This window comes from Kitasatospora sp. LaBMicrA B282 (assembly GCF_050325825.1).
In the GTDB taxonomy this organism is placed as follows: Bacteria; Actinomycetota; Actinomycetes; order Streptomycetales; family Streptomycetaceae; genus Kitasatospora.
Map to the genome: position 1 here is coordinate 10,717 of NZ_JBNQTI010000037.1, position 46,122 is coordinate 56,838.

The following is a 46,122-nucleotide window of genomic DNA, read 5'->3' on the forward strand; positions in this document are numbered from 1 at the left end:
CCCTTGTCGCGAAGGGGTGCGGCGCGCAGGAGGGGAAGGGATGGGGGGTTTTCAGCAGTCACCCCCCTACACACCCCACGGGGCCCGGGACGGTTTCGACCGTCCCGGGCCCCGTTGCCGTTCCGGCCCCGCCGTCATCGCCGAGCCGCCTCCGCCGTGCTGTCATCCGGCGGTGTCCGCGTTCCCTCGTCCGGGTGGCCGGGTGGCGGCTGACGGGAACTCAGGGTGAGGCAGTGACTACGCTGTGGCGGTTGCCTGCCGTCGATGCGCCCGGAGTGTTGTGTGATGTCCCTCTCGTCCCCGCCGTCCGGCTCCACCACCCGCCCGGCCGCGCGGCCCGCAGCCCGCGGGTGCGGCCGTGAGACCAGGCGGCGGGCCGCCGTGCTGGCCGCGCTGGCCACCCTCCCGGCGGTGCTGGTCTCGCTGGGGGCCGGACCGGCGCAGGCGGACCGGCGGATCGTCGGCGGTTCCGCGGACAGCACGGGGGTGCACCCGTGGATGGTCGCGGTGGCCAGCCGGACCCAGTTCGGCGACGGCCGGTCCGGGCAGTTCTGCGGGGGCACACTGGTCGCCCCGACCAAGGTGATCACCGCGGCGCACTGCTTCTACGACGAGCAGGGGCGGCCGACCGACCGTCCCGGCCTGGCCGTGGTGATCGGCCGGACCGACCTGACCAACCAGAAGAAGGGTCAGGAGGTCCCGGTCACCAACGTCTGGATCCACCCGCAGTACTCGTTCGAGCAGAACATGCAGGACGTCGCGGTGCTCACGCTGGCGGTGCCGCAGGACGGCCGGTCGGTGCTGCCGATGGTCGGTCCGGGGGAGACGGCGCCCTACGCACCGGGCACGCCGGCCCAGGTGTACGGGTGGGGTGACACCACGGGGCGGGCCAACTACGCCAAGGCACTGCGCAGCGTGCAGGTGCCGATCGTCGCCGACTCGGTGTGTGCGGCCGACTACCCGGGCGGGGCGGACGGCGCCTTCGACGCCCGCGGGATGGTCTGCGCCGGGGACGACGAGCACGGTGGGGCGGACGCCTGCCAGGGTGACAGCGGCGGGCCGCTGGTGGTGGGGGGCCGGCTGGTCGGGCTGGTCTCCTGGGGCGCCGGCTGCGCGGAGGCCCGGCACCCGGGCGTCTACACCCGGCTCGCGGCGGTCGCCGACGAGGTCAACGCCCAGCTCTCGGCCAACCCGCCGCTGTCGCCCAGCTCACAGCCGCCGTCCAACCCGCAGTCGTGATCGGCGCGTTCGGTAGCCGTACGACAACTCGGCGTGCCCGGTGACCGGGTCCGGATACGACGCTGGGCGGCAGGCCGCCAGGCCTGCCGCCCAGTGGCCGGCCCGCAAGGGCCGACCTCAGCACGTCAAGGGGAGCGTCGAACGCTCAGCGCTCGTCGTTGGCGGCCGAGGCCGTCGTGGTGGCGAGACGACCACTCTCGTCCTGTATCTCCACGGCGATCTTCTTGAGCTCCGGCTCGAACTTGCGCCCGTGGTGGGCGCAGAACAGCAGCTCCCCGCCGCTGGCCAGGACGACGCGCAGGTAGGCCTGGGCGCCGCAGCGGTCGCAGCGGTCAGCCGCGGTGAGCGGGCTCGCAGGTGTCAGAACAGTAGTCACGTCGCCTCTTCTCTAGCTCGACGAGCTGTCGTACCAGGGTCAACATCCAACCAGGCCGAAAACGTTCCCGCTCGTGGCTTTTCTTCTTTGAGGATTCTGCTGTGTTGATGAGGACGTGCCCCGGGCGCCGGCGGTTCATGCGTGCCGGAAACCGCGACCTGCCTCCCACTCGAACGCATCTTCGAACTGTTGTCCGAGGGTGGGCGTAGCATAATCCCCTACTGGGTTGGAGCATAAGCCCCGCCCTGAGCACCGGTAGCCTGCATCTCGGCAGTTCCAGCCCCCGCGACGGGTTCGACGGTCCGCCAGGATCCGTCGGACGCTGGCGATATGGCCCTCCCGTGCGGTGGATCGGGCCCGGCCCGTGTTCGCGCAGCGCGTACAAGCTGCGGAGCCGGGGTGATTCGTGCAGTGGTCGGGTGCGTGCGGAAACGGAGCCCGGGGAGGACCGGGGACCGCCCGCCGGACCGAGTCAGATGTCTCTTTGGAGGAGTGCACCGCGTGAGTGCCGAAACGACCGTGCCGCCCGCCCTGCGTGCCGTGGAGGACGGATCCAACTACACCGCTCGGCATCTGCTCGTCCTCGAGGGGCTCGAAGCGGTCCGCAAGCGGCCCGGCATGTACATCGGTTCCACCGACAGCCGCGGCCTGATGCACTGCCTCTGGGAGATCATCGACAACTCGGTCGACGAGGCGCTGGGCGGCTTCTGCGACCGGATCGAGGTGCTGCTGCACGAGGACGGCTCGGTCGAGGTCCGGGACAACGGGCGCGGCATCCCGGTGGACGTCGAACCCAAGACCGGCCTGTCCGGCGTCGAGGTCGTGATGACCAAGCTGCACGCCGGCGGCAAGTTCGGCGGCGGCTCCTACGCGGCCTCCGGCGGTCTGCACGGCGTCGGCGCCTCGGTGGTGAACGCCCTCTCCGCCCGGCTCGACGTCGAGGTGGACCGCGGTGGCCACACCCACGCGATCAGCTTCCGCCGCGGCACCCCCGGGATGTTCACCGAGCTCAGCCCGGACGCCCCGTTCGACCCGGCCAGCGGCCTGACCAAGACCCGCAAGGTGCCCAAGAACCGCGCCGGCACCAGGATCCGCTACTGGGCCGACCGGCAGATCTTCCTCAAGGAGGCCAAGCTCTCGCTGGAGAACCTGCACAGCCGGGCCCGGCAGACCGCCTTCCTGGTGCCGGGCCTGACCATCGTGGTCCGTGACGAGCGGCTCACCGAGAGCGAGCAGGTCCGCGAGGACGTCTTCCGGTTCGACGGCGGGATCGGCGAGTTCTGCGAGTTCCTGGCCCCCGACAAGCCGGTCTGCGACGTGCTGCGGCTGCGCGGCGAGGGCACCTTCAAGGAGACCGTCCCGGTCCTGGACGAGCTCGGCCACATGACCCCCACCGAGGTCACCCGCGAGCTGGGCGTGGACATCGCGCTGCGCTGGGGCGCCGGCTACGACACCACGCTGCGCTCCTTCGTGAACATCATCGCCACTCCCAAGGGCGGCACCCACGTCACCGGCTTCGAGCGCTCGCTGGCCAAGACCGTCAACGAGGCGCTGCGGGCCGCCAAGCTGCTCCGGGTGGCCGAGGACGACATCACCAAGGACGACGCCACCGAGGGCCTGACCGCGGTGGTCACCGTCCGGCTGGCCGAGCCGCAGTTCGAGGGCCAGACCAAGGAGGTGCTCGGCACCTCGGCCGCCAACCGGATCGTGGCCGCCGTGGTCGCCCGCGAGCTCAAGGCCTTCCTCGGCTCGACCAAGAAGGACGAGAAGGTCCAGGCCCGGGCCGTGCTGGAGAAGGTGGCGGCGGCGGCCCGGACCCGGGTGGCGGCCCGCCAGCACAAGGAGGCACAGCGCCGCAAGACCGCGCTGGAGACCTCCTCGCTGCCGGCCAAGCTGGCCGACTGCCGCAGCGACGACGTGGAGCGCAGCGAGCTCTTCATCGTCGAGGGCGACTCCGCCCTCGGCACCGCGAAGCTGGCCCGCAACTCCGAGTTCCAGGCGCTGCTGCCGATCCGCGGCAAGATCCTCAACGTCCAGAAGGCCTCGGTCTCGGACATGCTGAAGAACGCCGAGTGCGCCGCGATCATCCAGGTGATAGGGGCGGGCTCGGGCCGGACCTTCGACATCGACCAGGCCCGCTACGGCCGGGTGATCTTCATGGCCGACGCCGACGTCGACGGCTCGCACATCCGCTGCCTGCTGCTGACGCTCTTCCAGCGGTACATGCGCCCGATGGTCGAGCAGGGCCGGGTCTTCGCGGCCGTCCCGCCGCTGCACCGGACCGAGCTCACCAACCCCAAGCGCGGCCAGGAGAAGTACCACTACACCTACTCCGACGCCGAGCTGCGCCGGACCCTGCTGGAGTTCCAGGCCAAGGGGCTGCGCTGGAAGGAGCCGGTGCAGCGGTACAAGGGCCTGGGCGAGATGGACGCCGACCAACTGGCCGAGACCACGATGGACCCGCGCCACCGGATGCTGCGCCGGATCAACCTGGGCGACCTGGAGGCCGCCGAGCAGGTCTTCGACCTGCTGATGGGCAACGACGTGGCACCGCGCAAGGAGTTCATCGTCGACTCCGGGGCGACCATGGACCGCTCCCGGATCGACGTCTGAGCGCACCGCCGAGCGGGCCCGGGGGGGGGGGGGGGGGGGGGGGGGGGGGGGAGAAGGGGAAATGCAAGGGGGGAGAGTGAGAAAAAAACGGCAGCCCGGCCCGGGGGGCCCCCCCCCCCGCGGGGGGACCCCCCCCCGCGGCGTTGGTTCAACCCGCGCTCAACCCTGGAGCCGATCAGCCGGGCCGCCGGGATCCGTAGCTTCGTGAACGTCGCAGAAACCCAGTCGAGACGGAGCGAAGTCCGATGACCGGCACCGCCAACATCCTCGTCATCCTTGCCGTGGTCGTCCTGGTCCTGGCCCGCCAGGTGCGGGCCCGCAGGATCGACACCGAACGCCGGTTCTGGGTGCTGCCCCTGGTGCTGGGCGCGCTCGGCCTGGCCGGCAAGCACCTGATCGACCCGCACCACCAGGTCCTGGCCGTCGTCCTGCTGCTCGCCGGGGTGCTGGCGGAGGTCGCCATGGGCTCGGTCTGGGGCTGGACGGTCAAGATGTGGCGGGCCACCGACGGCAGCGTCTGGATCAAGGGCAACGCGGCCACCCTGGCGGCCTGGGTCGGCACGATCGCCGTGCGGATCGGCCTGTTCGCGCTCGGCTCCGCGCTGCACGTGCAGCAGGGCGCCAACGCGCTCTACCTGGGCCTCGGAGTGCTGCTGCTGGTCCGCGGCGCCGTGGTCAACTGGAGGGCGCGGGGGCTGGAGAGCGCGCCCGTGCTGAGCCTGGTGGACTGAGCCATCAGCGCCGCCGTCGACGCCCAGGGCGTCACCGTTGGAGGAGGGCCCGTGCAGCTGGAGACCTGGATGCGCTGGCCCTCGCGCGAGGCCCTGGCCCGCCGGGAGCGTTCGCTGCCCGGCCTGCTGCTGGACAACGCCGGACGACTGGCGCTGCTGGTGGTGGTCCTGGTCGGGACGGTGACCGGGGCCAGGTTCCACGGCTGGGACGCGGTGGTGGCCTCGGTGCTGATGGCGGCCGTCTTCGGGCTGCTGCCGGCCTTCGTCTGGGCCAGCCGGCGGCGCCGGGCGCTGCCGGCGCTGCTGGCGGCCGCCCAGGTGCTGGTGGTCGCCGAGCTCGCGGTGCACGTGGGCGCCTCGATGCTGGCCAACGTGACCTGGTGCGTGCTGGCGGTGATGGCCCTGCTGCGGCTGCCGCTGGTGGCCGGGGTGCCGGTCTGCGCCGCGGCGCTGATCTCCTACGCCACGAGCAGCGGCGACACCTCGCTGGGGGTGCTGCTCACCGCCGGCGGCCTGGTGCTGCTGGGCTACCTGATGCGGCTGGACGCCGACGCCCGCGGCACCACGCTGCGGTTGCGGGAACAGGAGCAGGCCGCCCGCGCCGCCGAGGCGGAGAGCGCGGCGCTGGCCGAGCGGGCCCGGATCGCCCGGGAGATCCACGACGTGCTGGCCCACAGCCTCTCGGCCCAGCTGGTCCACCTGGAGGCGGCCCGGCTGATGCTGGACGGCGGGGCCGAGCGCGACCAGGTCAAGGAGCGGGTGGTGGCGGCCCGGCGGATGGCCCAGGAGGGGCTGCAGGAGACCCGGCAGGCGCTCTCCGCGCTGCGCGGCGAGTTCACCCCGGTCGGCGACTACCTGGTGCAGCTGGCCGAAGCGGAGCAGGCCCGGCTGACCGTGACCGGCACGCCCCGGCCGCTCGCCGCCGATGCCGGTCTCGCGGTGCGGCGGACCGCCCAGGAGGCGCTCACCAACATCCGCAAGCACGCCCCGCGGGCGCAGCGCACGGTGGAGCTGCGCTACCTCGACCGGGTGGTGGAGCTGGCGGTCCGCAACACCGGGGGCGGCGCCCCGCCGGCCGCGGCGGCGGAGCGGGCGAGCGCGGCCGAGCTGGCCGGCAGCGGCAGCGGCTACGGCCTGCTGGGGATGCGGGAGCGGGCCGAACTGCTCGGCGGCAGCCTGACCGCGGGCCCCGACGGTGACGGCTGGTCGGTGCTGCTGCGCCTGCCGACGTGACCGGGGCGGGGGCGAGGAGGTAGAACCGGGGTGGCGGAGCGGATCGAGGACGAGCGGGGTGGCGGATGAGCGGGCAGGACGGCGCCGGGGACGCGGCGGAACTCACCCGGGTGCTGGTGGCGGACGACCAGACCGTGGTGCGGGAGGGCATCGTGATGCTGCTCGGCCTGCTGCCCGGGATCGAGGTGGTCGGGGCGGCCGCGGACGGTGAGGAGGCGGTGCGGCTGGTCGCCGAGCGGGCCCCGGACGTGGTGCTGATGGACCTGCGGATGCCGCGCTGCGACGGGGTGGCGGCGACCCGGCGGATCCGGGCCGAGCACCCGGGCACCGAGGTGGTGGTGCTGACCACCTTCGCGGACGACGACTCGCTCTTCCCGGCGTTGGAGGCCGGTGCCCGCGGCTACCTGACCAAGGACGCGGGGGCGGAGGAGATCGCCCGGGCCATCGCCGACGTCCGGGCCGGCGCGGCGGGGCTCTCCCCGCAGGTGCAGCGGCGGCTGCTGGAACGGTTCTCCGCGGCCGGTCCGGCCGCCGGTTCGGTGGGCGGGGGAGCGGGGGCGGGCCACCGGGCGGGCCCGGACGCGGGCGCGGCAGGCTCCGGCGGGGCGCCGGTCGAGCCGGCCCGGCGCGAGCCGCCGGTCACCTCCCGCGGGCTGCCGGACGGCCTGACGGCCCGTGAGGCCGAGGTGCTCGGGCTGATCGCCGACGGCCTGTCCAACGCCGAGATCGCGGCGCGGCTCTTCGTCAGTCCGGCGACGGTGAAGACGCACATCAACAACCTCTTCGCGAAAACCGCCGTTCGAGATCGTGCACAAGCGGTCAGTTATGCGTTCCGACATGGACTTTCTCGTGGTTCGCAGACCGACTGATCTCACCTCATCAGGTGAAAAGTCCTGCTGAAGGCCACATTTGGGTTTTCGAGCCGCAAAGATGGAACCCGTCAGGGCGCCGTCGGTACGCCGAATGGATCTTCGGGGCGGGTCGTCCGGAAGTGCTGGGCGCCGATCCTCGACGCCCCACCGTTCGGTGGTGCATCCCGTTCAGGGAGCAGTCTTGGCACAGCACGACGTCACCGGTCAGACCGGTCGCACGCCCCGCCAGGGCCAGCGGTTCGACTGGTGGGCGACCACCGGTGCGCCCGGCGTGACGCAGCGGGCCGTCCGCCCCCGTCCGGCCGGCCCACGGTCCAGCGTCCCGGCCCAGCGGTCGCTCCACGACCTCCCCGCGTCCCAGCCGACCCGGCGGATCTCCGACCCGGCGGCCGCCGAGGTCTACCGCCAGGTCCAGCAGAGCGCGGCCTTCCAGGACATCCGCCGCACCTACCGGCGGTTCGTCTTCCCGGCCACCGCCCTGTTCATGGGCTGGTACCTGGCCTACGTGATCACCCAGGCCGCCGCACCGGACCTGATGCGCACCCGGCTCGCCGGCCCGTTCAGCGTGGCCTGGCTGCTCGGGCTGCTGCAGTTCGTCTCCACCTTCCTGCTCACCTGGCTCTACTCCCGCAACGCCCGCACCAAGCGCGACCGGGCCGCCCTCGGCCTGCGCTGGGACACCCAGGACCAGCTGCGATGACACCTACCGCGTTCACCACCGCCCCGCTCGCCGCGCTGCCCGCCGCCAGGCCGCCCGCGCCGGCCCCCGACCAGCACCACGCGCTGGCCGTGGTGCTCTTCGCCCTGGTGGTCGTGGTCACCCTGGCGATCACCCTCTGGGTGGGCCGGCGCGGTCAGGCCGCCGAGGACTTCTACGCCGGCGGCCGCGACTTCGGCCCGCTGCAGAACGGCATCGCGCTCTCCGGCGACTACCTCTCCGCCGCCTCCTTCCTCGGCGTCACCGGCCTGATCGCGCTGTACGGCTACGACGGGATGCTCTACAGCATCGGCTTCCTGGTGGCCTGGCTGGTCGTGCTGATGTGGGTGGCCGAACTGGTGCGCAACACCGGCCGCTACACGCTGGCCGACGTGCTGGCCACCCGGATGCGCCACCGCCCGGTGCGCGCCGCGGCCGGCAGCGCCAGCGTGGTGGTCACCCTGCTCTACCTGATCGCCCAGATGGTCGGCGCCGGCAGCCTGGTGGCCCTGCTGCTCGGCACCACCAGCGTGGCCGCCAACGGCTGGACCATCGTCGCGGTCGGCGCCCTGATGATCATCTACGTCACGGTCGGCGGGATGCGGGCCACCACCTGGATCCAGATCGTCAAGGCCGTGCTGCTGATGACCGGCGCGGTGCTGCTCACCGTGCTGGTGCTGGTGCACTACCAGGGCAACCTGGCGGAGCTGATGCACGCGGCGGCCCGCGGCAGCGGCGCCGGCGAACGCTACCTGGAGCCCGGTCTCAAGTACGGCGCCTCCGTCACCAGCCGGCTCGACTTCGTCAGCCTCGGCCTCGCCCTGGTGCTGGGCACCGGCGGCCTGCCGCACATCCTCTCCCGCTTCTACACGGTGCCCACCGCCCGGGCCGCCCGCCGCTCCACGATCTGGGCGATCGGCCTGGTCGGCACCTTCTACCTGATGACCATCGTGCTCGGCCTCGGCGCCACCGCGCTGGTCGGCTCCAAGGCGGTCAAGACGGCCAACTCGGCCGGGAACACCGCGGTCCCGCTGCTCGCGCTGCACCTGGGCGGCGGTGAGGGCAGCACCGGCGGCACCCTGCTGTTCGCCGTCATCTCGGCCACCGCCTTCGCCACCATCCTCGCGGTGGTGGCCGGCCTCACCCTGGCCTCCTCGGTCTCCTTCGCCCACGACCTCTACGCCCAGGCGTTCCGCCGGGCGGACCGGCCGCCGGTGACCGAACGCCAGGAGGTGGTGGTGGCCCGGCTGGCCGCGGTGGTGATCGGCGGCCTGGCCATCGTGCTGAGCCTGTTCGCCCAGCGGCTGAACGTCGCCTTCCTGGTCAGTCTGGCCTTCGCGGTGGCGGCCTCGGCCAACCTGCCGACGCTGCTCTACAACCTGTTCTGGCGCCGCTTCACCACCCGCGGTGCCTGCTGGGCCACCTACGGCGGCCTGGTGCCGGCCCTCGTCCTGGTGCTCTTCTCGCCGGTCGTCTCCGGCAGCAAGACCGCGATGTTCCCCGGCGTGGACTTCCACTGGTTCCCGCTGGAGAACCCCGGCCTGATCTCCATCCCGCTCGGCTTCCTGCTCGGCTGGGTGGGCACGGTCAGCGGTGAGGAGCGGGCCGACCCCGACAAGTTCGCCGAACTCGAGGTGCGCTCGCTCACCGGAGCCGGGGCCGTCTGAGCCCCCGGCCGGTCACCGCGGCGCCCAGTGCGCCACGGTGACCGGCCCCCGGTCGATCCGAACCCTGAGGTGACTCGGGGTCAGATCAGGTACCGGTAAGGGAAGTTCCCCGATGGCTCGGGCGGCGGGCGGCGAGAGGATTGCCGCATGCGAACCGAAGCCCGCCGGCGCGCCCGGCGCCCGCGCCCCGCCCTGCCGACCGCCGCCGTGCTCACCGCCGCGCTCGCGGTCGGCGCGACCGCCGCGCCCACCTTCGCCGCCGACCGGACGGCCCACCGCGGCGAGATCGTCTCGGTCACCCAGGTCCAGCAGCTCTCCCCGCAGGCCGCCGCCGCCCAGATCGCCGAGCGCGGCTACACCGGCACCGCCCCCGAGTACGGCGTCGACCACTACCGGGTGGTGTACCGCACCGTCGACCCGCAGGGCCGGCCCACCACCGCCAGTGGCCTGGTCAGCCTGCCGGAGACCGACCGACGGGCCCTGCACGTGGTCGTCTTCGACCACGGCACCATGGCGATCAGGACCGAGACCGCCTCGGTCGACGAGAGCCAGCGCGGCGACACCTCGATCTTCGCCGCCGCCGGGTACGCCACCGTCGCCCCCGACTACCTGGGCCTGGGCCTGGGTCCGGGCCCGCACCCCTACGACGACCTGGCCTCCGAGACCACCGCCACGGTCGACCTGCTGCACGCCGCCCGCCAGGTGGCCCGCGACCACGGCCACCGGCTCGACCGCGGCGTCCAGGTGACCGGCTTCTCGCAGGGCGGCCCCGCCGCGATGGCCCTCGGCAAGGCGCTGCAGGAGGGCGGGGTGCCGCACTTCGACCTGGCCGGACTCGCCCCCTACAGCGGCCCCTACGACGGGCAGCACGCCGAACTGCCGGCCGCCCTCGACGGCACCCTGCGCGGCGTGGACGCCAACTACTTCCTGGCCTACTGGCTGGTGGCGATGAACCGCACCTACCACCTGTACGACGACCCGGCCGAGCTCTTCCAACAGCCCTACGCGCAGCGGATCGAGTCGCTCTACGACGGCACCCACAGCGACGCCGAGATCTTCGGCGAACTGCCCGCCACCCCGCAGCAGCTGCTCACCCCCCACGCGATCGTCTGGGCCCAGCACCCGACCGGCGCGCTGCTCGCGGCGCTGACCGACAACGACGACAGCTGCTCCTCCTGGACGCCCCGGGTGCCGGTCCACCTGTTCGCCGCCGACGGCGACAAGGACGTGGCCTACCTCGACTCGGTGCACTGCGCGCAGCAGTTGACCGCCGACGGCGCCCGGGTCACGCTGACCGACCTCGGCCCGATCGAGCACTCGCCCTCCCGGGTCGCCGCGATGCCGAAGGTGCTCGCGCTGTTCCGGCAGAACCTGCCCGCCTGAGCCGGGCCCCGGCCGCAGCAGTGCGACCGGGGCCCGGCGGAGCGGAGCGGATCGGCCTCAGGGACGGCCGACGAAGCTCGGGCGGTAGCCGCTGTTCAGCGTCTCGGTGCGGACCGAGGTGCCCGGGTGCGCGGCCTCGACGTACCGGTTGTCGCCCAGGTAGATCGCCACGTGGTGGATCCCGCTGACCGTTCCGTCGTAGGACCAGAAGAGCAGGTCGCCGCGCTGCATCCGGCTCGCGCTCACCGGGGTGGTGGCGCCGTACTGCTCGTCGGCGATCCGGGGCAGCGAGATGCCGGCGCGGAGGAAGGCCTGCTGCGCCAGGCCGGAGCAGTCGTAGCCGCCCGGGCCGTTGCCGCCCCACTCGAAGGGCTTGCCGAGCTGCGCCTCGGCGAACTCCACGGCGCTCTCCACGTCCCCGGTCGCCGCCTCGGACCGGCTGCCGCTGCCGGAGTCGTCCGTGCCGCCGGAGCTGCCGGAGCTGCCGGAGCTGGTGGTGCCGGTGTCGTCGCCGGTGGCGCCGATGCGGTTGAGGTAGTAGTCGCGGTGGCTGGTGTAGCGCCATTCGCCGGCGCTGTTCTGGAACCAGTAGACCGAGCCGTCCCAGCCCTGCTTCAGCCCTCCGCTGCCGGCGTCGTCGGTGCCGGAACCGTTCCCCGAGGAGTCGGACGCGTTGTCGGACGGGTCGGAGCCGCTGTCCGTCGAGCTCTGGTCGTCGCCGTAGCCCTGGTCACTGCCGTCCCCCTGGTCGTCGGCGTGACTCTGGTCGCCGCCGTCCCCCTGGTCATCCCCGTAGCCCTGGTCGTCGCTGCCCTGATCGTCGGTGTAGCCCGCGGAGCCGTCGTCGTCCGCGCTGACCAGCCCCGGTACCGCGGCCGGATGTTCGGGCAGGGTCGCCGCGTTCGCCACGTCGGCGCCCAGGCCGATCGAACCGGCGCCCGCCACGATCGCGGCCGCCAGCCCCACCTTGTGCCGCAGCCGGGTGGCCCGATGGTGACCACCACCCTCGGCGGAGTGGGGATCGGCGGCCAGGCCCGGTCGATCCGGGTCGACCGGCGGCTGGTTCCGGGGCCGGCCGTCCGGGGGTTCGACGGTCGGGTCGGCTATCAGGCCGGCGGAGGTCTGGTCCGGGTTCTGATCCGGCTTCATGTGCGGTGCACTCCTTCCGTGCGCCCGGCCGGGGCCGGGACGGCGGAGCGGGCCGAGCGGCCCACTTCCGCACAGCACTGCGGGAGCCGCGCGGTGCGGTCCCACGGCCGCCACGCTAAGCAGAGCGATCGGCGCGCCGCGTCACGGACTACGCCGACCGAGGGTGCACGCTCGGTCACCGGCGCCCGCGACCATCCGCACCGGACCTACGCCGCCACCACCGAACCGACCACCATCGCGACCGGCCGGCCCGGCGCCTTCGCACAGCTCTCCGGCCGCGGCGGCTCACCCGGCACCGCCGCCACCTCGACCACCCAGCCCCGCCCGTCCAGGTGCCGCACCACGCACCGCCACGCGCCCTCCGCCACCGGCTGCTGCACCACGGTCAGCGCCTCCGCGGCGCCCTCCCCGGTCAGCTCGCGCACCGCGTGCTCGGCCGCCTGCGCCGGCCGCTCCCAGCAGGACCGCCCCCGCGACCACTGCGGCACCGTGTGCCCGGCGGCGGTGGCCGCCAGCACCTCCTTCGCCGCGGCGTCGGTCAACCGCCCGTAGGCGTAGCCGTACGGCAGCACCAGCATGGTGGGGGAGAAGCGGTGACCGCCCAGATGGGTCACCTCCCAGACCTCGCTGTGCCCGGCGGCGGCCAGCTCGGCGGCCAGCGGCCGGCCGAGCAGCGCGCAGCAGCGGTCGCGCCGCCCGTTGGTGCACACCAGGGCCAGCGGACCGCCGTGGTGCGCCGCGCCGAAACCCCGGTGATCGCCCGCGCCGGCCGCGGCGAAGTCCAGCGCCAGCAACTCCGCCGGCCGCGCCACCTCGGCCCGGCGGACCCAGCCCCGCCCGGGCACGGTGTGCGCCAGGATCACCTGGTGCCCCGCCGCCGGCCGGTCGTCGGCATGCCGGCCCGGCCGGCGGATCAGCGCCACCCGCACCCCGGTGCCCGCCGCGGCGGCGTCCAGCGCCCGCCCCAGCTCCGCCCCGAGGTGACTCCCGGTCAGCGCATTCGCCCCCCACGGGCCGTTCTGCTCGACCAGCAGCCAGGTCGCCGCAGTGGCGGCGGTGGCGGCCAGCGGCTCGGCCAACTCCTGGGAGATATTCGTACAGGTGCTCACCCGGGCACCCTACCGTCGTGCGGTCGGGCGCCCGGGTGAGCAGCGGGCCTGGTCAGGCCGGCCCGGCCGCCGCCGCGATCTGCTTGGCGACCGGCGTGCCGGAGCCGTCGCGCCGCGGGTCGCGCTCCGGCAGCAGGACCGGCGTGCCGTTCGCCGCCGCCGCCCGGGCCGGGGCCGCACCGGCCCAGGCGAAGGCCAGCGAGTCCTCACCGCGCAGGAAGCGCTGGCAGCGCACCCCACCGGTGGCCCGGCCCTTGCGCGGGTACAGCTCGAACGGCGTCACCTTCCAGGTGCTCTGCGCCTCCCCGGTGAGCGTGCCCGACGCACCCGCCACCGAGATCACCACCGCGTCCGCCGCCGGGTCCACCGCGGTGAACGAGATCACCCGGGCCCCGTCGGCGAGCTTGATCCCGGCCATCCCGCCCGCCGGCCGCCCCTGCGGCCGGACCTGGCCCGCCGGGTAGCGCAGCAACTGCGCGTCACTGGTGATGAAGACCAGGTCCTCCTCGCCGGTGCGCAACTCCACCGCGCCCACCAGCTCGTCGCCCTCCTTGAGCGCGATCACCTCGAACTCGTCCTTGTTCGCCGGCCACTCCGGCACCACCCGCTTGACCACGCCCTGGACCGTGCCCAGCGCCAGCCCCGGCGAGGACTCGTCCAGCGTGGTCAGCGCGATCAACCGCTCACCGGCGTCCAACTTGAGGAACTCGCTCACCTGCGCCCCGCCCGCCAACGACAGCGTCGGCTGCGGCGGCAGCGCGGGCAGGTCGATCACCGGCAGCCGCAGCACCCGCCCGGCCGAGGTCACCGCCCCCACGTCACCACGCGCGGTGGCCGGCACCGCCGAGACGATCACGTCGTGCTTGGCCCGGCCCTCCAGCTCCGGACCGCCCTCGCCGTCCGCGGTCCGGGCCAGCAGCCCGGTCGAGGAGAGCAACACCCGGCACGGGTCGTCCGCGACCTCCAGCGGCACCGCCAACGCCGCCGACGGCAGCGCGCCCGCCTCCAGCAGCACCGTGCGCCGCTCGGTGCCGAACTGCTTGGCCACCGCGGCCAGCTCACCCGAGACCACGCTGCGCAGCTTGCCGTCCGACTCCAGGATCTCGGTCAGCTCGGCGATCTCGGTGGTCAGCTTCGCCTGCTCCGCCTCCAGCTCCACCCGGTCGAACCGGGTCAGCCGGCGCAGCGGGGTGTCCAGGATGTAGGCGGTCTGCGTGTCCGACAACGAGAAGCGCTCCATCAGGCGCTCCTTGGCCTGCGCCGCGTTCTCGCTGGACCGGATCAGCGCGATGACCTCGTCGATGTCCAGCAGCGCCACCAGCAGGCCCTCGACCAGGTGCAGCCGCTCCTGCCGCTTGGTGCGGCGGAACTCGCTGCGCCGGCGGACCACCTCGAAACGGTGGTCGACGTAGACCTCCAGCAGCTCCCGCAGACCCAGCGTCAGCGGCTGGCCGTCGACCAGCGCGACGTTGTTGATGCCGAAGTTCTCCTCCAGCGGGGTCAGCTTGTACAGCTGCTCCAGCAGGGCCTCCGGCACGAAGCCGTTCTTGACCTCGATCACCAGCCGCAGGCCGTGCTCGCGGTCCGTCAGGTCCTTGACGTCCGCGATGCCCTGCAGCTTCTTCGCGTTGACCAGGTCCTTGATCTTCGCGATCACCTTCTCCGGGCCGACCGTGAACGGCAGCTCGGTCACCACGATGCCCTTGCGCCGCGCGGTGACGTTCTCCACCGTCGTGGTGGCACGGATCTTGAAGGTGCCGCGCCCGGTCTCGTACGCGTCCCGGACGCCCGACAGACCCACGATCCGACCGCCGGTCGGCAGGTCCGGGCCGGGGATGAAGCGCATCAGGGTGTCCAGGTCGGCACCCGGGTGCTTGATCAGGTGCCGGGCGGCCGCCACCACCTCGGTCAGGTTGTGCGGCGGCATGTTGGTCGCCATCCCGACCGCGATCCCGGTGGCACCGTTGACCAGCAGGTTCGGGAACGCGGCCGGCAGCACCGACGGCTCCTGCTCGCTGCCGTCGTAGTTCGGTTCAAAGTCGACGGTCTGCTCGTGGATCGACTCCACCAGCGCCATCGAGGCCGCGGTCAGCCGCGACTCCGTGTACCGCATCGCGGCCGGCGGGTCGTCGTTGCCCAGCGAACCGAAGTTCCCGTGGCCGTCGATCAACGGCACCCGCATGGAGAACGGCTGCGCCATCCGGACGATCGAGTCGTAGATCGAGGCGTCCCCGTGCGGGTGCAGCCGACCCATCACCTCGCCCACCACCCGGGCGCACTTCACGTGCGCGCGCTCCGGGCGCAGGCCCATCTCGTTGGCCTGGTACAGGATCCGCCGGTGCACCGGCTTCAGACCGTCCCGGGCGTCCGGAAGGGCGCGCGAGTAGATCACCGAGTAGGCGTACTCGAGGTAGGAACCCTTCATCTCGTCCACGACGTCGACGTCGAGGATCCGCTCCTCGAAATCTCCGGGCGGCGGGGTCGGCGAACTGCGGCGGGCCATCGCGGCGGGGCTCCCTTGCGTCTGTCAGCTGCTTCACATGTCGTCACCGGGGCATACGGCGCCCCCCATTGTGGACCCTCGCACGGACACCCCGGCCCCGGGCCGTGGCGCGGCCGACCCGGCAGCCGCCGGAACGGCTCCGCCGGCGAGGGCCGACCCGCTTCCGCCGGTGGCGAACGAGCACCGTGCGCGGACACATCCCGGCACCGTACGCGTTGCACCACAATGGGGGCGGTAACGACCCCCCGACCCAACCCGACGGGAAGGATCCGAGCGCATGGCCAACCCGGCCGCCGCCTCCGAGCACGGAGGCATCGCCATCACCGAGCACCGCCTGGCCAACGGCCTGCGGGTGGTGCTCTCCGAGGACCACCTGACACCGGTCGCCGCCGTCTGCCTCTGGTACGACGTGGGCTCCCGCCACGAGGTCAAGGGTCGCACCGGGCTGGCGCACCTGTTCGAGCACCTGATGTTCCAGGGCTCGGCGAACGTCTCCAACAACGGCCACTTCGAGCTGGTCCAGGGCGCCGGCGGTTCGCTCAACGGCACCACCAGCTTCGAGCGGACCAACTACTTCGAGACCATGCCCGCCCACCAGCTCGAGCTCGCCCTCTGGCTCGAGGCCGACCGGATGGGCTCACTGCTCGCCGCGCTCGACGACGCCTCGATGGAGAACCAGCGCGACGTCGTCAAGAACGAGCGCCGCCAGCGCTACGACAACGTCCCCTACGGCACCGCCTTCGAGAAGCTCACCGCGCTCTCCTTCCCCGCCGAGCACCCCTACCACCACACCCCGATCGGCTCGATGGCCGACCTGGACGCCGCCACCCTGGAAGACGCCCGGACCTTCTTCCGCACCTACTACGCGCCCAACAACGCGGTGCTCTCGGTGGTCGGCGACATCGACCCCGAGCAGACCATCGCCTGGGTCGAGAAGTACTTCGGCAGCATCCCCGGCCACGACGGCAAGCAGCCCCCGCGCGACGGCACCCTGCCCGAGACCATGGGCCAGGAGGCGCGCGAACTGATCGAGGAGGAGGTCCCCTCCCGCGCCCTGATGGCCGCCTACCGGCTGCCGCACGACGGCACCCGCGAGGCCGACGCCGCCGACCTGGCCCTGACCGTGCTCGGCTCCGGCGAGTCCAGCCGGCTCTACAACCGGCTGGTCCGCCGTGACCGCACCGCCGTCTCCGCCGGCTTCGGCCTGCTGCGCCTCTCCGGCGCCCCCTCGCTCGGCTGGCTCGACGTCAAGACCTCCGGCGACGCCACCATCCAGCAGATCGAGACCGCCGTCGACGAGGAGCTCGCCCGGTTCGCCACCGAGGGCCCCACCACCCAGGAACTCGAGCGGGCCCAGGCACAGATCGAGCGCGAATGGCTCGACCGGCTCACCACCGTGGCCGGCCGCGCCGACGAACTGTGCCGCTACGCCGTCCTGTTCGGCGACCCCAAACTGGTCAACAGCGCCCTCGCCCGGGTCCTCGACGTCACCGCCGAGGAGGTCCAGGCGGTCGCCGCGGCCCGGCTGCGCCCCGACAACCGCGCGGTGCTGGTCTACGAGCCGCTGCCCGCCAGCGGCGACAACGATGACGCCGCCGACGGCGCTGCCGAGGAGGACGCCGCATGAGCGCCTACGTGCCCACCATGACCTTCCACCCCCAGCCGCAGCCCGGCACGCCCACCCCCTGGGCGTTCCCGGCCCCGCAGCGCACCGCGCTCGGCAACGGGCTCACCGTGCTGCACTGCGACCGGCCGGGCCAGCAGCTGGTCGCCGTCGAGGTGCTGGTCGACGCCCCGCTGGCGGCCGAGCCCGAGGGCCTGGACGGTGTCGCCACCATCCTGGCCCGCGCGCTCAGCGAGGGCACCGACACCCTCACCGCCGAGGAGTTCGCCGCCGAACTGGAGCGGGCCGGCGCCACCCTGGACGCGCACGCCGACCACCCGTGCATCCGGGTCGTCCTGGAGGTCCCCGCCTCCCGCCTGGAGCGCGGCCTGACCCTGCTCTCCGACGCGCTGCGCGCCCCCGCGCTGCCCGCCGACGAGATCGAGCGCCTGGTCGCCAACCGGCTCGACGAGATCGTCCACGAGCAGGCCAACCCGGCCCGGCGCGCCGCCAAGGCGCTCTACGCCGAGCTGTTCGATGCCGCCGACCGCCTCTCCCGCCCGCGCTCCGGCACGGCCGAGACGGTCAAGCGGATCGACCGGGCCGCCGTCCAGGCCTTCTACGCCGACCACGTCCGCCCCGCCACCGCCACCCTGGTGGTCGTCGGCGACCTCACCGGCATCGACCTGCCCGCCCTGCTGGAGTCCACCCTCGGCCGCTGGACCGGCGAGAAGGCCACCCCCAGCGCCTCGGCCGCGGTGAGCGCCGACGACGCCGGCCGGGTGATCATCGTCGACCGCCCCGGCTCGGTGCAGACCCAGCTGCTGATCGGCCGGATCGGCCCGGACCGGCACGACCCCGCCTGGGCCGCGCAGATCCTCGGCACCTACTGCCTGGGCGGCACCCTCACCTCCCGGCTGGACCGGGTGCTGCGCGAGGAGAAGGGCTACACCTACGGCGTGCGGGCCTTCGCCCAGCCGCTGCGCTCCAACGCGGAGGGCACCGGCCGCGCGCTGCTGGCGATCAGCGGCTCGGTGGACACCGCCTCCACCGCCCCCGCGCTGGCCGACACCTGGACCATCCTGCGCACCCTGGGCGCCGAGGGCCTCACCGACGCCGAGCGCGAGGAGGCCGTGCAGTTCCTGGTCGGCGTGGCCCCGCTGAAGTACGAGACCGCCGGCTCGGTCGCCGCCACCCTGGCCGACCAGGTCGAGCAGCGCCTGCCCGACGACTTCCAGGCCGAGGTCTACCGCCGGCTGGCGGCCCTCGACACGGCCGCCGCCACCACGGCCGTGGTCGCCGCCTACCCGCCGGAGAAGCTGGTCACGGTGCTGGTGGGCGACGCCTCGGTGATCGCCGACCCGGTCCGCGAGCTGGGGATCGGGCCGGTCACGGTGGTGACCAACTGAGGTCGCGAGTCGACTGATCGGTCATCAGGAGGCCCGGCGGGTGCGCCCGCCGGGCCTCCGTGCGTGTGGGCGGCCGATCCGATTAATCCGTTGCGCCGGTCGGTCGCGCCATGGGTTGATTGGGCCCAGCCGCCGCGGACCGGAACCGGTCCGGCGGCAACGGACGTCGTACGGGTCGAGCGAGCGGAACGAGAGGAGGCGGTCACCATGCGGGTCGAGCCAGTCGGGCGACGCGGTCGCGCCGAGCGCTCCCCGAGGCCGCCCTTCGCCGCCGCCGGGGCCGCCCGACGCCGCGCCGGCGAATGCCGCGCCGCTCAACGCCGCGCTGCTCAACGCCGCGCCGCCTGAGCGAACCACGCCGTCGTGCGTGCCGCGGCCGTGAGCCGCACCCTCCCGAGACTTCCCGAGCCACGCCGGACCCTTCGCGTGGCAGTCCTACCCTTGATCCTGTCGACCTTTGGGGGTCCTTCCACCATGTCGTACACCGAAGTACCCGGCGTCCGCGTCCCGATCCGGATGTGGACCGATCCGGCCACCGTCGAAGGCGCGGCGCTCCAGCAGCTGCGCAACATCTCCACCCTGCCCTGGCTCCACGGCCTGGCCGTGATGCCCGACGTCCACCTGGGCAAGGGCGCCACCGTCGGCTCCGTCATCGCCATGAAGGGCGCGGTCTGCCCGGCCGCGGTCGGCGTGGACATCGGCTGCGGGATGAGCGCGGTGAAGACCTCGCTCACCGCCCGCGACCTGCCGGACGACCTGAGCCGGCTGCGCTCCAAGATCGAGGAAGCGATCCCGGTCGGGCACCACATGCATGACGATCCGGTCGACCCGGGCGGGCTGTACGGCCTGTCCGGTGTGGGCTGGGACCGCTTCTGGGCGGGGTTCGACGAGGTCGCGCCGGCGGTCAAGGGGCGTCGCGAACGGGCACTGAAGCAAATGGGAACGCTCGGATCCGGAAATCACATGATCGAATTGTGCCTTGATCGGTCAGATTCGGTCTGGCTGCTACTGCACTCGGGTTCCCGCAACATCGGCAAGGAGCTCGCTGAGCACCACATGACCGTCGCGCGCTCACTGCCACATAACCAGGGCCTGGTCGACCGCGACCTGGCGGTGTTCATCGCGGACACCCCGCAGATGAGTGCCTACCGCCAGGACCTGTTCTGGGCGCAGGACTACGCCAAGCGGAACCGTGCGGTGATGATGGCCCTGTTCCAGGACGTGCTGATCCGCGAGTTCCGCAAGCTGAAAGTCACGTTCGAGCCGGTGATCAGTTGTCACCACAACTACGTCGCCGAGGAACGCTACGACGGCGTGGACCTGCTGGTGACCCGCAAGGGTGCGATCCGGGCAGGCTCGGGCGAGTACGGGATCATCCCGGGCTCGATGGGCACGAGTTCGTTCATCGTCCGCGGGCTTGGCAACGCGGACTCGTTCAACTCGGCGTCGCACGGTGCCGGCCGAAAGATGAGCCGGACCGCTGCGAAGAAGCGGTTCACCGTGCGGGATCTCGCGGAGCAGACCCGCGGCGTCGAGTGCCGCAAGGACGCCGGGGTGATCGACGAGATCCCTGGGGCGTATAAGTCGATCGAGAAGGTCATGGAGCAGCAGCGCGACCTTGTCGAGATCGTGGCTCAGATCAAGCAGGTCATCTGCATCAAGGGCTGACAGTCGCCCCCGAGGGGACGGAACGTTTTCTGGAGCGCTGCGGTCCGACCAGACGCCAATGGCGCATGACACAGCTCTTCACCGAGCGGTCGAGCTGGGCAGCTGCCTCGGCCGGAGTGGCCGCTGCGAGGAGGATGTCGTCCTCGTCGGCGGTCCAACTCCGGCGCGGCTCCACTTGTCGCCGCATGCCGGGAGGCCGCAGCCAACTCGCCACGAACTCGCTGGCAGTCGCCTTGCGAGGAAGGGCAAGGCAGCCCGGATAGTAGAGAGTCCGGGCCAGCTCAACGGCGTCCTCGATGGTGTAGATCAGGTTGTAGATCTGGTCCCGGCGGTTCCTTCGCGGCGTATGGACCACACCGGTCAACTGCTTCATGTAATTGCTGAAGTACCAGATGACCTCAGTGCTGTCGGTAGTCAGGCTCACGAACGGTAGGCCTGCAGCCGTCCGCCCCAGTGAGCCGTCCGCGTCTATCAGGCCGCGCAGGTAGTCCCGCTCGGAGTGGGGCAGTTGCGGGGGTGCGATGGTGGCGGACTTCCGGCCGGCTGGCAGGCCGAGGGCCTTGAGCTCTTCCCGGAAGTCGAGAGCGCAGACGCTCCACACAGCGGTCTCGCTCCTGGTCGCGAAGTTGGTCGACCGACAGCGTTCCGTGATGCTGCTGTTGACGGGGAAAAGCCTCTGGAAGGATTCCAGCAACGGTCGGTCATGCGCATTGATTTCGACCGTGAGCTGCCCTTTCCGCCCGGGCCCCTGGTGGAGGTGTCCGTCCGCCTGGAGGAAGCCGAAGGCGTAGGCGTGGTCGGGGTTTTGGAGATCGAAGTAGGCCATGTCCGCAGCATCCGACCGGACACCGCCTCGCGACTATCGAACAGTGAACAGCTCAGTCGAAAGTGTGACCGAAATCGAAGATGCGTTCGCATGTCCCAGGCCAGTGGCCCCGCCGGATCACCTCCGGCGGGGCCACTTGCGTCCGGTGGGCCGCTCCTGCTGGTCAGTCCGTCGCCGCGGGGCGGCGCAGCAATAGCGTCACGAAGCCGAGGGCTGTGCGGTCCTCGCGCAGCCAGGTGGTGCGCTGGTCGGCGGCCGCTTGCAGGGCCTGGGTGGCGGCGGGGTGGTCGGGGTGCTCCAGGGCCCAGGCGGTGAGCGAGCCGGTGCGGGACCAGGCGTAGTCGTCCAGCTCGGTGCGGCTGCTGGTGTGGCCGTGGACGGGGAGCCAGCCGGCTGTGGTGATCGACTCGACGAGGGCGGGCAGGTCGTCCGGGTGCTGCCGGAAGCTCGCGCCCAACAGCAGGGTGCCGTCCGGGGTCAGGTGGCGAGCGGCGGTGGTGAGGGCCGCGGTCGGGTCGCCGAGGGGTGCGGCCGCGTCGATGCAGAGCGCCAGGTCGTAGCGGTGCGGCGGGACGAAGTCGGTGGGCGCCCGGTGGTGCAGGCCGAGGCGGCGGATCACGCCGAGTTGTTCGGCGGCGGTGCGGGCCGCGGTGAGGGCGGCCGGGTCGGGGTCGACGCCGTCGGCGGTCAGCTGGGGGTGCGCGGTCAGGGCGCGCAGCAGCCAGGCGCCGCTGCCGCAGCCGAGGTGCAGCACCCGTTCGTCACCGCGCCGCACGGCGCGGCGCAGCAGGGCGGACACGGTGTCGTCGGCGAGCGGGGCGGCGACGGGGTGGTGGAGGTGGGCGAGGCGGGCGAGCTCCTGATGGTCCATCAGGACAGGGTGGCACCGGGGGTGCGGTCGGCGCAGCGGTTGCCGTGGGTCGGCTGCTGGGGCACGCCTGGGCCGAACGGGCACGCACAGGCGAAGGAACACGCACAGGCCGAAGGGGCACCCCGCGGCGATCGGGATGCCCCTTCGGTGCCGGTGGGCCCGCCGGGTCAGGCGGCGGGCAGCTCGTCCAGGCCCTCCTGGACCATCTTGGCCAGCCGGTCCAGCGCGGCGTCGGCGTCGGGGGCGTCGGAGGCCAGCACGACCTCCTCGCCGCCCTCGGCGCCGAGGGCCAGCAGGCCGAGCATCGAGGCGGCGTTGACGGGGTTGCCGCCGGAGGCCTTGGCGATGGTGACCGGGACGCCGACGGCGGCGGCCGCCCGCACGAAGACGGAGGCGGGACGGGCGTGCAGGCCCTCGGGCCAGCCGATGGTGACGCGGCGCTCAGCCATGAGACGTGCCTTTCCGATGGTGCAGGGATGCGACTTGTTGTCTAGACCATTCTGGCACGGGCGCGGGGCAAACGGTGCAACCCGTACGGACACGGAAAAAGCTCCGTCCGGCCCTGCCCGCGGTCGAGCGCGCCCCGGCCCGCGGCCGGATAGCCTGGCCGGTGTGGACGACCCCCAGGCTCCCGCCCCCGCCGGCGGAGCTACCGAGGCCCCCGGTTACCCGCAGCACTGGGAGGCCGACATCCTGCTGCGTGACGGCGGCACCGCCCGGATCCGGCCGATCGTGCCGCAGGACGCCGAGCGCCTGGTGGAGTTCTACGCCCTGGTCTCCGACCAGTCGAAGTACTTCCGCTTCTTCGCCCCCTACCCGCAGCTGTCCGAGAAGGACGTGCAGCGCTTCACCCACCACGACTTCGTCGACCGGGTGGCGCTGGCCGTGGTGGTCCGGGACCGCTTCATCGCCACCGTCCGCTACGACCGGATCGACGCCGAGGGCCGCCCCGACCCGGCGGGCACCGACGCCGAGGTGGCCTTCCTGGTGCAGGACGAGCACCAGGGCCGCGGGGTGGCCTCGGCGTTGCTGGAGCACATCGGTGCCGTCGCCCAGGAGCGCGGGATCCGCCGCTTCGTGGCCGAGGTGCTGCCCGAGAACCGCAAGATGACCAAGGTCTTCACCGACGCCGGCTACGTCCAGCAGCGCAGCTTCACCGACGGCCTGGTGCACCTGGAGTTCGACCTGGAGCCGACCGCCGCCTCGCTCGCGGTGATGCGGGCCCGCGAGCACCGCGCCGAAGCCCACTCGGTGCAGCGCCTGCTGACGCCGCGTTCGGTCGCGGTGGTGGGCGTCTCGCGGCACGAGAGCTCGGCCGGCCGGGCGCTGTTGCGGGCGCTGCGCGGCAGTTTCGGCGGGCCGCTGTACGCGGTGAACAGCGCCGCGCCGGCGGGCACCGAGCTGGAGGGGGTGCTGCTGCACCGCTCGGTGCTGGACCTGCCGGGGCCGGTGGACCTGGCGGTGCTGGCGGTGCCGGCCGAGGCGGTGCCGGCGGTGGTGGCCGACTGCGGCGCGCGCGGGGTGCAGGGGCTGGTGGTGGTGACCGCCGGCTACGCGGAGACCGGCGCGGCCGGGCGGGAGCGGCAGCGGGCGCTGGTCCGCCAGGCCCGGGCGGCCGGCATGCGGGTGATCGGTCCGAACGCCTTCGGTCTGCTCAGCACCAACCCGGAGCACCCGTTGAACGCCTCGCTGGCCCCGGTGCTGCCGGCCGCCGGGCGGTTCGGGATCTTCTGCCAGTCCGGTGCGATCGGGGTGGCGCTGCTGGAGGCGGCGCACCGGCGCGGGCTCGGCGTCTCCTCCTTCGCCTCGGTCGGCAACCGGGCCGACGTCTCCGGCAACGACCTGCTGCAGTACTGGGAGGAGGACGAGCGCACCGACGTGGTGCTGCTCTACCTGGAGTCCTTCGGCAACCCGCGCAAGTTCACCCGGATCGCCCGGCGGCTGGCCGCCACCAAGCCGATCGTGGTGGTCAAGGGCGCCCGGCACACCGGCAGCCTGCCGCCGGGCCACGCGGTGCCGCCCACCGCGAGCGGGCTGCGCGACGCCACCGTGGACGCGCTCTTCCAGCAGGCCGGGGTGGTGCGGGTGGAGACCATCACCGAGCTGTTTGACACCGGCGAGCTGCTGGCCCGCCAGCCGCTGCCGGCCGGCGACCGGGTGGCGGTGGTCGGCAACTCCGACTCGCTGGGCCTGCTCACCCACGACGCCTGCCTGGGCGCGGGGCTGCGCCCGCGCACCCCGGTGGACCTGACCACCGCCGCCACCGGCGAGCACTTCCGGGTGGCCCTGGAGACGGCGCTGCGCGACGGCGGGGTGGATGCGGTGATCGCGGTGGCGATCCCGCCACTGACCACCCAGAGCATCGCGATCGGTGAGGAGCCGGCGCTGCCCGCCACCGATCCGGCGATCGGCGAGGGCCTGCTGGCGGCCGCCGCGATGGCCCGCCGGCTCGGCAAGCCGCTGCTGCTGACCCACCTGGCGCTGACCGACCTGCCGGGCGTGCTGGCGGCCGGCGAGCACCCGGTGCCGGCCTACCCGGCGCCCGAGCGGGCGGTGCGCGCGCTGGCCCACGCGGTGCGCTACGGGGCCTGGCGGCGCACCGCGGAGAGCGCCGAGCAGACCGCCCGGGTCCCCGAGCTGGAGGGGGTCGACGCGCCGGCCGCCCACCGCCTGGTGGCGGCCGCGCTGGACTCCCGCACCGCCCAGGCGGCCCGTACCCAGCCCGGCGGCGCCCGCTTCACCCTCCCCGAGGAGCAGGCCGCCGCCCTGCTCGGCCACTACGGCATCGCGCTGCAGCGCGCGCTGCCGGCCCCGGACGAGCGCAGCGCGCTGGCCGCGGCGGCCCGGCTCGGCTACCCGGTGGCGCTCAAGGCCACCGCCGCCCACCTGCGCCACCGCCCGGACCTGGGTGGGGTGCGGCTGGACCTGGTGGACGAGGACGGGCTGCGCCGGGCGCACCGCGAGTTGTCGACGCTGCTGGGCGGCGCGGACAAGGCCGGGCTGGTGGTGCAGAAGATGGCCGCGCGGGGCGTGGACACGGTGATCGGCGCGAGTGTGGACCCGGCGGTCGGCGCGATCCTCTCCTTCGGCCTGGCCGGCGCCCCCGCCGAGTTGCTCGGTGACCTGGCGCACCGCCTGATCCCGGCCACCGACCAGGAGGTGGCGGCGCTGGTGCGCGAGGTGCGGGCGGCTCCGCTGCTGTTCGGCTGGCGCGGGGCCGATCCGGTGGACACCGGCGCGCTGGAGGACCTGCTGCTGCGGGTCTCCCAACTGGTCGACGACCTGCCGGAGGTGGCCGCGGTGGACCTCGACCCGGTGGTGGTGGCCCCGCACGGGCTGGTGGTGCTGGCCGCCCGGGTGCAGGTGGCGCCGCTGCCGGTGCGCACCGATCTGGGTCCGCGGGCCATGAGCACCTTGTAACATTCCTGGGTTGCCGCCGTTCGCGGCGGCCCCCGGGTGGCCGGTTCGTGCGGACGGGCGGCGCAGTCCAGCCCGCCGGGTCGGTGGGACATGCCAGGATGGAGTTATGGCGAAGACCGGTACCACCACCACGCAGGACCTGCGCTCGGCGATCGAGCGCAGCGGCTACTACCCCGCGCTGGTGTCCGAGGCCGTGGAGTCCGCGGTCGGCTCCGAGCCGATCAGCTCCTACCTGGTCCACCAGGAGACCACCTTCGACGCCAACGAGGTGCGCCGGCACGTCACCGTGCTGGTGCTGACGCCGTCCCGGTTCGTGGTCAGCCACACCGACGAGCAGGCGGCCGACGCCACCAGCCCGGTGCCCTACGCGACCACCTCCACCGAGTGCGTGCGGCTGGACCGGATCGGCTCGGTGGTGCTGAGCCGGATGGTTGCCAACCCGGAGACCTACACCCCGGGCCAGCTGCCCCGCGAGGTGGTGCTGACCATCGGCTGGGGCGCGGTGCAGCGCCTCGACCTGGAGCCGGCCGGCTGTTCCGACCCGAACTGTGAGGCGGACCACGGCTACACCGGTTCGGCCACCGCGGACGACCTGTCGCTGCGGGTGAGCGAGGCCGGCGACGGTCCCGAGACGGTGGCCCAGGCGCTGGTCTTCGCCCGGGCGCTGTCCGAGGCCACCATCAGCAGGGCCTGAGGTCCTGCCCGATGTCCCATCTCGCACCGCACGGTCCCGGTGACCTCCCGCACGACGACTTCGAGCTGCTCGACCCGGCCGGCGCACCCGTGCCCGGCTACGGCAGCGGCTCGCTCAGCGACCTGCTGCCCTCGGTGGCAGCGGGGCTGGGCGTGCCCGGGTTCACCGGCACGCTGCCGATCGCCCCGGCCGACCGGGTCTGCGTCTTCCTGGTGGACGGCCTCGGCTGGGAGCTGATCCGCCGTCACCCCGAGTACGCGCCGTTCCTGCACTCGCTGCTGGCCGGCTCGCTGGGCGGTTCGGGCCGCCCGATCACCGCCGGTTTCCCGGCCACCACCGCGACCTCGCTGGCCTCGGTGGGCACCGGCCTGCCGCCGGGCCGGCACGGCCTGGCCGGGTACTCGGTGCGGATCCCGGAGCGGGGCGAGCTGATGAACCAGCTGCGCTGGCAGCCGCCGATGGACCCGCACGGCTGGCAGCCCTACCCGACGGTCTTCGAGCGGGTGCACGCCGCCGGCGTGGCGGCCAGCCAGGTCTCCTCCCCGCTGTTCGCGCAGACCCCGCTGACCCGGGTGGCGCTCTCCGGCGGCGAGTTCCTCGGCCGGACCACCGGCGAGGAGCGGATGGACCTGGCGGCCCGCCAGCTGGGCCGGTCGGACCGCGCGCTGGTGTACACCTACGTCAGCGAGCTGGACGCGATGGGCCACCGCTACGGGGTGGACTCGGATGAGTGGCGGATGATGCTGAACACCGTCGACCGGCTGGCGCTGCGGCTGGCCGAGCAGCTGCCGCCGCGCTCGGCGCTGTACGTGACCGCCGACCACGGCATGATCGACATCGCCGAGGCGGACCGGATCGACTTCGACGAGGACTGGGAGCTGGGCGCCGGCGTCGCGCTGCTCGGCGGCGAGGCCCGGGCCCGGCACGTCTACGCGGTGCCCGGCGCGGCCGGCGACGTGCACGCGGTCTGGAGCGAGGTGCTCGGCGACCGGATGTGGGTGGCCACCCGGGACCAGGCGATCGAGGCCGGCTGGTTCGGTCCGGAGGTCGACGAGCGGGTGTACCAGCGGATCGGCGACGTGGTCGCCGCCGCGCGCGACGACGTCGCGGTGGTCGCCTCGCGCAGCGAGCCGGGGGAGTCGGCGATGGTCGGCCTGCACGGCTCGATGACCCCGGTCGAGCAGCTGGTCCCGCTGCTCGAAGTCCGTGCCTGACCCGTCCCGTCCGACACCCGCGCCGCGCACTTCCGCACGCTCGACGAAAGGCCCCCGCCCCACCCATGGCTGACCTGGTGTTCTTCTCCGGCACGATGGACTGCGGCAAGTCCACCCTGGCGCTGCAGATGAACCACAACCACGCCGTCCGCGGCCGGCAGGGCATCATCTTCGCCCGGCACGACCGGGCGGGCGCCTCCACCATCTCCAGCCGGCTCGGCCTGCGCGCCGAGGCGGTCGAGGTGACCGACGGCTTCGACTTCCAGCACTACGTGGTCCAGCTGCTCTCGGCCGGCGGCAAGGTCGACTACCTGATCTGCGACGAGGCCAACTTCTACGCCGCCGAGCAGGTCGACCAGCTGGCCCGGGTGGTGGACGAGCTGGGCATCGACGTCTTCACCTTCGGCATCACCACCGACTTCCGCACCCGGCTGTTCCCCGGTTCGCAGCGGCTGATCGAGCTGGCCGACCGGGTGGAGATCCTCCAGGTGGAGGCGCTCTGCTGGTGCGGGGCGCGGGCCACCCACAACGCGCGCACGGTCGGCGGGGTGATGGTGGTGGAGGGCCCGCAGGTGGTGGTCGGCGACGTGACGGCGGTGCTGGACGCCGAGGCCGTCGAGCAGGAGATCGGCTACGAGGTGCTCTGCCGCCGGCACCACCGCCGCCGGCTCACCGCCGCCACCGCCCGGGCCGCCACCCTGTCGCCGGACGTGCTGCCGTTCGAGCGGGCCTGACCGCCGCCCTGCCGGTGCGCGCCGTGCGGCCTCGGAGCAGGCCTCGGGACAGGCCTCGGGGCAGCTCTCAGGGCAGCCCGACCACCGAGAACCGGCCGCCCTCCGGGTCGGCCAGCCGGGCCACCCGCCCGTACGGCGTGTCGTGCGCCGCCACCAGCAGCGCGCCGCCCAGCTCCAGGCACTGGCGCACCGTCAGGTCCACGTCGTCCACGGCGAAGTAGATCCGCCAGCGGGGCGGGCCGTCCCGCAGGTCGGTGGTCTGCCGGATCCCGGCCACCCGGTGGCCCTCCACCCGCAGGGTGGCGTCGTCCTCGCCGCGGGCCACCGCCGAGGGGTCGGCCTCGACCACCGCGCGGCCCAGCACCGAGCCGTAGAAGGCGGCGGCCAGCGGCTCGTCGTTGGTGACCAGCTCGCTCCAGGCCGGCGCGCCGGACTCGCCGACCACCTCCCACCCCAGGTGTTCCTGGCCCTCCCAGAGCCCGAAGAAGGCCCCCGACAGGTCGGCCGCCACCGCGAGCCGCCCGGCCCGCTCGGACTGCAGCGGGCCCACCGCGACGGTGCCGCCGCAGTCGCGCACCCGGGCCGAGACCTCGTCGGCGTTGTCCACGGCGAAGTAGGTGGTCCACTCGGTGGGCAGGGTCGACCCCTGCGGTGCCAGGCCGATCCCGGCCACCTTGGCCCCGTGCAGGCTGGCCCGCACGTAGGCGCCCAGCTCGGTGGGGCCGGGGGTGAAGCTCCACCCCAGCAGCGGACCGTAGAACGCCTCGGCCCGTTCCAGATCGCGCACCAGCAGGCTCACCCAGCAAGGGGTGCCCTGCGCGACCCTGACCTTCACCGCCGTCATCCCTGACCTCCCTCGCCTGGGCGCCCGGCCCGGCGGCTCGAGCCCCAGCCAGATGCTCCCACCCGGACGGGCGACCGGGCGGGCGACCGCGCGGAAATCATGGCAAAGAGCGCACAAAGGAGCACGCACTGCCACCGGACGTCGGAGGCGGTGCGGGTGCTGCCGAACGGGTGGACCAGGCAGCAGAATGGCCGCCATGGAGAACACTGCTGAGTTGGACCGGGGCCGTTCGCCGCTGGTCTCGGTCGAGGAACTGGCGAAGGAGCTGGCCGGCGAGCACCCGCCGGTGCTGCTGGACATCCGCTGGCAGCTGTCGGCGCCCGGCGGCAGCCAGGGCCAGGGCGGTTCGGTGGGCGCCGCGGAGTACGCCGCCGGCCACCTGCCCGGCGCGGTCTTCGTCGACCTGGACCGCGAGCTGGCCGCGCCGCCGGCCGGCGCCGCCGGTGGCCGGCACCCGCTGCCGGACCCGGACCTGCTGGGCGCCGCGCTGCGCCGGGCCGGAGTGCACGCCGGGCGCCCGGTGGTGGTCTACGACGGCGGGCCGGCCACCGCCGCCGCGCGCGCCTGGTGGGTGCTGCGCTGGGCGGGCCACCGGGACGTGCGGGTGCTGGACGGCGGGATCGCCGCCTGGCGCTCGGCCGGGCAACCGGAGACCAGCGAGGTGCCGCAGCCGGCCGAGGGGGACTTCCACCCCACCCCGGGAGCCATGCCGACGCTGGACGGCGACCGGGCCGCCGAGCTGGCCCGCACCGGTCTGCTGCTGGACGCCCGGGCCGCCGAGCGCTACCGCGGCGAGGTCGAGCCGCTGGACCCGAAGGCGGGGCACATCCCGGGTGCGGTCAGCGCGCCCACCTTCGAGAACAACGCCGAGGACGGCCGGTTCCGCCCGGCGGCCGAGCTGGCGGAGCGGTTCCGCGCGCTGGGCGCCGAGGGCCGGCGGATCGGGGTGTACTGCGGCTCGGGCGTGACCGCGGCGCACCAGGCGCTGGCGCTCGAGGTGGCCGGCTATCCGGCGGCGCTCTACCCGGGGTCCTGGAGCGAGTGGTCGACTGATCCCGCGCGGCCGGTGGCGACCGGGCCGGAGCGGGGCTGACCCCGAGCAGCCGGGGCCTCGCCGGCTGACGGCGGGAGCGTCGGACGCCCGGTCCCCCGGTGGCCACCCCGCAGGGGCGACCACCGGGGAACCGGGCGTCGGTCCGTCGTCCCGGGCGTCAGTCCGTCTTCTTGCGCCGGCTGCCGAAGACGATCTCGTCCCAGCTGGGCACGGTGGCCCGGCGGCCGGGCCGCACGCCGTCGGCTTCGGCCTGCCGGTCGGTGGTGCCGACCAGCCGCTCGCGGTGCGGAGCGACGGCGCGCGGCATCAGGATGTCGGCGTAGGCCGAACCGGCCCCGACCACCGGTGAAGCCGCGGCCGCCGCGGCAGCCGCCGGCTCCTCGACCTCCTGGCCCTCCTCGGTCGGTGCGGGCTCCAGCGCCGAGGGACCCACCGTCAGGTCGCCGCGGAAGGCGGGGACCACGTCCAGCAGGCTGGTCAGCGAGTCCCGGCCGTCGCCGGCGGCGGCCACCGCCTCGCGGGCCGGCAGCCGCTCGGGCGGCGACATGATCCGGTCGGCCGACGGCCGCTCGATCATGGCGCGCGGCGGGCGGTCCTGGGGCAGCCGGGCGATCCGCGGGATGAACGGGAAGACCGATTCCTCTTCGCGCTCGACGCTCTCGCCGATCAGCGCGCGGGCCTCGTCGTCGTTCGGCTGGACCAGTCGGCGCGGCGGGTCGTAGGTCCAGCTGGCGGTCCGGCCCTCGCCGTCCGAGCGGTAGGAGAGGACCACCTCCCAGGTGCCGTCGTCGCGCCGCCAGGAGTCCCAGCGCTCGGTGTCCTTCTCGGCGGCGCGCAGCACCAGGCGCTCGGCGACGGCCTCGCCGAGCTGCGGGCCGGTGGACTCACCGGGGCGGCGGATCGGGGTCTTGCGGGCCCGCTCGGCCATGAAGGCGCGCTCGGCCAGCACCGGGCCCTCGAAGCGGCGCACCCGGTCCACCGAGATGCCCGCGGCCTGGGCGACCTCCTCGGCGGAGGCGCCGGCTCGTATCCGCGCCTGGATGTCCCGGGGGCGCAGGTGGCTCTCGACCTCGATCTCGATCTGGCCGAGGCGCGGGCGGTCACCGCGGATGGCGGCGCGCAGCCGCTCGTCGATGGGGAGGGTGTACTCCGTGCTGTCGGCAGCCTTGAGCACCAGCCGTGTGCCGTCGTTGCTGACGGCCACAACCCGCAGTTCGGGCACGGTTACCTCCCGGGTGGTGCCTGCCGACGTCACCTGCGTCGCTGCTCCCGTACTGAGTGTGGCCTGCCCACTGGCGACTAGCCACAACCTTGCAGAGTTCTCCGGCGTGTCGGACTTCCGTCCGGTCACGCCGCTGTGGCACGGTGACCTGTTCGCCGCGTCGCCACTGTGACGCCGCGTCAGGCACTCCCGGCCGTTCCCCGCACGTGGATGTGGAGCGACGGTTCGGGTCGAGCGCCGCCGTGCGTGCCCTGCCGCCGGTTGTCGTTCCGACCGCCGGTGGCGGGGCAGTCGAGAGGATGACCGAAGGCTCAGGCTCCACGAACAGTACTCCATTCGTGGCATCCACAGGGGCGGCTCGCCGCTCAAGTCTCCCGCGATTCACGGGAATCTCAAGAGCAAGGACTCCGATGGCGGACCGTCGATCAGCTGACGGTGATCATCTTCACATATATCCACGGAGTGAAACCGGATTTTCGACCCTTGTGTCCTTCTTTGTGCACAATGGGCGGGCCTATCCGACCAGTCGGACGAATCCGCTGAGCGGACATGACGACATACCGACCGCGCACGATTCACCGCCAGCCATTGACAGTCACTGACAACCGCCGAGGGGGCGACGAATGCCGGACGAGAAGCAGCGGGGCGCCCGCCGGATCGACCTGAGCGTGGCCCAGGTCGCGGCCAGCGCGCTGGCCGCCGTGGTCGGCGCGGTGCTCGCGTCCGAGCTCGGGGTGTACGGAACGATCATCGGTGCGGCGGTGGTCAGCATCGGTGCGACCACCGGCGGCGCCGTCTTCCACCACCTGTTCAAGCGGACCGGCGAGCAGCTGCGCGAGGCGACCGACCGCTCGCCGGACAACTCCGTCAACGAACTCCAACAGGTGCCGCTCACCGACACCACCCCACTGCCGGCCGCCTGGCGGGCCGAGCCCGAGGGGCCCGGCGGGGCGGGGGCGCAGTGGAACGACTCCGGCGTCTTCCGGGCCCGGCGCCGCTGGAGCTGGAAGACCGCGGCGGCGGTCTCGGCGCTGGTCTTCGTGCTCGCCATGACCCCGATCCTGGTCGTCGAGCTGGCCACCGGGAGGACCGTGCACTCGCTGACCACCGGTCAGGACGGCGGCGGCACCTCGATCTTCCCGAGCGGTGGCGAGAAGCACCGGGACCCGGCGCCGCAGCGGCCGGCCGGCGGCGAGCGGTCGACGCCGTCGACCGGGCCGAGCGGCTCCGCCGGCCCCGGCCGGCCGAGCACCTCGCCGTCCGCCACGCCCACGCCCACGCCGTCGGGCTCCGCCTCCGGCTCGCCCAGCGCGCCGCCGACCGGCGACCCGAGCACGCCGACGCCGACCCCCACGCCGTCGCGGTCCGCTTCGGGCGGCGCCACCGGCGCACCGTCCTCGGCACCGCCCACCGGGCAGGCCGCCCAGCCGTCCGCCACCCCGCAGGGCGCTGCGGTCCCCTCGCCCTGAGCTGCCCCCGCCGTGGCGGCCACCCGGTCGCGGTGCGTCAGGCGCCCAGCACCCGGCGCAGGTAGGCGTTGGCGAACCGCCGCTCCGGGTCCACCCGGTCGCGCAGCGCGGTGAACTCCTTGAAGTGCGGGTAGACGCCGGCCAGGTACTCGGCGTCCCGGCTGTGCAGCTTGCCCCAGTGCGGGCGGCCGCCGTGGGCGACCATCAGCCGCTCGACGGCGGTGAAGTAGTCCCGCTCGGCGGTGCCCCGGTAGAGGTGGACCGCGATGTAGACGCTGTCCCGCCCGCTCGCGGTGGACAGCCACAGGTCGTCGGCCGGCGCGCAGCGCACCTCGACCGGGAAGCTGATCCGCCAGTCGCTCCGCTCCACCAGGCGCTTCAGCTCGCCCAGCACCTCGGTGGCCGCCGACCGCGGCACGGCGTACTCCATCTCGACGAAGCGCACCTTGCGGGGGCTGGTGAAGACCTTGTACGCGGTGTCGGTGTAGGTCCGCTCCGACCAGGCCCGGCTGGCCACCTGGGCGATGGTCGGGATGCTGCGGGGGAAGGCCCGGCCGATCCGGCAGACCCCCTCCCAGACCGTGTTGGAGAGGAAGTCGTCCTCCAGCCAGGCCTTGAAGCCGGGCAGCGGGGCGGCCGGGCCCTGGCTGCGGTTGTTCCGCTTGGTGCTGCACCGGTCGGTGTGCGGGAACCAGTAGAACTCGAAGTGCTCGTTGACCTCGGTCAGCTCCTCGAAGCGGTCGAGCACCTCGGCGAAGCCCATCGGCTGCTCGTGCGCGGTCAGCAGGAAGGCCGGCTCGACGGCGAAGGTGAGCGCGCTGAGCACGCCGAGCGCACCGAGACCGAGCCGGGCGCCGGCGAACAGCTCGGGGTCCTCGGTCGGCGAGCAGTGCCGCACGCTGCCGTCGGCCAGCACCAGCTCCAGGCCGCGGAGCTGGGCGGCCAGCGAGGCCGAGTCGCGCCCGGTGCCGTGGGTGCCGGTGCTGGTCGCCCCGGCCACCGTCTGCACGTCGATGTCGCCCATGTTGGTCAGCGACAGGCCGGCGGCGGCCAGCAGCCGGTTGAGGGCGGCGAGCGGCAGCCCGGCCTCCACCGTCACGGTCCCGGCCGCCCGGTTCAGCTCGCGCACCGCGGTGAGTCCCTCGGGCCGCACCAGCACGCCGTCGCCCGGGGCGGCGATCGCGGTGAAGGAGTGCCCGGAGCCGACCGCCTTGACCGTGCGGCCCTGCTCGGCGGCCTGCCGCAGCACGGCGGCCAGCTCCTCGACGGACCTCGGCGTGACCACCTGGCTCGGCTCGGCGCTCTGGTTGCCCGCCCAGTTGGTCCAGCGGCCGGCGGTGACGGTGGCGGGCATGCGGAGGCCTCCCTGCGACGGGTGCGTTACCAATGGGTAGGGAGCCTAGCCACCGGTGCCTCCAGGGTCTATGGTCCAGCGGCCGCAGGGAAGATCAGGCACCGCGAAGATCAGGCACCGCGAAGATCAGGCACCGCGAAGATCAGGCACCGCGAAGATCAGCCGCCGCGAAGATCGACCGCGGGGAGGATCGACCGCCGGGCAGGGCCGCGGGCCGCGCCGTCCGGTCAGCGGCCGGCCGGCACCGGCTCCGGGACGCTCGCCGCCGTCGTGGTCCGCAGCCGGCGCCCGCCGGCCAGCGCGACCAGCAGCGCGAAGAAGGCCGCGGTCAGCGGCACCCGGTACCCGGCCGCGGCGCCGGCGCTGTCCACCACCACGCCGGACAGCCAGGAGCCGCCGGCCACGCCCAGCGCCATGCCGGTGGTGGTCCAGCTCATCCCCTCGGTCAGCTGCGCGGCCGGGACCAACTGCTCGACCAGGCCCATCGCGGTGATCATGGTGGGCGCGATGGTGAGCCCGGAGAGGAAGAGCGCCGCGCCCACCGCCACCAGCCCGAGCGGACCCTCGCCCCAGATCGCCGCCAGCACCAGCGGCACCATGGTCACCGCCATCACCCCGACGCCCAGCTGGAACCGCCGCTCGGCGGTGCCGCGCGGGCGCAGCGCGCCGAAGACGGTGCCGGCCACCGCCGAGCCGAGCGCGTAGACGGCCAGCACCAGGCTGGCCAGCGGCTTGTGCCCCTGCGCCTGGGCGAAGGCCACGGTGACCACCTCGACCGAGCCGAAGATCGCACCGGTGGCGACGAAGGTGAGCATCAGCACCCGCAGCCCGGCCGAGCTGATCGCCGACCCGCCGGCCTGCTGCGCCTCCTGGTGGACCGGCGGCTCGGTGCGGCGCTGGGCGGTGAACAGCAGCACGCCCAGGGCCAGGAAGACGCCGGCCAGCAGCACCCCGGCCTCCGGGAAGAGCGAGGTGGCCAGGCCGATCGAGAGGATCGGGCCGACGATGAAGATGATCTCGTCGACCACCGACTCCAGGGCGTAGGCGGTGTGCAGCTTGCCCGGGTCCTCCCGGTAGAGGTGTGCCCAGCGGGCCCTGACCAGTGCGCCGGTGCTGACCATGGTGCCCATGCCGACCGCGCACGGGAACAGGGTCCAGTCCGGGGCGCCGGCGTGGGCGCAGAGCAGCAGCGCGAGGGTGGACAGGGTGGTGACCGCGGTGGCGGGCACGGCTATCCGGCGCTGACCGTGCCGGTCGACGAGCCGGGAGATCAGCGGCCCGAGCACCGCCGCGGAGAGCGCCATCACGGCGGAGACCGCGCCGGCCACGCCGTAGGACCCGCGCAGCTGGGAGAGCATGGTGACGATCCCGATGCCGGTCATCGAGATCGGCAGGCGCGAGACGAAGCCGGTGGCCGAGAAGGCGAAGCTGCCGGGGGCGGTGAAGATCTGGCGGTAGCTGGACAGCACGGTTGCTCCGGGGTGGGGAGTTCCGGGGAGGTTCCTGACGGTGCTGCGTACCACGGGAAGATCAACAGTAAGGAACACGGCACCTCAAGACAGCTTACGAACCTTGGCAAACGGAATAATCCGGTCAGGCCGGGCCCGGCCCTGCCCACCGGGCGCGCCGCGGTGCAGTGGCAGGATCGGTGCCATGCCCGAGACCCTCAACGAGCCCGCCGCGGCCTCCGCCGCCCCGTACGACGCCCTGCTGCTGCTCTCCTTCGGCGGCCCGGAGGGCCCCGAGGACGTGGTCCCGTTCCTGGAGAACGTCACGCGCGGCCGGGGCATCCCCAAGGAGCGGCTGGCCGAGGTGGGCCGGCACTACTTCCGGTTCGGCGGGGTCAGCCCGATCAACGAGCAGAACCGCGAGCTGCTGGCCGCCCTGCAGGCCGACTTCGCCGCGCACGGCCTGGACCTGCCGGTCTACTGGGGCAACCGGAACTGGGCCCCCTACCTGGTGGACACCCTGCGCGAGCTGGCCGCGGACGGGCACCGCCGGATCGCGGTGCTGGCCACCAGCGCCTACGCCGGCTACTCGGGCTGCCGCCAGTACCGGGAGAACCTGGCCGACGCGCTCGCCACGCTGCGCGAGGAGGGCCGCCCGGAGCTGACGGTCGACAAGCTGCGGCACTTCTACAACCACCCGGGCTTCGTCGAGCCGATGATCGAGGCCACCCTGGCCGCGCTGGCCGAACTGCCGGCCGAGCGGCGCGACGGCGCCGAGCTGGCCTTCACCACCCACTCCATCCCGACCGCGATGGCCGAGAGCTCCGGCGCCCCCGACGACCCGGCCCGCGGCACCCCGGGCGGCGCCTACGTGGCCCAGCACCTGGACGTGGCCGAGCTGGTCGCCGCCGCGGTCGCCAAGGCCACCGGCGTGGCCGACCGCCCCTGGCAGCTGGTCTACCAGTCGCGCAGCGGCGCCCCGCACATCCCGTGGCTGGAGCCCGACATCTGCGACCACCTGGCCGAGCGCCGGGAGCAGGGCGCACCGGCCGTGGTGATGGTCCCCATCGGGTTCGTCTCGGACCACATGGAGGTCAAGTACGACCTCGACACCGAGGCGGTGGCCAAGGCGGCCGAGCTGGGCCTGCCGGTGGCCCGGGCCGCCACGGTGGGCGCCGACCCGCGGTTCTGCGCCGCGGTGCGGGAGTTGGTGCTGGAGCGGGCGGCCACCGAGCGCGGCCTCGCGCCCCGGCGCTGCGCCCTGGGCGCACTCGGCGCCAGCCACGACGTCTGTGCCGTCGACTGCTGCCCCAATCCGCGGGCTCCCCGGCCGGCCGCCGCCCAGGCCTGATCGTCCGCTCCTCTCGAGCCGACCTCCCCAAGCCCGACCTCCCGAAGCCCTTCCGAAGACCTTCCGAAGCCGACCTCCCCGAAGGAGCACCGTGCCCGACCAGACCCAGCCCGACGCCGCCCTGCTCGACGAGCTGCTCGCGCTCGCCCTGGAGGCCGCGCAGCAGGCCGGCGAGCTGCTGCGCGACGGCCGCCCGGCCGACCTCGGCGTGGCGGCCACCAAGAGCAGCCCGGTGGACGTGGTCACCGAGATGGACCTGGCCTCCGAGAAGCTGATCGTGGAGCTGATCACCGGCCGCCGCCCGCAGGACGGCTACCTCGGCGAGGAGGGCACCGAGCGTCCCGGCGGCAGCGGGGTGCGCTGGGTCGTCGACCCGCTCGACGGAACCGTCAACTACCTGTACGGGCTGCCCAACTGGGGCGTCAGCGTGGCAGCCGAGTACCACGGCGAGACGGTGGTCGGAGTGGTCTTCGCGCCGGCCCGCGGCGAGCTCTTCCAGGCCGTGCTGGGCCGCGGCGCCCACCGCGACGGGCGCCCGCTGCAGGCCCGCACGGCCCCGCCGTGGGGCCAGGCGCTGGTCGCCACCGGCTTCAACTACGTACAGCCGGTCCGGGTCCACCAGGCCGAGGTGCTGCACAAGCTGATGCCCGAGCTGCGCGACATCCGGCGCGGCGGGGCGGCGGCGGTCGACCTGTGCGACGTGGCGGCCGGGCGGCTGGACGGCTACTACGAGCGCGGCCTGGCCCCCTGGGACCTGGCCGCCGGGGGCCTGATCGCCCGCGAGGCCGGTGCGCTGACCGGCGGGCGGGTCGGTTCGCCCGCCTCCGGCGAACTGGTGGTGGCCGCTGCGCCCGGCGTGTTCGAGCCGCTGCAGGCGCGGCTCGAGGAACTGGGCGCCTGGCACGACTGACGCTCCGTCAGATCTCGTGGCGGCCGGGGGAGTCCGGCCGCGAACGCCACAGTGCCCCGGCCGGGTCGTCCGGCCGGGGCACTGCGGCAGGTCATGGGAGATGCTCGGAACCGAGCGTCGAGGGGACGGGGGTCGGGGGCCGGTCGACCGGCCGGGGAGGGCGGTGGCCGGCGGCGCCGATGGCGCGCCGGATCAGGCGCTGCGGGGCAGCGAGAGGACCGGATCGATGCCGTGCTCGGCGGCGATCCGACGCAGGTCGTCGAGTTCGGACTGTTCGACCTCGGCCAGGAACTCGTCCCCGGACTCGAGGGCGCGGTGCAGGTCCTGCTCGGTGTTCCTTATACGCTGCAGGATTCCGGCGGTGAAGGCGTCCATGCGGCAGACCCCCTTACGGTGTCGGACGTGCGCGGTCGAGCGTTCCCCGGTTGGGAGGGTGCGGTGATCCAGCGGATGCGAGGCACCGTCGGCTGGCTCCGGTGCTGACGCCGGTGCGACCTTCGGGCCGCTCCGTGGGACCTGCGATCCCCCAGCCGGTGCGGATGAACGCGCGGCGGGTGGGTGCGACCGCCTGACGGCGTGATCGCGGGTGTGCATTCGTCCTCCCCCGTGCGGGGGCGGGGAAACCTCGGTGCCGTCAGAAAGCCGGAGAAAGTTGCCGGCGTCACATTCGGCCACCGCCACCCGGAGCGCTCGCGCGGCCCGCTCGGGGCCCGGCGGGCGGCCGCGGAGGACCGCCTTACCGGTGCTTTACCCCGACAGGGGGCAGGATGGAGGGACCGTCGGAGTCGCAGGCCCGCGTACGGGACCTGGGTCCCGCCACGCGTGCCCCAGAGAAGGGACCATCGCTGTGCGGGTACTTGTCGTCGAGGACGAGCAGCTGCTCGCCGAAGCCGTGGCCACCGGCCTGCGCCGGGAGGCGATGGCCGTCGACGTGGTGTACGACGGCGAGGCCGCACTGCAGCGGATCGCGGTCAACGACTACGACGTCGTGGTGCTCGACCGCGACCTGCCGCTGGTGCACGGCGACGACGTCTGCCGCAGCGTGGTGGAGCAGGGCCTGGCCACCCGGGTGATCATGCTGACCGCCTCCGGGGACATCAGCGACCGGGTCGAGGGCCTGGAGATCGGCGCGGACGACTACCTGCCCAAGCCGTTCGCTTTCAGCGAACTCGTCGCCCGGGTGCGCGCGCTCGGGCGGCGCGCCACCGTCCCGCTGCCGCCGGTGCTGGACCGGGCCGGCATCACGCTCGACCCCGGCCGCCGCGAGGTGCTCCGGGACGGCCGCTCGATCCAGCTGGCCCCGAAGGAGTTCGCCGTCCTGGAGGTCCTGATGCGGGCCGGCGGGGCCGTGGTCTCCGCGGAGCAGCTGCTGGAGAAGGCCTGGGACGAGCACACCGACCCGTTCACCAACGTGGTGCGGGTGACCGTGATGACCCTGCGCCGCAAGCTCGGCGACCCGGCCGTCATCGTCACCGTGCCCGGCTCCGGCTACCGGATCTGAACCCTGCGCCCGCTCCTCCCAACCCCAAGGGGACGACACTCATGACCACCCCGCCCACGGTCGGCGGGCCCTCCGGCAGTTCCCACCGGGTGCCGCCGCGCCCCGCCGACCCGCCACGCCCCCAGCAGCCGCCCCAGGCCGCGGGCGACGGGCAGCACGAGCCGTACCGGTACGGCGCCCAGCAGCCCGGCGACGGGCTGAGCTGGCTGCCGTTCCGGCCGACCATCCGGATCCGCCTCACCCTGCTGTACGGCGGGATGTTCCTGATGGCCGGGGTGGTGCTGCTGATCCTGATGTACGTCGTGGTGCGCAACGCCTTCCAGACCGTCACGCTGCCGCAGATCTACGTGGACCCCACCATCACCACCAAGATCAACGGCCAACTGGTCACCGGCGACCAGTTCAACCAGTACCTGCGCAGCCAGACCATGGTCGGCCAGCAGGGCGAGCTCGACACCGTGCTGCGCCAGGCGCTCACCGCCCTGGTGGTGCTCGCGGTGATCGCCTTCGCAGCCGGCTACGCGATGGCCGGCCGGGTGCTGCGCCCGCTGGGCCGGATCACCCGCACCGCGCGCGAGGTGGCCAGCTCCGACCTGCACCGCCGGATCGAGCTGGAGGGGCCGGACGACGAGCTCAAGGAGCTCGCCGACACCTTCGACGACATGCTCGACCGGCTCGACCGCTCCTTCGACTCGCAGCGCCGGTTCGTCGCCAACGCCTCGCACGAGCTGCGCACCCCGCTGGCGATCAACCGCACCCTGCTGGAGGTCCAGCTCGCCGACCCGGCGGCCTCGCCCGACCTGCAGCAGCTCGGCAAGACCCTGCTGGCCACCAACGAGCGCAGCGAGCAGCTGGTGGAGGGCCTGCTGCTGCTGGCCCGCAGCGACAACGAGCTGACCGACCGGCGGCCGGTGGAGCTGTCCGAGGTGGCCTCCCGGGCGGTCGAGCAGACCCGCGGCGAGGCGGTCGGCCGCGAGGTGGAGATCCGCTCCGAGCTGAACCCGGTCTCGGTCTCCGGCAACGGCGTGCTGCTGGAGCGGATCGCGCTCAACCTGCTGCAGAACGCGGTCCGCTACAACCTGCCCGACGGCTGGGTGGAGATCACCACCGCGCCCGGCCCCGGCGGCCTGGGCGAGCTGGTGGTCAGCAACACCGGGCCGGTGGTGCCCGGCTACGAGCTGGAGCACATCTTCGAGCCGTTCCGCCGGATCAAGGGGGCCGACCGGACCCGCAGCGACAAGGGCGTCGGCCTCGGCCTGTCGATCGTCCGCTCGGTGGTCCGCGCCCACGGCGGGTCGATCGAGGCGGCGCCGCGCCCGGGCGGCGGGCTGACCATGCGGGTACGAATCCCCGGCGCCTGAGCCCGGTCCCGACCGTTCGGGCCGACCGATCCAGCGCCCCGGTGCGCCCGCCTCCCGCCTCGTGCGGGACGGCCGGCGGACCGGGGCGCTTGTCATATCCCGGCTCGACAACTTACGGTGTCGTAACCTACGCATCCGTAAGTGACGCTGCCGTAAGTGACGCGTCGGTAGGCAAGCACCCGCACGTCCCCGCCCTCAGGAGCACCCGTCGTGACCATCGCCCCCGCCCAGCGCACCGGTTCGACCGCCTGGACCGACGCCAGGCTGATCCTGGCCCTGGAGGAGGTGGTGGAGACCGAGCTCAACCGCCACCTGAAGGTCGCCAAGGAGTGGATGCCGCACGAGTTCATCCCGTGGAGCCAGGGGCGCGACTTCGACGGCGTGCTGGGCGGCGAGGCCTGGGAGGTCGGCCAGTCCCGGGTGACCCCGGTCGGCCGGGTCTCGCTGGTGGTCAACCTGCTCACCGAGGACAACCTGCCGAGCTACCACCACGAGATCGCCACCATGTTCGGCCGTGACGGCGCCTGGGGCACCTGGGTGCACCGCTGGACGGCGGAGGAGGGGCGGCACGGGATCGCGCTGCGGGACTACCTGCTGGCCACCCGGGCGGTGGACCCGGTGGCGCTGGAGCGGGCCCGGATGGAGCACATGTCGGCCGGCTTCGAGTCCGACAACGCGCACAGCATGCTGCACTCGGTCGCCTACGTGGCCTTCCAGGAGCTGGCCACCCGGATCTCGCACCGCAACACCGGCCGCGAGGCCGGCGACCCGCTCTGCGAGCAGCTGCTGGCGAAGATCGCCAACGACGAGAACCTGCACATGGTCTTCTACCGGAACCTGCTGAAGGCCGCCCTGGAGATCGCCCCCGACCTGGCGATGCAGGCGATCCGGGACGTGGTGACCGACTTCCGGATGCCGGGCCACGGGATGGCCGGCTTCGAGCGGGCGGCCGCGCAGATCGCCATCGGCGGCATCTACAACCTGCGGATCCACCACGACGACGTGCTCCAGCCGGTGCTGCGCCACCTGCGGGTGCTGGAGGTCGACGGGCTCGGCCCGGCGGGCCTGCAGGCCCAGCAGGAGCTCGGTCTCTACCTGGACGGCCTGAACGCCCAGGCGACCAAGTTCGACGAGCGCCAGGCCGCGCTGCTGGCCCGCCGTGCGGCCAACGCGGAGCGCGCCGCCGCCCGCTGATCCGGCGACCTCGGGAGGCACCCCGGGGCGCGTGGCACTGCCGCGCGCCCCGGGGTGCTCGCCTGTCCGCCCCCGCCACGTGGACGGGTGCGTTCCGGGGTGGGTGGGACGTCCGTCGGGGGCGGGTCGGGCGGGGCGTCGGGGAAAGGGACGCACCCGCCGAGCGGGTCGTACCGGGGGCCGATAAGATGGGCCGATTCGGGCCGCTTCGTCCGAAAAGTGCTTGACTGTGACCAAGGTCACATCAATCGGTCGCACCCGTTCGGATGATCTCGCTGAGTGATCAACTGATCGAAGCCGATCATTGCGCACGGTAGTCGGATGCGGTGGTCCGGCTTCCGCCGGCCCCCGCCCGCAGGCCCCGTCCCACCTGGGCCGAGCTGCCCTGGCGCGAGCGGCCCGCAGGGCGTACCATCACCATCCGTATTCGACATCGGGCAACCGCTACCCCACGGCGGCCACTGTCCGCAAGCCCGTCGGAGGCGGCTTCGATCACCAGATCGGGCCCGCCGCTGAGTGTCGATTGAGTAACAGGGCTTGAAGTAAGGCACAATCTCGGCCTCGGGTCGGGCACAAGACCGGCCCCTCATGCGTTACGTGCGCTGGAGATACCGCACACACCCAGAGGGGGAGAGCGAAACATGGCAACGGACTACGACACCCCGCGCAAGACAGACGACGACATCAATGAGGACAGCATCGAGGAGCTGAAGGCTCGTCGGAGCGACAAGGCGGCCCCCTCGACCGATGTCGACTACGACGACGGCTCCGGCGAGAGCCTGGAGCTTCCCGGCGCAGACCTCTCCAACGAGGAGCTGTCCGTCCGGGTACTGCCCCGGCAGGCCGACGAGTTCACCTGCATGAGCTGCTTCCTGGTGCACCACCGCAGCCAGCTCGCCGGCGAGAAGGACGGCCAGCCGTACTGCCGGGACTGCGCCTGAGCATCGGCTCCGGCCCGCGGCCGGTACCGGCCGCGCTGTGGCGCCCGGCCGGCCCGGGGGCCCGTCCTGTCGACGAGGGGCACAGTGGCCGTTCCCGCACCGGCAGCGCCCGGCCGGGCGGCCGGTCAGTCCCGGGCCGCGCTGATCGCCGCGGCGAGTGCCTGCGGGTCGCGGGTCGAGAGGTAGAGGTAGGGGGTCGGGTCCGCCGGATCGGTGACCTGGACCCGCAGCGCGGTCGGCACGTAGCTGCGCAGCAGCATGAAGGCCCGCGGGTCGGCCTTGACCGAGCGCCAGGCGACCGCGGCCGCGGCGTCCAGCGGCTCGGCCGCGCCCAGGGCCGTCACCGGGATCCGGGCCTGTCCCGCGACCAGGGACCCCTGGACCACCCGGATCCGGGCCGAGCCGTAGGAGCTGAGGCCGACCGCGCCGGCGACCAGCCCGACGACCAGTCCGATCACCCCGGGCACCGGGCCGAACTTGAAGAGGATCAGGCCGATCGACAGGCCGGCGGCGACCGGCAGCAGCCACCAGGACCGGGGCGCGGTGAGGCGTTCGTCGTACATGTCCCCCATTGTGGGCGCCGTTCCTGAGGAGTCCGCACGAGGCCCCGTCCGGCAGGCGGAATCCCGCGGGAATCCATGGGTGCGGCCCTGGCTACCGGCGGGTAGGGTCCGGTGCTGTGACTGGACCCACCGCCCCGAGACCGGCCCCGCAGCGGCCCGTCGCCCCTGCCGAGCAGTCCGGTCGGCCGCTGTCGCCGACCACCCCGCCGCCGGACGCGGTGGCCCCCGTGCGCCATCCCGACGCGCCCGCCCCGGGCACCCCGCTGGGCTCGCACTACGAGCACTGCTTCGGGTGCGGCCCGCAGCAGAGCAGCGGGCTCCAGATCGACGTCCGGGCCGGCGAGGGCGTCGACGTCACCGCTGAGTTCACCGTCAAGGCGGTGCACCAGGGCGGACCGGGCCTGGCCCACGGCGGCATCCTGACCACGGCGATGGACGAGACCCTCGGCTCCCTCAACTGGATCCTGCACACCGCGTCCGTCACCGGCCGGCTGGAGACCGACTTCGTCCGCCCGGTCCCGGTCGACGCGGTGCTGCACATCCGCGCCTGGGCCACCGGCGTGCACGGCCGCAAGATCTACTGCGCGGCCGAGGGCCGGGTCGGCGGACCCGGGGGACCGGTCGCGATCCGGTCGGCGGCCCTCTTCGTTCAGGTGAAACTGGAACACTTCACCACACACGGTCGCCCGGAGGACATCAAAGCCGCTCTGGACGACCCCGACATGTTCAAGCGCGCCAGAGCCTTCGAGGTGAATCCGTGAGTTCCACCGCCCGTCCGCCGGTCGACGTCCTGATCCGACGCCTGGACCCCGAGCTGCCGCTGCCCGGCTACGCCCAGCCCGGAGACGCCGGTGCGGACCTGTACGCCACCGTCGACGTCGACCTCGAACCGGGCGAGCGCACGGTGATCCCGACCGGCATCGCCATCGCGTTGCCCGACGGTTACGCCGCGTTCGTCCACCCGCGCTCGGGGCTGGCAGCTCGTTGCGGAGTTGCGCTCGTGAACGCCCCGGGGACCGTCGATGCCGGGTACCGTGGTGAGATCAAGGTGATCGTCGTCAACCTGGATCCGCGCGAGCGGGTCGGCTTCCGGCGTGGGGACCGGATCGCCCAGCTGGTGATCCAGCAGGTCGAGAGGGCCCGCTTCCACGAGGTGGCCGAACTGCCCGAGTCCGCACGCGCCGAGGGCGGGTTCGGGTCGACCGGTGGCCACGCGGCGGTTTAACATGCCGCCGCCCGCCCGCCCGGGTACGCGCTGGGTACGAGTGGGTCGCCGAAGGCAAGCCGCCGAAGGTACGAGCAGGAATTCGCATCGGTCTTGGACCGGGAAGGACAGTGACCGTGTTCCGTCGTCGCCAGAAGAGCGAGGACGCTGTCGAGCAGCTCGCCGAGGACGCCATCAGCGCCGACGAGACGGCCGATGACGTCGAAGGTACCGCCGGCTCCGAGAGCGAGACGTCCACCGACGCCGAGGAGCTGGACGACGAGCTGGAGGTTGACCTCGCCGACCGCGTCGGTCTGCCCCCGGCCCCGCGTCCGGACGGTCCCTGGGACCACGCCGAGCTGGAGAGCCCGGCCGAGGGCCGGGTCGACCTGGGCGGCCTGCTGATCCCCGGCGTCGAGGGCATGGAGCTGCGGGTCGAGGTGGCCGGCGACGCGATCGTGGCCGCCACCCTGGTGCTCGGCAACAGCGCCATCCAGCTGCAGGCCTTCGCCGCCCCGCGCACCGAGGGCATCTGGTCCGAGGTCCGCGACGAGATCGCGGACGGCATCCGGGCCCAGGGCGGGCTGGCCGAGATCGAGGAGGGCAACCTGGGCTGGCACCTGCGGGCCCAGGTGCCGGTGCAGCTGCCGGACGGGACGCAGGGCGTGCAGCTGGTCCGCTTCGTCGGCTGCGACGGCCCGCGTTGGTTCCTGCGCGGCGTGATCTCCGGCCAGGCCGCCGTGCAGCCGGAGACCGCGGACGTGCTGGAGCAGGTCTTCCGGCAGACCGTGGTCGTCCGCGGCGAGGCGCCGATGGCGCCGCGCGACCCGATCGTGCTCAAGCTCCCCGAGGACGCCCAGATGGTCGCCGACGCCGGCGTGGGCACCCAGGAGAAGGAGGGCTCGCGGTTCGGCGACACTTCGCTCAGCCCGTTCGCCCGCGGACCGGAGATCACCGAGGTCCGCTGACCCGGATCACCCGGGCCGGGCGGCAGCACCGAGCAGCCGCCCCACCACCGACACAGCCGGCCGGGGGCCGGCTGAGCGGCGGCCAGCGCAGTAACCGGCCCCGGACAGCCACGCTGTCCGGGGCCGGTTTGACTCCCGGCACCCCGGTGCGTAATGTTCTCCGGGTTGCCCCGCAGGCCGCGCGGCTCCGCTTCGAATTCGGTTCGAGCGGGGAAAACGGGCCGAGAAACTCTGATAGAGTTCGGGAGCGCCGAAAGGCGAAAGCAAATCGGATGAAATCCTGAAAAGGCGAAAGCCCGGACGGACCGGCCGGAAACGGAACGGAAAACATCTGGTAAGCTGGAAACACGAAAGAACGAAAGCCCGGAGGGGCCACGGAAGTGGCTGCGAAGGAAGCGTCCGTTCCTTGAGAACTCAACAGCGTGCCAAAAGTCAACGCCAGATATGTTGACATCCCCGGCCTCGGTTCGTAGTTAAATGTTACTGCGATCGGGGTTGGAGATTCCTTTTGAAATAACACTAGCGAGGACGCAGTGCGCGGGGCCGCCCTATTCCGGTGGTTGCCGTGCCGCTCTGCGCGAGTGTGTTGCTCGATTACGAGCAGACATTCACGGAGAGTTTGATCCTGGCTCAGGACGAACGCTGGCGGCGTGCTTAACACATGCAAGTCGAACGGTGAAGCCCTTCGGGGTGGATCAGTGGCGAACGGGTGAGTAACACGTGGGCA

Annotated in this window: 39 protein-coding genes and 1 rRNA gene; 27 read left to right on the forward strand and 13 right to left on the reverse strand. The window is 73.2% G+C overall.

Going from position 1 to position 46,122, the window contains the following annotated elements; translation table 11 throughout:
- The first annotated feature begins 285 nt into the window (after window positions 1-285).
- Window positions 286-1,239, forward strand: a complete 954-nt coding sequence (locus ACQRUO_RS13240) for a S1 family peptidase (RefSeq protein WP_428316050.1) — start codon at window positions 286-288, stop codon at window positions 1,237-1,239.
- Between the two features lie 145 nt (window positions 1,240-1,384).
- Here ACQRUO_RS13240 and ACQRUO_RS13245 read toward each other — a convergent pair whose 3' ends face one another.
- Entirely contained in the window at window positions 1,385-1,615 is a 231-nt protein-coding gene (locus ACQRUO_RS13245) for a DUF7455 domain-containing protein (protein ID WP_101382443.1), read from the reverse strand.
- 501 nt (window positions 1,616-2,116) lie between these two features.
- Between ACQRUO_RS13245 and ACQRUO_RS13250 the strand changes: the two genes are divergently transcribed.
- The 7 genes from ACQRUO_RS13250 (at window position 2,117) to ACQRUO_RS13280 (ending at window position 10,811) form a co-directional block, all read left to right on the forward strand.
- Complete coding sequence (locus ACQRUO_RS13250) at window positions 2,117-4,228, forward strand: DNA gyrase/topoisomerase IV subunit B (protein ID WP_428316051.1); 2,112 nt, start codon at window positions 2,117-2,119, stop codon at window positions 4,226-4,228.
- A gap of 245 nt (window positions 4,229-4,473) precedes the next feature.
- Complete coding sequence (locus ACQRUO_RS13255; protein ID WP_428316052.1) at window positions 4,474-4,959, forward strand: DUF1453 domain-containing protein; 486 nt, start codon at window positions 4,474-4,476, stop codon at window positions 4,957-4,959.
- A gap of 51 nt (window positions 4,960-5,010) precedes the next feature.
- Window positions 5,011-6,192, forward strand: a complete 1,182-nt coding sequence (locus ACQRUO_RS13260; RefSeq protein WP_428316053.1) for a sensor histidine kinase — start codon at window positions 5,011-5,013, stop codon at window positions 6,190-6,192.
- A 65-nt stretch (window positions 6,193-6,257) separates the two neighbouring features.
- Window positions 6,258-7,061, forward strand: coding sequence for a response regulator (locus tag ACQRUO_RS13265; RefSeq protein WP_428316054.1), 804 nt, complete (start codon window positions 6,258-6,260; stop codon window positions 7,059-7,061).
- 184 nt (window positions 7,062-7,245) lie between these two features.
- Window positions 7,246-7,764 (forward strand): DUF485 domain-containing protein, encoded by a 519-nt coding sequence (locus tag ACQRUO_RS13270; protein ID WP_428316055.1) that lies wholly within the window; start codon window positions 7,246-7,248, stop codon window positions 7,762-7,764.
- Entirely contained in the window at window positions 7,761-9,428 is a 1,668-nt protein-coding gene (locus tag ACQRUO_RS13275; protein ID WP_428316056.1) for a solute symporter family protein, read from the forward strand. Before ACQRUO_RS13270 ends, ACQRUO_RS13275 begins: the two co-directional genes overlap by 4 nt.
- A 147-nt stretch (window positions 9,429-9,575) precedes the next feature.
- Window positions 9,576-10,811 carry an alpha/beta hydrolase family protein gene (locus ACQRUO_RS13280; protein WP_428316057.1) on the forward strand — a complete coding sequence of 412 codons (1,236 nt, stop codon included), beginning with the start codon at window positions 9,576-9,578 and terminating at the stop codon, window positions 10,809-10,811.
- Window positions 10,812-10,868: 57 nt separating this feature from the next.
- On the opposite strand, the gene ACQRUO_RS13285 is transcribed toward ACQRUO_RS13280, so the two are convergent.
- The 3 genes from ACQRUO_RS13285 to ACQRUO_RS13295 form a co-directional block, all read right to left on the reverse strand.
- A complete protein-coding gene (locus ACQRUO_RS13285; RefSeq protein WP_428316058.1) occupies window positions 10,869-11,960 on the reverse strand; it encodes an NlpC/P60 family protein in 1,092 nt (363 codons plus the stop codon).
- Window positions 11,961-12,166: 206 nt separating this feature from the next.
- Window positions 12,167-13,069, reverse strand: a complete 903-nt coding sequence (locus ACQRUO_RS13290; RefSeq protein ID WP_428316059.1) for a sucrase ferredoxin — start codon at window positions 13,067-13,069, stop codon at window positions 12,167-12,169.
- A gap of 52 nt (window positions 13,070-13,121) precedes the next feature.
- Entirely contained in the window at window positions 13,122-15,572 is a 2,451-nt protein-coding gene (locus ACQRUO_RS13295) for a DNA gyrase/topoisomerase IV subunit A (RefSeq protein WP_428316060.1), read from the reverse strand.
- A 277-nt stretch (window positions 15,573-15,849) separates the two neighbouring features.
- On the opposite strand from ACQRUO_RS13295, the gene ACQRUO_RS13300 reads away from it, so the two are divergent.
- From ACQRUO_RS13300 to ACQRUO_RS13310, 3 genes are all read left to right on the forward strand, one after another.
- A complete protein-coding gene (locus ACQRUO_RS13300; RefSeq protein WP_428316061.1) occupies window positions 15,850-17,199 on the forward strand; it encodes a M16 family metallopeptidase in 1,350 nt (449 codons plus the stop codon).
- A complete protein-coding gene (locus ACQRUO_RS13305; protein WP_428316062.1) occupies window positions 17,196-18,584 on the forward strand; it encodes a M16 family metallopeptidase in 1,389 nt (462 codons plus the stop codon). Before ACQRUO_RS13300 ends, ACQRUO_RS13305 begins: the two co-directional genes overlap by 4 nt.
- Before the next feature lie 474 nt (window positions 18,585-19,058).
- Window positions 19,059-20,252 carry an RtcB family protein gene (locus ACQRUO_RS13310; protein WP_428316063.1) on the forward strand — a complete coding sequence of 398 codons (1,194 nt, stop codon included), beginning with the start codon at window positions 19,059-19,061 and terminating at the stop codon, window positions 20,250-20,252.
- On the opposite strand, the gene ACQRUO_RS13315 is transcribed toward ACQRUO_RS13310, so the two are convergent.
- From ACQRUO_RS13315 to ACQRUO_RS13325, 3 genes are all read right to left on the reverse strand, one after another.
- The gene (locus tag ACQRUO_RS13315) at window positions 20,242-21,078 is read right to left on the reverse strand and encodes an LAGLIDADG family homing endonuclease (RefSeq protein ID WP_428316064.1); all 837 of its coding nucleotides are present in this window, start codon (window positions 21,076-21,078) and stop codon (window positions 20,242-20,244) included. The genes ACQRUO_RS13310 and ACQRUO_RS13315 overlap by 11 nt on opposite strands.
- Before the next feature lie 163 nt (window positions 21,079-21,241).
- Window positions 21,242-21,949, reverse strand: coding sequence for a class I SAM-dependent methyltransferase (locus tag ACQRUO_RS13320; RefSeq protein ID WP_428316065.1), 708 nt, complete (start codon window positions 21,947-21,949; stop codon window positions 21,242-21,244).
- 167 nt (window positions 21,950-22,116) lie between these two features.
- Window positions 22,117-22,398, reverse strand: coding sequence for an HPr family phosphocarrier protein (locus tag ACQRUO_RS13325; protein WP_428316066.1), 282 nt, complete (start codon window positions 22,396-22,398; stop codon window positions 22,117-22,119).
- 163 nt (window positions 22,399-22,561) lie between these two features.
- Between ACQRUO_RS13325 and ACQRUO_RS13330 the strand changes: the two genes are divergently transcribed.
- From ACQRUO_RS13330 to ACQRUO_RS13345, 4 genes are all read left to right on the forward strand, one after another.
- Window positions 22,562-25,369: a GNAT family N-acetyltransferase gene (locus ACQRUO_RS13330; RefSeq protein WP_428316067.1), complete on the forward strand. Its 2,808-nt coding sequence runs from the start codon at window positions 22,562-22,564 to the stop codon at window positions 25,367-25,369.
- 106 nt (window positions 25,370-25,475) lie between these two features.
- On the forward strand, window positions 25,476-26,063 hold the full coding sequence (locus ACQRUO_RS13335) for a DUF5998 family protein (RefSeq protein ID WP_428316068.1): 588 nt from the start codon (window positions 25,476-25,478) through the stop codon (window positions 26,061-26,063).
- Between the two features lie 11 nt (window positions 26,064-26,074).
- Window positions 26,075-27,277, forward strand: a complete 1,203-nt coding sequence (locus ACQRUO_RS13340; RefSeq protein ID WP_428316069.1) for an alkaline phosphatase family protein — start codon at window positions 26,075-26,077, stop codon at window positions 27,275-27,277.
- 65 nt (window positions 27,278-27,342) lie between these two features.
- Window positions 27,343-28,011, forward strand: coding sequence for a thymidine kinase (locus tag ACQRUO_RS13345; RefSeq protein WP_428316070.1), 669 nt, complete (start codon window positions 27,343-27,345; stop codon window positions 28,009-28,011).
- A gap of 67 nt (window positions 28,012-28,078) precedes the next feature.
- Here the strand turns inward: ACQRUO_RS13345 and ACQRUO_RS13350 are convergent, their stop codons facing one another.
- Entirely contained in the window at window positions 28,079-28,855 is a 777-nt protein-coding gene (locus ACQRUO_RS13350) for a VOC family protein (RefSeq protein ID WP_428316071.1), read from the reverse strand.
- Between the two features lie 196 nt (window positions 28,856-29,051).
- Here ACQRUO_RS13350 and ACQRUO_RS13355 point away from each other — a divergent pair, with 196 nt between their 5' ends.
- Window positions 29,052-29,948, forward strand: coding sequence for a sulfurtransferase (locus tag ACQRUO_RS13355; protein WP_428316072.1), 897 nt, complete (start codon window positions 29,052-29,054; stop codon window positions 29,946-29,948).
- A gap of 118 nt (window positions 29,949-30,066) precedes the next feature.
- Here the strand turns inward: ACQRUO_RS13355 and sepH are convergent, their stop codons facing one another.
- Window positions 30,067-31,164, reverse strand: coding sequence for a septation protein SepH (gene sepH, locus ACQRUO_RS13360; protein WP_428316073.1), 1,098 nt, complete (start codon window positions 31,162-31,164; stop codon window positions 30,067-30,069).
- A gap of 590 nt (window positions 31,165-31,754) precedes the next feature.
- Between sepH and ACQRUO_RS13365 the strand changes: the two genes are divergently transcribed.
- The gene (locus ACQRUO_RS13365; RefSeq protein WP_428316074.1) at window positions 31,755-32,600 is read left to right on the forward strand and encodes a hypothetical protein; all 846 of its coding nucleotides are present in this window, start codon (window positions 31,755-31,757) and stop codon (window positions 32,598-32,600) included.
- 37 nt (window positions 32,601-32,637) lie between these two features.
- On the opposite strand, the gene ACQRUO_RS13370 is transcribed toward ACQRUO_RS13365, so the two are convergent.
- Both ACQRUO_RS13370 and ACQRUO_RS13375 read right to left on the reverse strand, forming a co-directional pair.
- Window positions 32,638-33,954, reverse strand: coding sequence for a D-arabinono-1,4-lactone oxidase (locus ACQRUO_RS13370; protein ID WP_428316075.1), 1,317 nt, complete (start codon window positions 33,952-33,954; stop codon window positions 32,638-32,640).
- Window positions 33,955-34,181: 227 nt separating this feature from the next.
- Window positions 34,182-35,423, reverse strand: a complete 1,242-nt coding sequence (locus tag ACQRUO_RS13375) for an MFS transporter (RefSeq protein WP_428316076.1) — start codon at window positions 35,421-35,423, stop codon at window positions 34,182-34,184.
- A 184-nt stretch (window positions 35,424-35,607) separates the two neighbouring features.
- Here ACQRUO_RS13375 and ACQRUO_RS13380 point away from each other — a divergent pair, with 184 nt between their 5' ends.
- Both ACQRUO_RS13380 and ACQRUO_RS13385 read left to right on the forward strand, forming a co-directional pair.
- On the forward strand, window positions 35,608-36,753 hold the full coding sequence (locus ACQRUO_RS13380) for a ferrochelatase (RefSeq protein ID WP_428316077.1): 1,146 nt from the start codon (window positions 35,608-35,610) through the stop codon (window positions 36,751-36,753).
- A 91-nt stretch (window positions 36,754-36,844) separates the two neighbouring features.
- Window positions 36,845-37,663 carry an inositol monophosphatase family protein gene (locus tag ACQRUO_RS13385; RefSeq protein WP_428316078.1) on the forward strand — a complete coding sequence of 273 codons (819 nt, stop codon included), beginning with the start codon at window positions 36,845-36,847 and terminating at the stop codon, window positions 37,661-37,663.
- Window positions 37,664-37,855: 192 nt separating this feature from the next.
- Here the strand turns inward: ACQRUO_RS13385 and ACQRUO_RS13390 are convergent, their stop codons facing one another.
- Window positions 37,856-38,038, reverse strand: a complete 183-nt coding sequence (locus ACQRUO_RS13390; protein ID WP_428316079.1) for a hypothetical protein — start codon at window positions 38,036-38,038, stop codon at window positions 37,856-37,858.
- A gap of 472 nt (window positions 38,039-38,510) precedes the next feature.
- Here ACQRUO_RS13390 and ACQRUO_RS13395 point away from each other — a divergent pair, with 472 nt between their 5' ends.
- The 4 genes from ACQRUO_RS13395 (at window position 38,511) to ACQRUO_RS13410 (ending at window position 42,660) form a co-directional block, all read left to right on the forward strand.
- A complete protein-coding gene (locus ACQRUO_RS13395) occupies window positions 38,511-39,164 on the forward strand; it encodes a response regulator transcription factor (protein ID WP_035846216.1) in 654 nt (217 codons plus the stop codon).
- A gap of 41 nt (window positions 39,165-39,205) precedes the next feature.
- Window positions 39,206-40,525: a sensor histidine kinase gene (locus ACQRUO_RS13400; RefSeq protein WP_428316080.1), complete on the forward strand. Its 1,320-nt coding sequence runs from the start codon at window positions 39,206-39,208 to the stop codon at window positions 40,523-40,525.
- 210 nt (window positions 40,526-40,735) lie between these two features.
- Window positions 40,736-41,719, forward strand: coding sequence for an acyl-ACP desaturase (locus ACQRUO_RS13405; RefSeq protein ID WP_428316081.1), 984 nt, complete (start codon window positions 40,736-40,738; stop codon window positions 41,717-41,719).
- Window positions 41,720-42,360: 641 nt separating this feature from the next.
- Window positions 42,361-42,660, forward strand: a complete 300-nt coding sequence (locus tag ACQRUO_RS13410; RefSeq protein WP_428316082.1) for a DUF4193 domain-containing protein — start codon at window positions 42,361-42,363, stop codon at window positions 42,658-42,660.
- A 125-nt stretch (window positions 42,661-42,785) separates the two neighbouring features.
- Here the strand turns inward: ACQRUO_RS13410 and ACQRUO_RS13415 are convergent, their stop codons facing one another.
- Window positions 42,786-43,223, reverse strand: coding sequence for a DUF3093 domain-containing protein (locus ACQRUO_RS13415; RefSeq protein ID WP_428316083.1), 438 nt, complete (start codon window positions 43,221-43,223; stop codon window positions 42,786-42,788).
- A 188-nt stretch (window positions 43,224-43,411) separates the two neighbouring features.
- Between ACQRUO_RS13415 and ACQRUO_RS13420 the strand changes: the two genes are divergently transcribed.
- From ACQRUO_RS13420 to ACQRUO_RS13435, 4 genes are all read left to right on the forward strand, one after another.
- Entirely contained in the window at window positions 43,412-43,984 is a 573-nt protein-coding gene (locus ACQRUO_RS13420; RefSeq protein WP_428316087.1) for a PaaI family thioesterase, read from the forward strand.
- Window positions 43,981-44,448 (forward strand): dUTP diphosphatase, encoded by a 468-nt coding sequence (gene dut, locus ACQRUO_RS13425; RefSeq protein WP_428316084.1) that lies wholly within the window; start codon window positions 43,981-43,983, stop codon window positions 44,446-44,448. Before ACQRUO_RS13420 ends, dut begins: the two co-directional genes overlap by 4 nt.
- A 116-nt stretch (window positions 44,449-44,564) precedes the next feature.
- Window positions 44,565-45,395 (forward strand): DUF3710 domain-containing protein, encoded by an 831-nt coding sequence (locus ACQRUO_RS13430; RefSeq protein WP_428316085.1) that lies wholly within the window; start codon window positions 44,565-44,567, stop codon window positions 45,393-45,395.
- Window positions 45,396-46,002: 607 nt separating this feature from the next.
- Window positions 46,003-46,122, forward strand: a 16S ribosomal RNA gene (locus ACQRUO_RS13435); the annotation flags it as partial.

Excerpts from the sequence above, each read along its gene's own strand:
- ACQRUO_RS13240 (WP_428316050.1), top strand. The coding sequence starts at position 286 with ATGTCCCTCTCGTCCCCGCCGTCCGGCTCCACCACCCGCCCGGCCGCG.
- ACQRUO_RS13255 (WP_428316052.1), top strand. The coding sequence starts at position 4,474 with ATGACCGGCACCGCCAACATCCTCGTCATCCTTGCCGTGGTCGTCCTG.
- ACQRUO_RS13265 (WP_428316054.1), top strand. The coding sequence starts at position 6,258 with ATGAGCGGGCAGGACGGCGCCGGGGACGCGGCGGAACTCACCCGGGTG.
- ACQRUO_RS13275 (WP_428316056.1), top strand. The coding sequence starts at position 7,761 with ATGACACCTACCGCGTTCACCACCGCCCCGCTCGCCGCGCTGCCCGCC.
- ACQRUO_RS13280 (WP_428316057.1), top strand. The coding sequence starts at position 9,576 with ATGCGAACCGAAGCCCGCCGGCGCGCCCGGCGCCCGCGCCCCGCCCTG.
- ACQRUO_RS13285 (WP_428316058.1), bottom strand. The coding sequence starts at position 11,960 with ATGAAGCCGGATCAGAACCCGGACCAGACCTCCGCCGGCCTGATAGCC.
- ACQRUO_RS13295 (WP_428316060.1), bottom strand. The coding sequence starts at position 15,572 with ATGGCCCGCCGCAGTTCGCCGACCCCGCCGCCCGGAGATTTCGAGGAG.
- ACQRUO_RS13300 (WP_428316061.1), top strand. The coding sequence starts at position 15,850 with ATGGCCAACCCGGCCGCCGCCTCCGAGCACGGAGGCATCGCCATCACC.
- ACQRUO_RS13305 (WP_428316062.1), top strand. The coding sequence starts at position 17,196 with ATGAGCGCCTACGTGCCCACCATGACCTTCCACCCCCAGCCGCAGCCC.
- ACQRUO_RS13310 (WP_428316063.1), top strand. The coding sequence starts at position 19,059 with ATGTCGTACACCGAAGTACCCGGCGTCCGCGTCCCGATCCGGATGTGG.
- ACQRUO_RS13315 (WP_428316064.1), bottom strand. The coding sequence starts at position 21,078 with ATGGCCTACTTCGATCTCCAAAACCCCGACCACGCCTACGCCTTCGGC.
- ACQRUO_RS13320 (WP_428316065.1), bottom strand. The coding sequence starts at position 21,949 with ATGGACCATCAGGAGCTCGCCCGCCTCGCCCACCTCCACCACCCCGTC.
- ACQRUO_RS13325 (WP_428316066.1), bottom strand. The coding sequence starts at position 22,398 with ATGGCTGAGCGCCGCGTCACCATCGGCTGGCCCGAGGGCCTGCACGCC.
- ACQRUO_RS13335 (WP_428316068.1), top strand. The coding sequence starts at position 25,476 with ATGGCGAAGACCGGTACCACCACCACGCAGGACCTGCGCTCGGCGATC.
- ACQRUO_RS13340 (WP_428316069.1), top strand. The coding sequence starts at position 26,075 with ATGTCCCATCTCGCACCGCACGGTCCCGGTGACCTCCCGCACGACGAC.
- ACQRUO_RS13345 (WP_428316070.1), top strand. The coding sequence starts at position 27,343 with ATGGCTGACCTGGTGTTCTTCTCCGGCACGATGGACTGCGGCAAGTCC.
- ACQRUO_RS13350 (WP_428316071.1), bottom strand. The coding sequence starts at position 28,855 with ATGACGGCGGTGAAGGTCAGGGTCGCGCAGGGCACCCCTTGCTGGGTG.
- ACQRUO_RS13355 (WP_428316072.1), top strand. The coding sequence starts at position 29,052 with ATGGAGAACACTGCTGAGTTGGACCGGGGCCGTTCGCCGCTGGTCTCG.
- ACQRUO_RS13365 (WP_428316074.1), top strand. The coding sequence starts at position 31,755 with ATGCCGGACGAGAAGCAGCGGGGCGCCCGCCGGATCGACCTGAGCGTG.
- ACQRUO_RS13370 (WP_428316075.1), bottom strand. The coding sequence starts at position 33,954 with ATGCCCGCCACCGTCACCGCCGGCCGCTGGACCAACTGGGCGGGCAAC.
- ACQRUO_RS13380 (WP_428316077.1), top strand. The coding sequence starts at position 35,608 with ATGCCCGAGACCCTCAACGAGCCCGCCGCGGCCTCCGCCGCCCCGTAC.
- ACQRUO_RS13390 (WP_428316079.1), bottom strand. The coding sequence starts at position 38,038 with ATGGACGCCTTCACCGCCGGAATCCTGCAGCGTATAAGGAACACCGAG.
- ACQRUO_RS13400 (WP_428316080.1), top strand. The coding sequence starts at position 39,206 with ATGACCACCCCGCCCACGGTCGGCGGGCCCTCCGGCAGTTCCCACCGG.
- ACQRUO_RS13410 (WP_428316082.1), top strand. The coding sequence starts at position 42,361 with ATGGCAACGGACTACGACACCCCGCGCAAGACAGACGACGACATCAAT.
- ACQRUO_RS13415 (WP_428316083.1), bottom strand. The coding sequence starts at position 43,223 with ATGTACGACGAACGCCTCACCGCGCCCCGGTCCTGGTGGCTGCTGCCG.